Here is a 50,962-nt window from a genome sequence, read left to right as displayed (position 1 = left end):
TCATAGAGCCGGCCTGACAGCGCCTCGGCCCGTTCCCCCACAAGTCCCCCTAGACACGGACGGTTCCCGCCGCCAGTTTGGCGGGATTTGCTCTCGCTGCGCAACGGCTTCGACGGGCAGACGCAGGGCCCTCACCTGATGCGACGTCACCTTGAGGCGGTGCACTACTGACAAAGTTCCCTGCACGGATGACAAAGTCCGAAGCCCACGATGCTCCTACGGTAAAGGTCCATGGGCGAGGCCAGAGAAAGGGGAGTCCCATGCGTGCCATTTCGCGCAGGCTGCAGGTTCTGCCCGGCCCCCCATGTCCCGGCCTCATTCTGCATCAGCCGTCACGGCGAACGGGGGGCCCGCCCTCCTGCAGAATCGGCCATCGCCCGCGCGCGGTCGTCCCGCCGTAGTGACTCGGCGGGCAACATTTCAGCAGGTCAGCGTCTGGGACGTCCCGGGATGAGGCCACTTCTGCGTCAACGGTGGCCGGACAGCGCGCCCAAGCCGCAGTCTCGTTGCGGAGCCGGCCGGTGCGGTCGGCTTCTTCAAGCGCACGTCAATCGAGGGGAACAGCATGTGAGCTCTCACGAAGGCACTCGTCAGTGTCACCGCCGCGGTCGGGATCGCCGCCGGCGGCCTGGCCACCGCGGGCACGGCCATGGCGGCCCCCACGCCGGCCCAGCAGCAGGCGGTGACCGGTGAGGTCGGCACGCTCGCGGTGGTCAACCTGGGGCTGAACACCACCCGGGCCAAGCACTGGCAGTGCTTCATGCAGGAAATTGGTTACTACTCCGGCCCGATCGACGGGCAGTTGGGTACCAACAGCTGGAAGGCTGCACAGGAGATGTTCAACGACCTGGGCCTCGGCGCCGGTACTGTCGACGGAATCGTCGGACCCAACACGATCAGTGCGTTGCAGAAGTACCTGAACCGGTACGCCAGTGCCGGCCTTACCATCACCGGGATCGCCGGACCCAAGACCCAGGACGCATTCTGGGACTTCAACGTCACCAACTTCTGCTGAGTGAACGCCGCGGCTCGTCCTCCCTCCGGGGCAGAGGACGGGTCGCGTGCCGTTGTCGGCGAACGTGTCAGAGCCGCTCGGGCGTCCGGATGGCCAGCAGGGCCATGCCCCGGTGCAGTGTGCGGGCCGTGACGGCGCACAGGAAGAGGCGGTTCTCCACCTGCTCGCGCCTCGCGGCCTTCAGGACCGGCCGCTTGTCGCAGAAGGACCTGGTACAGGTACGCCGTCAGCTTGTGCGGGGCGTACTCCTTCGCCGCCTCCGACAGGCCGCCAACTGCGGTCTGGCTGTATCTGGGGAGCGGTCGCATCATCCGGGCCGACGTTCAGGACGCCGATGCGCTGGAGCCGTTGCGGATCGACCTGGACGAATTCACCGGGCAGTGGTCACTCCGGCACAGGGCCGCCCACCAGTGACTGACGTGGGCGGAGTTCATCGACTGGGGGACAGAACCGATGCAGGTACGACTCCCGGGTGATCATGAGGTGTCGAGTCCCTGATCACCGCAATGGAGGACCGTGCCTGCCCGCTCATCATCGCCCCATCCCTGCCGGCCTGGGCCGGCTCGCTGCTGTCCAGCCTCCCAAGACTGGGGAACACCCGGTTCTGCTGGACTGTCTCTCCGGGGTTGCCGATCCGCGCCGGGCCAAGGGCCGCCGCCATCCCCTCGCCTTCGTCCTTGCGCTCGCCGCCTGCGCGGTACTGGCCGGCGCGAAGTCTCTTGCCGCGATTGCGGAGTGGGCCGCTGATGCACCACCCGCCGTCCTCACCGCTCTCGGCGGCCCCGGTCGTGAACCGTCCGGACCCACCGCTCCGGCCGAGGCGACCATGCGCCGGGTCCTGCAGCGCGTCGACGGCGACGCCCTCGATACCGCAATCGGTACCTGGCTCGCCGCGCGCGATCCCGACCGACCACTCCCCGGCAAGGACACAGCCGAGCGGTTCCGTCGCTCACTCGCCGTGGACGGCAAGACCGTGCGCGGAGCCCGTCGGGCCGACGGCACCCAGGTCCACCTGCTCGCCGCGATGACCGATGCCGGCCTGGTCATCGCCCAGCGCGAGGTAGACGGCAAGACCAACGAAATCACCGTCTTCCGGCCGATGCTCGCCGAGCTCGAACTGACCGACACGGTAGTCACCTTCGATGCCCTGCACTCCCAAATCGCGCACGCCCGCTTCCTGGTGGAGGAGAAGAAGGCCCACTACATCGCGGTGATCAAGGCGAACCAGCCGCTGCTGCACCAGCGCCTGAAGAACCTGCCCTGGCGGGACGTGCCGCTGATGGACAAGACCCGCGCCACCGACCACGGCCGCGACGAGATCCGCCGGGTCAAAACCTGCACGGTCACCCGTGGCCTCGCCTTCCCGCACGCCATGCAGGCCGTGCAGATCGTGCGGCGCCGCCGAACCGCCACCACCGGCAAGGTCACCCTGGAACGCGTCTACGCGGTCACCGACCTGACGGCCGGCCAGGCCGAAGCGCCGGAAATCGCGCACCGCGTCCGCGCGCACTGGGGCATCGAGAACAAAATCCACCATGTACGCGACACCTCCTGGAGTGAGGACGTCTCACGCGTGCGCACCGGCAACGCACCCCGGGCCATGGCCAGCCTGCGCAACCTCGCCCTCGGAGCCCTCCGCCTCGCTGGACGCACCAACATCGCCGCGGGCCTTCGCCACCACGCGCGCGACGCCACCCGCGCCCTGGTCACACTCGGCATCGCGTGATCAACCGCGACAGATCCACTGAACGACGTCGCCCTGCCCAGGGACTGCCTGGGATCGCATGCGCATGATCGCGGAGAATGCCCTGCATCCTGACGAGTCGGCTGTATGACCCGAGGCTCACAAGGCCGTCGAGCCCCCGGCGATCAGTGTGGACCGCCCGCCCGAATCGACCGCTGACGGACGCTGGATCTGCGCTGCATCATCAGCGCATTCTGGATGTTTTCGCAGGTCATTGCACTGCCGCCGATATTCCGGTTCAACGTTTAGCGGCCGCCTTAGCATCGACGCGACGGTCTGGCAAACATGCAGGTCAAGCGGGGTCGTCCCCTTCGAGGGACGACCCCGTCCCCGGAGCTCCCGCCTATTGGCCGGTGTCCCTTTTCGGGCTCAGTCCGGTGCGGCGCGCTGTCATGGAGATCGGCCCGGGCCCCTCCCGGCGAAGAACGACGTCCACCGCGAGGCGGCCTTGGGCCGAGAGATCGTGAGGCGACACTCCTCGGATGGAGCCGCAGTCTCCGGCATACCGGTCCTTCCCAACGGGCCTGCGTCGGGATCTGCTGCCCGCTACCCGGTTTGCCGCGTACGGCGCTTTGATCAACCGGAAGGTGCGGTGCTGGCTGTGGATGCCCGATGTGCAAGCGAAGTCACCGTTCATGACGACGGACACGGACGCTTGCCCGCGCAGCCCTTGGGCGTTGGTGCCGCTGTCATGGCCGCGCTCGCCCCCCTTGTCGGTGTCGTGGCCCGGGTTATTCGGCGGTGAGGGCGAGCAATTGGACAAGGCCGGGCTCACCCTCGCCGACCTTGACCTTATCGAACTCGACGAGGCTTTCGCGGCCCAAGTCCTGGCCTGCACACGGGCTATGGGCCTGACCGGGACCGACCACGAGCAACGCATGAACGTCAACGGCTCCGGAGTCTCGCTGGGCCACCCCGTCGGCACCACCGGGGCACGCGTCCTCGCCACCCTGGCCTGGGGAGATGCGCCACTGAACAGTACCGCTACGCGCTGGAGACGATGTGCATCGGTGACCAGTGGTCCCAGAGGCAAATGGCCGCTGAGTGCCCATGCCGCGGCTCTGACCGAGACCCCGGCGAGGTTGTCGTGAAGGCGCTGAGCTCGGGGGCCTCATACTGATCTGGTCGTCCGCGACCAGTGACACCCCGGTCCCGCTGTCGGCCGTGCTGCGCCATGAGGGCGCGGACGTCGGTCACCTGCTCATGTTCGTCGCCGTCACCCGCTATGTCCCAGGGGCCCGCGGCCGCCACTGTCGCGAAGCCGTGGCAGCCGCGTGCCCACGTCGCCGTGTCATCACTGCGTCAAGGGACTTCCCGGCAACCCTTCCAGCGCGTCTGTGATGTCGGTGAAGGTGGCGACACAGGGGTCGAAAAGCCCGCCCCAGCCGTCGGAGCCGCCACCGCCGGAGCCGTCGAGTATTCCCCTGCCCGTAACGCTGCCGTCGGCGTTGACCGTGTACACCGGGGAACCGGAGTCGCCTGGTAGGGCGCACTGCCCCAGCTTCTGCCCCCTTACCACGTTGCGCCATATGCCCTCGGTGGACCGCGCGTCGAACTCGGTGCGCACGACCAACCAGCCGCACTGCTCCCCGGTGCGCTGGCCGTCGGTGCACACCTCGTCGTACACGGCGGCGCGACGCTGCCAGATGCCGCTCACCGAGGCGGAGTCACCGATGCCGGCATCCGAACCGCCGCGGTAGACGCGCCCGATACCCTGCCGGCTGGGGTACATCTCGACGAGTGCCAGGTCGCCGCGGAAACGGGTGTCACCGGGGAAGAGCTGAGTACCCTCGCCCACGTTCCAGTTCTCCCGGGTCCCTTCGTTCACGTAGCCCATACTCTGGGTCGGCGCGTCGACGAAGCCTCCGGTGGGCGCACAGTGCCCGGCCGTGAGCATCATGTACGTCCCGCCGTCGATCCAGGGGAATCCGCTCGTGCAACTCCTGCCGTCGGGAGTGATGATGCGGGCCCCTCCGTAGAAGGGGGAGGTGTCGTTCTGCCGGCTCTGAGGGCTGCCCAGCGGACGGTCGGGAGCGTGGACCAGGGCGATGGCGTCCGCCCCATAGCGACGGGCCAGCGCGGAGGCCAGGGATGTGCTCAGGCGCCTGACGGTGATGAGGACCCGGTTGTGCTCCCCGTCCGGGGTCGTCTCGAAGATGGCCTTGCCGTCGGGGACGTCCTTGTCGGTCAGACCGATCGCCTCGTGCTTGATCTTTTCGAGGTCGCTGTAGCTGCGCTGGGCGGTCCGGGACTCCTCGACCCCCGTGTGCTTCTCCTGGAAGCCGGCGGCCAACGTACTGCCTTTCGCGCTCACGGAATTGAGGATCACCTTGCCGGACTCGGTGTCGAGCCAGGGATAGCTCAGGTCATCAGGATGCTGCCGCGCCAGTTCGAGCGCCCCCTGCAACGCCTCGACGGCAGCCTCGGTGGGACGATTTGCGACGTCGAGCGTATCGAGATCGTCCGGCACAATGTCGACTCCGGCGATCTGCTGGGCGCGTGCGCTCGCCACGATGCTCGCGTCAGGTTGGGTTGCCACCGCGGTCGACGGCAGGGCCGTCACCAGGGTGATGGCGAGCGCACCAAAGATGGTTCTGCGTTTGTTCATCTGCCCTCCAGATATGTCGAATTGCTGTTGGACCAACCTCGGAAGCCAGGCGCATCGCCCGCTGCTGGTGTTCGCAGCGGATGCGAGATCGCCATGTTCATGTCATGCGTTTTGGACCGCAGCGACCGATCAGACCATCCGGAGGCGCTGACCGCCTGCAGGCCGAGGGCTCGCCGGCTTGCAGACTCGGCCGATGACCGCTGCAAGTGCGACCGGACCGGTCGCTCCAGGTGTATCGGCTCGCCATTGTTCGCCTTCGAGGCACTGGTGCCCAACAAACAACTCATGAAAAATGTGCCGCAGCCGTCACGCTGTGGCCTGGGGGAACGGGGAGGTGCGGCTATGCCGCGCAAGGAGCGACCAATAGACGCGGGGGACGGTCCGTTACGGGAGTTCGCCGCGGGCTTACGGCAGTTGCGGCGCAAGGCAGGTAATCCGCCCTACCGGACCATGGCGGAACAGGCGCACTACTCGATCTCGACGTTGTCCTCCGCGGCGTCCGGACAGCGGCTGCCGACGCTGGCAGTGACGCTGGCGTACGTGCGTGCCTGCGAGGGGGATGTGCAGAAGTGGGAACAACGTTGGCGGGAGACGGCGGACCAGCTCGGCGCAGAGGATTCCGCCCTCGGCCTGGCGGAGGAGTCCACCGCGCCCCCGCCGTACGCGGGTCTGCGGTCGTTCACGGAGCGGGACGCGCCGTGGTTCTTCGGTCGGGAGCAGCTGGTGGAGGAGGTGGCCGGGCGGCTTCAGCGGCAGCGGTTCGTGGTGCTGATCGGGGCTTCGGGGTCGGGTAAGTCATCGCTGCTGCGGGCGGGGCTGGTGCCACGCCTGCAGGCCGCGGCGACGGTAGTAGTGCTGACGCCGGGGCCGCGGCCACTGGAGGAGTGTGCGGTGCGGCTCGGTGCGCTGGCCGGCCTCACGCCGGGGGCACTGTACGGAGAGTTGAGACAGGACCCGGACAACCTGGACCGTGTTGCGCGACAGATCGACACCCGCTCTCAAGAGGGCGAGGGCATCGTGCTGGTCGTCGATCAGTTCGAGGAGACCTTCACGCTGTGCCGGGACGATGCCGAGCGGCACTGCTTCGTGGAGGCGCTGGTCACCGCCGCTTCGGCCGCCTCCGGCCGGTGCCGGGTGGTACTCGGTGTGCGCGCCGATTTCTATGCACACTGCCTCCACCACCCGCCGCTGGTGAAGGCGATGCGCGACGCACAGGTGCCCGTCGGGCCGATGGACCTCGACGAGCTGCGCCGTGCTGTGGTGAGACCGGCCCAGCGAGCCGGTCTCACCGTCGAGGGCGCGCTGTTGGCGTCGCTCAGCGCGCAGGCACACGGGCAGGCCGGAATGCTGCCGCTGCTGTCGCACGCACTGCTGCAGACCTGGCGGCGGCGCCGTGGGAACGCTCTGACACTTCAGGCGTTCGAGGCGGTAGGCGGGCTCGAAGGCAGCCTTGCCCGCACCGCAGAGGAGTTCTACCAACAGCTGGATCCCCAGCAGCGGGAGTTGGTCCGGCAGGTGTTCGTGCGGCTGACCGCGCTGGGCGAAGGAACGGAGGACACCAGGCGGCCGGCACGCCTTCAGGAGTTGGAAGGGCTCGTGGCGCAGGCCGACGGCGACAACATAGCCGCCGTACTGGAGGGTGCGGCCCGAGCCAGGCTGCTGACGCTGGACCACGAGCGGGTGGAACTAGCCCATGAGGCGCTGATCCGCTGCTGGCCCCGGCTGCACGGATGGCTGACCGAGGACCGGGAGGCCATGCGGGCCTTGCGTCAGCTCACCGACGCGGCACACGCGTGGGAAACGCTCGGGCGTGATCCCGGCGCGCTGTACCGCGGCACGCGTCTGGCCATGGCCGCCGCCCTCGACCGCACGGCCCTCTCCATGAAGGAGCGGGCGTTCCTCGACGCGAGCCTGGTCGCCGCGGACCGCGAACAAGCCGCCACGCGCCGCAGTACTCGCCGCCTGCGCCGGCTCACCGTGCTGCTGACAGTCCTCCTTCTCACTGTCTCTGCCACCACCGTCTACGCGCTGCGCGCGCAGAACACCGCCACCCAGCAGCGCAACATCGCCCTGTCCCAGAAGGTCGCGCAGCAGGCCACCGCGCTGCGCTCCGCCAACCCCGCACTCGCCACTCAGCTTAGCCTCGCCGCCTACCGTCTGGCCCCCACCACCGAGGCCCGTGGCGGCCTGCTCAGCACGTTCGCGACCCCCTACGCGACACGGCTCGCGGGCCACACCGACAACGTCAACGCAGTGGCCTACCGTCCCGACAGCCGCACACTGGTCACCGGCAGCAATGACGACACGGCCCGACTGTGGAACATCACGGACCCCCATCGCCCGCGCCCGCTGGCCACCCTGAACGGACACACCGAGAAGGTCAGCCACGCCGCCTTCAGTTCCGATGGCCGCACCCTGGCCACCGCGAGCTGGGACGACACCGCCCGGCTGTGGGACGTCACCGACCCGGACAGGCCCCACCTGCTGGCCGTCCTGCGCGGCCACGCCGGCGACGTCAACGCCGTGGCGTTCAGTCCCGACGGGCGCACCCTCGCCACCGCCGGCACCGATGGCACGGTGCGGTTGTGGGACCGCACCGACCCCCGCCGACCGCACACGGCGAACACGCTGCCCGGCCGCAACGACGCGAAGCGCGCGATCGTGTCCGTGGCGTTCAGTCCCGACGGCCACACCCTGGCCACCGCCGTCTTCGACAACACCGTGCGACTGTGGACGCTCGCCGCATCCGGGCGTGTCCGCGACTCGGCCACCTTGACGGGCCACACCGCCGCCGTCAGCGGGGTGGCGTTCAGTCCCGACGGGAAGATGCTCGCCAGCGCGAGCTGGGACCGGACCGTACGGCTGTGGAACCTGACTGATCCCGGAGGCCCGGCCCGGTTGGCGAGCCTGACCGGCCACGCCGACGGCTTACGTTCGGTCGCCATCAGTCCGGACGGGAACACCCTCGCCAGCGCGAGCATGGACCAGACCGTGGGGGTGTGGGACATCAGCGATCCGCGCAGGCCCAGTCGGCCGGCCATGCTGACCGGACACACCGACGCCGCCGTTTTCGTGGCGTTCAGCCCCGACGGCCGTACGCTGGCCAGCGCCGGTGACGACCAGACCGCGCGGCTCTGGGACCTCCCCCTCCCCGCTGTCATCAGCCACGCCGATACCGTCTGTGCAGTGGCGTTCAGCCCCCACGGGCACACCCTGGCTACGGCGAGCGACGATCGCACCGTACGGCTGTGGAGCCTGGCCGACCCCCGCCGACCCCGGAAACTGGCCACCCTCACCGGACACAGGGATGCCGTGTGCGGGCTTGCGCTGAGCCCGGACGGGCGCATCCTGGCCACCGGAAGCTGGGATCACACCGTGCGGCTGTGGGACATCACCGACCCCCACGTCCCCCAGAAATTGGCCACCTTCTCCGGACACGGCGAACACGTCAACACGGTGACGTTCAGTCCCGACGGGCGGGTCCTGGCCGCCTCCGGCGGGGACGGGACCGTACGACTGCAGGACGTCACCGATCCACGCCGCCCCCGCGAACTGGCCACCCTCACCGGGCATACCGGCGGCGCCAACACCGCCGTCTTCAGCCCGGACGGGAACACCCTGGCCACAGGAGGCTGGGACGCCACCGTACGGCTGTGGGATATCACCGACCGCCTCCACCCGAGAAAGGCGGCTACCTCTGCGGTCTTCTCGGAGGGGGTCAACGCCGCCGCGTTCAGCCCGGACGGGAACATCCTGGCCACAACGGACTTCGGCGACACGGTACGACTCTGGCGCGTCACCGACCGCCGCCTGCACAAGTCGGCGGCCCTCGTCGGCCATGTCGGCCCCACTCACTCCCCCGTCTTCAGCCCCGATGGGCACACCCTGGCCACCATGGGTGCCGACGGCACCGCTCGATTGTGGGACCTGACCGATCCGGCCGGTCCCCGCGCACTGGCCTCCCTCACCAGCGGCGACCAACACATCTACGCAGCAGCGTTCGGCCCCGACGGCCACACCCTGGCCACGGCAGGCGCAGACCGCGCCGCCCACCTGTGGGAGACCTCCCCCGAACGCGTCGAAACCCAGGTGTGCCAAGTCAGCCACCCCACCATCACCCGCTCCGAGTGGACGAAGTACTTCGGGAACCTGTCCTATCGGCCCCCATGCCCGTAACAGCCCAACGTCAACTCCTCGCACCGTGTCGCAGTGGTCGCTGCGGCGTCACGTTTTTCGGACTTGTTTGTTCGACACCGATGGCCGAACCCGAACAACGTCCGGGTCGCTACACCTGGAGGCCGCACACAACAAGGACTCCCGGAGAGGACGAAACACGATGAGGCGAAACAGGCTGGTACTCGCGACGGCGGGCAGCGCGCTCGCGCTGAGCGGGGCGATGGGCACGCATGCCGCGGCAGCGGACGTGGAAGGTGTCGCCGTGCTTGCAACGGAGACGTACCAAAACAGGGCCACGAACCGCTGCATGGACGACAGCGACTTCGGGTTGCGCCCAGTGGGGTGCCACTTCGACACGACCCAGCAGTGGACCGTGACCGCCAACGGCAGCTACCGCCAGTTGAAGAGTGTCGGCACGGGCCGCTGTCTGGACGACAGCGACCTCGGGTTCCGCACCGTGAGGTGTCACAGTGGCACCACCCAGCAGTGGACCGTGATTCAGCTCGGGGGCGGTTACATCCAGTTCAAGAACCGGGGCACCGGCCGCTGCGCGGACGACAGCAGTGGGGCGGGGCTCCGTACCTGGACGTGCTGGGCGGCAACAGACTCCAAGGTCGTGAACCAGAGCTGGTTCTGAGACGGCCCGCTCGTGGTGGTCAGTCTCGGCCTGAGTACGGCACAGACACGGGGCGTCCAGCGCCGTCCGCCCCGTTATGGGGCCACCACACCGACGGAATCACCGAATCGGAAACTCAGGCCGCTTTGATGGCGTTCGCCGAGGGCATCTGACACTGAGCCGATCATCGCTCGGCGAGCGACAACTACCATTCCACCCGTGTCCTCGCCGAGTGCGTGGCGGCGAGGACACGGGTGGACGGCCCATCCGGGATGGGTGCGGCTCTTTTGTGGGGAGCTTTGACCTGTGTGGTTGCTGACCGGGGGTTGGTTGCTCGATCGTCGTGGTGTCGGGTGGCCGGGTTCCGGGGGTGGCGGCGATTGGTGTCGTGGCTGGAGAAGGTCGGGGAACTGTGCGCTCGGCTTGAGGAGTTGACCGGACGCCTCTCCGAGCAGGAGGCGGTGCTGTCCCGTCTGGAGATCACCAGGGAGACGATGACGGAGATCCTGTCCGGTGGCGAGGCGGTCACGGAGCCCGGGATCGAGCCGGGGGATGCCGGACCGGCGGAAGCCTCGGGGCAGCCGGCGAAGGAAGAGGAAGGAATCCCGATTGGTCACGGATCCGACGATCATCCGGATTGGCCAGGCCGTGCAGCTCAGCCACAGCGGCGAGCAAGGGGATCCCCTGCAGCGCTGCACGCTCGCGCACGCGATGGCCGATGTGCAAGACGACGTGAGGGAGGAGCTGATCTGGGACCAGCGAGCGCTGGCGGCCGCCGACCTGATCACCGATGCACGGGTCGCGCAGGCCGGGGTGTCGCTTCCGGTGGCCGGACTGTATCCCTCGCTGCACCTGGACTTGAGCGAGTGCTATCGCAAGCTGGGCGATCTCGATCGTGCGCGTGAACACCTCCAGCGCGCGCAGGAAACGATCGGCACGCTTGGCGATGACGAGTATGGGCAGCTGATCAGGAACGGCCTGGAGCAGGTGGCTGAACGGCTGCGCTGACCTGGCCTCGGTGACCGCAGAACCAGAAGGGTGCGGCTCTTCTTGCGGTGAGATCGTCGGTCAGGGCTGGAGTTCGTCGTTGTGCTGGTCGGGTGGGGGATAGAGGCGTTCGCGTTCCCTCTGGGCGTGGTAGGTCCAGTAGGCCGGGAAGTCGCCGTTGCTGATGACGGCGCGGAGGGTGAGGACGGCTTCGGCTCCGCAGACGCTCCATCGGCTGCCGGTGATGTCGAGGCGGTCGGCGAGTCAGGTGGCGGGCTGCTCCTTCGACGATGCCGCTGGCGATCGGCCAGCCCGCGTCGAGGGCCTTGTCGTAGTGGACGGAAGCGGCATTGTTCTCCAGGTAGCGGCCGACGCTCGGTCAGGAGGTATGGCAGGGCAGCGAAGGTGATGCCGTCGCGGCCCGGCCGCTGCGCCCGCGTCTGCACCGGAGGCTGGCGCTGGCCTTCTCCGGCGACCGCGCGCCAGAGGGGGGTCTCTCCCCGGCGGCGCGGGAGTTCCGCCGACTGGTGGAGCGCTCCGGCGCGCGGCGGGACGGAGGATGAGGAACATCCGTGTCGGATTGCGCGCTCAGCCTTCGCAGCCCTGAACGGCGCCTTGACCTGGACCGATCGTACGCCGGAGCCTTCGCAGGCCGATGCAGTGGATCTTCAGAGGGCGCGGCGGCGGTCGAGTTCCTGTCGAATGAGCAGGCAGCCCGGTACAGGGCGTTTCACCGGCGCCGTCGCGTGCAGAGCTGGAGCGGTGTGATTCGGGGTAATTTGAGGTGCTGACTTGGTGCTGACTACGCAGCGTTGAACTCCGGCCTTTGGGGCTGGGCGGCAACTCGTTGGCTGTGGCGGCGGTGTCTGGCCCCCTCGCGTCACCCGCGGTCAGACCTGTGCGCCCGCTGCGGCGTATTATGCGGCGGCGGGCGCGATCCGCGAACCCGACTGTCAGTGACCGCGCTCGATCCACGCGTCGAGATGCGGCGCCTCGGCCCCGATCGTGGTGTCGTCCCCATGTCCGGTACGCACCGTGGTCTCGGGAGGCAGCGTCAGCAGACGGTCGCGGATCGAGCGGATGATCGTCGGGAAGTGCGAGTACGAACGTCCCGTGGCCCCCGGCCCGCCCTGGAACAGGGTGTCTCCGGCGAAGACCGTGGCCAGGTCCTCGGCGTAGAGGCACACCGCGCCTTGAGTGTGCCCGGGGGTGTGCAGGACCGTCAGTTCCGTCCCGGCGACTGTGAGGCGGCGGCCGTCCGAGAGGTAGCCGTCGGGATCCCGGTCGGGATGCGTGTGTTTCCACAGCAGACGGTCGTCCAGGTGCAGGAAGATCGGCGCACCGGTGCGGTCGGCCAGTGACGGCGCGGCGTCGATGTGGTCGTTGTGGGCGTGGGTGCACACGATGGCCGTAAGGCGACGGTCGCCGACCGCCTCGGCGATGGCGTCGGCGTCGTGGGCCGCGTCGATGACCAGTGCCTCGTGGTCGTCACCTACGATCCAGACGTTGTTCTCGACGTCCCATGTCCCGCCGTCCAGTGAGAAGATCCCGGCAGTGATGACCCGCTCGACGCGTACGGCCCCGCTCACAGCATCACCACCGAGCGCAGGACGTCGCCGTGGTGCATCCGCTCGAAGGCTTTCTCCACTTCGTCGAGTTGGATGGTCTCGGTGACGAATGCCGCCAGGTCCAGGCGGCCCTGCAGGTGCAGGTCGATGAGCATCGGGAAGTCGCGGGAGGGCAGGCAGTCGCCGTACCAGGAGGACTTCAGGGCGCCGCCGCGTCCGAAGACGTCCAGGAGGGGGAGTTCGAGCTTCATCTCCGGGGTGGGTACGCCGACGAGGACGACGGTGCCGGCGAGGTCGCGGGCGTAGAAGGCCTGCCGGTAGGTCTCCGGGCGGCCGACCGCCTCGATGACGACGTCCGCGCCGAAGCCGCCGGTCAGCTCGCGGATCGCCTCGACGGGGTCGGTCTGCTTGGAGTTGACGGTGTGGGTGGCGCCCATGGTGCGGGCTGTGGCCAGCTTGCGGTCGTCGATGTCGACGGCGATGATCTTCGCCGCCCCGGCCAGGTTCGCCCCGGCGATCGCCGCGTCCCCGACACCGCCGCAGCCGATCACCGCGACGGTGTCGCCGCGGCCGACCTTGCCGGTGTTGATCGTGGCGCCGATGCCGGCCATGACGCCGCAGCCCAGCAGTCCGGCGACCTGCGGGGCGACCGACGGGTCGACCTTGGTGCACTGCCCGGCCGCGACCAGCGTCTTCTCCGCGAAGGCGCCGATACCGAGTGCCGGGGAGAGTTCCTGGCCGGTCGAGGCCAGGGCCATCTTCTGCGTGGCGTTGTGCGTGTTGAAGCAGTACCAGGGCCGGCCGCGCCGACAGGCCCGGCAATTCCCGCACACTGCCCGCCAGTTCAGGATGACGAAGTCCCCGGGCTCGACGTCGGTGACCCCCTCGCCGACCGACTCCACCACGCCCGCCGCCTCGTGGCCCAGCAGGAACGGGAAGTCGTCGCTGATGCCGCCCTGTTTGTAGTGCAGATCGGTGTGACACACCCCGCATGCCTGCACCTGTACCACGGCCTCGCCCGGGCCCGGATCGGGCACCACGATCGTCTCCACCCGCACCGGTTCGTCCTTGCCCGCCGCGATCACGCCGCGTACTTCCTGCGCCATGGGTCAACTGCCTTTCTGGGATTCCGAGTAGTCGTGGAAGCCGCGCCCCGACTTCCGGCCGAGCAGTCCGGCCTCCACCATGCGCAACAGCAGCGGAGGTGCGGCGTGCAAGGGCTCCTTGAAGTCGGCGTACATCGCGTCGGCGATCGCTGCGAGGGTGTCCAGGCCGATCAGGTCGGCCAGGCTCAGCGGGCCCAGGGGGTGGGCGCAGCCGAGGACCATGCCCGTGTCGATGTCCTCCGCGGAGGCGAAGCCGGACTCCAGCATCCGGATCGCGGAGAGCAAGTACGGCACCAGCAGGGCGTTCACCACGAAGCCCGCCCGGTCCTGGGAGCGGATCACCTGCTTGCCGAGCGTGCCGGTGACGAACCCCTCTGCCCGGGTCTGGGTTTGAGGGCTCGTCAGCAGGGACGGCACGATCTCCACGAGGCCGAGGACCGGGACCGGGTTGAAGAAGTGCACCCCGATCACCTGGTGCGGGCGGGTGGTGGCCATGCCCAGTTTCATGATGGGCAGCGAGGAGGTGTTCGACGCGAGCAGTGCGTCCTCGCGTACGACGATGCGGTCGAGGGCGGCGAACAGGTCGAGCTTGACAGCCTCGTCCTCGGTCGCCGCCTCCACCACCAGGTCCCGGTCGGACAGGTCCATGAGGTCGGAGACGACCCGCACCCTGGCCAGCGCGGCGTCGCGCTCCTCACCGGTGAGCTTGCCGCGCCGTACGCCCCGGTCGAGCGAGGCGGTGATCCGGGACCGACCGGCCTTGGCCGCCTCCTCGTTCACCTCGTGCACCACGACGTCCAGCCAGACCCGGGCCGCAGACCTCGGCGATGCCCGCGCCCATCAGTCCGCAGCCGACGACGCCGACCCGGCGCACGTCCGCGCCCGGCCCACCGCTCACCGGAAGGCCGCCTGCCCCGTCAGGGCCTGGCCGATCATGAGGGTGTGCATCTCCACGGTGCCCTCGTAGGTGAGGATCGATTCGAGGTTGTTGGCGTGCCGGATGACCGGGTACTCCAGCGAGATGCCGTTCGCGCCCAGGATGGTGCGGGCGGTCCGGCAGATCTCCAGTGCGCTGCGGGTGTTGTTGAGCTTGCCGAAGCTGACCTGCTCGGGGCGCAGCCCCCGGTCGTCCTTGGTCCGGCCGAGGTGGAAGGCCAGCAGTGTGCCCTTGGCGAGTTCGAGGGCCATGTCGGTCAACTTGGCCTGGGTGAGCTGGAATCCGCTGATGGGGCGGCCGAACTGGACCCGCTCGCCCGCGTAGGCCAGCGCCGTCCGGAAGGCCGAGCGTGCGGCACCCATCGCGCCCCAGGCGATGCCGTACCTGGCCTCGTTGAGGCAGGACAGCGGTCCCTTGAGGCCTTGCACCTCCGGCAGGACGGCCGTACCGGGCAGTCGTACGGAGTCCAGGACGAGCTCGCTCGTCACGGACGCCCGCAGCGACATCTTGTGCTTGATCGCGGGGGCCGAGAATCCAGGGGTGTCGGTGGGCACGACGAAGCCGCGGACGCCGTCGTCGGTGCGGGCCCAGACCACCGCGACGTCGGCGACCGACCCGTTGGTGATCCACATCTTGCGTCCGTCGAGGATCCAGTCGTCGCCGTCGCGGCGGGCGGCGGTGCGCATGCTGCCCGGGTCGGAGCCGGAGTCGGGTTCGGTGAGCCCGAAGCAGCCGATGGCGGTGCCCGCCGCGAGACGGGGAAGCCACTCCTCCTTCTGCTCCTCGGACCCGAACGCCCAGATCGCGTACATGGCCAGGGAGCCCTGGACCGAGACCAGGGAGCGCAGGCCGGAGTCGGTCGCCTCGAGTTCGAGACAGGCCAGCCCGTAGTCGACGGCGCTCATCCCGGCGCAGCCGTAGCCCTCCAAGTGCATGCCCAGCAGGCCGAGTTCGCCGAGTTCCTTGGTGAGTCCGCGGATGTCCTCGATCGCTCCCTGCTCGAACCATTCGGCGATGTGCGGTTCGACGCGCCGGTCGCAGAAGGTGCGGACGGTGTCGCGGACGGCGCGCTCGTCCGAGGTCAGCAGACTGTCGATCTCCAGAAGGTCGAGGGGGTCGGCCGGTCGGCCGGAGTTCTGCGCGTGCATCGGGGCTCCAAAGCGAAGAGAAGCGAGGAGAGATGAGACGAGAGGAGAGAGGTGAAGGGGGATGGGGACGGGGCCGCCGGTCCTGAGGGGGAGTTGGCCGACGGCCCCCGGTCATAGGGATCAGGACGTCGCTGTCGGGCTGATGATGAAGTTGCTGAAGCCGCCGTTGCGCTCCGCGATGCCGCTGATGGCCTCGTTGACCTGCTCCAGCGGGATGACCTGGTGCTCCAGCGGGCTCAGGTCGAGCAAGCCCGCCTCCACCATGTCGGCCATGGTCTGGCCCTCGCCGGAGGTGAACCAGGCCGAGCCGATGAGCCGCAGCTGCTGGTCCATCATGCGGTGGATGTCGATGGGCAGGTCACCGGCGACGGCGCCGATGTTCACCGCGATGCCGCCGCGCGCCATGGCCCGCATGCCGGCCAGGAACGTTTCGTGCGGGGCGCCCGGGCCGAGGGCGTCGATGTAGATGTCGACGCCGTAGTTGTCGGTCTCCTGGTGGATCCAGTCGTCCAGCGGGCCGTCGTTGAGGGAGTGCAGGTGCAGTCGGCCGCCGCCCAGTTTGTCGACCTGGTCGAGCAGGCCCTGGTCGCGGCCGGTGCCGTAGACCTGGGTCAGGCCCAGGGCGGGCGCGAGCAGGGCGGCGCCGATGCCGAGGGTGCCGCTGATGCCGTTGACCAGGACCGACTTGCCCGGACCGGCGCCGGCCTTGCGGAGGGCGGAGTACATGGTGCCGAGGTAGCCGAAGCGGGCGGCGGCGTTGAAGGACAGGTTGTCGGGGATCTTCACCAGGGAGTAGGCCGGGGCGACCATGTACTCGGCGAGGCCGCCCTGGTAGCGGTCGAGGAGGTCGATCGCGGTGGGGGAGAAGCCGAAGTACCCGGCGAAGGCGTAACTGGCGCAGTTGATCGAGTCGTTGTTGCGGCACGAGCGACAGGACCCGCAGCTGCGGCCCGGGTTGACATACACCCGGTCGCCGACCTCCCATCCCTGGACTCCCTCGCCGACCGCCTCGACCACACCGGCCGGGTCGAGCCCGAAGATCGCCGGGAGCGTGGGCAGGGGGCTGTGCGGGAACCACGTGGTCCACATGCTCAGGATGTTTGCGAGGTTCGGGACGATGTTGACGGCGTGCACGGCCACCCGGACGTCGCCGGGGCCCGGCTCGGGAACAGGGAGTTCCTCGATCAGCATCGGCTCGCCGACGGCGTGCATCCGCGCGGCTCGCATGGTCGCACTCATGGCTTCTCCTTGGTGTGGGTGGTGGAGAGGTCGCCGGTGGAGCCGGCCCCCATCTCATGGTTCGGGGATATGGATGTGGGGGGCGGGATGTGCGTGGGGCTCTCTGGGGCGTGGAGCTCTGGGAGATGCGGTTCTGCGGTGTTGATGTCGGCCGTCGAACCGCACCATCGGTGCCGTCTGTACGGCGTCGCCGTCGTCGTACGGCGTGATCGGTCGCCCGGCGGTCCGGTCGGACCGCCCGTACGGCGTGCGTGATCTCAGTCGTCCAGCAGCGTCGTCAGCCGCTGCCGCTGGAGCTTCCCGGTCGCCCCTCGGGGCAGTGCCGGGACGACGCAGAGGAGGCGGGGCCACTTGTGGCGGGCCAGCCGTCCGTCGAGGTGGGCGCGGACGTCGTCGAGCGTCGGTTCGCCGGAGTCGGAGACGAGGAACGCGGTCACGACCTCGCCCCATACCTCGTCCGGAGTCCCGGACACCGCGACCTCGACCACGCCCGGAAGGTCGGCCAGCGCGTTCTCGACCTCGGCGGGGTCGACGTTCTCGCCGCCGGTGATGATCGTGTCCTTGACCCGGCCGACGACCTCCAGCCGGCCCTCGGCGTCGACCCGTCCCCGGTCGCCGCTGTGGAACCAGCCCTCGACGTCCGTGACCGGCCGCAGCCCGGTCGCCGTCCAGTAGTGCGAGGCGACCGACGGCCCGCGCACCCAGATCTCACCGGCGACACCCGCCGGGGCGGGCGCCCCCGCCCCGTCCACGACCAGCAGCTCGGCATGGGGCACGGCACGCCCCGCGACGGCGGCGGCCGTGTCGAGCGGCGAGTACGTCACCCCCGCACAGGTCTCCGTCAGCCCGTAGGAGTCGGCGACCCCGATGCCGCGCTCATGGAGCTGCGCGCGGGTCGCCGTCTGGGCCGGTGCCCCGCCGGACAGGATCCATCGCAGTGTGTCCAGGTCACCGCTGGTGAAGTGGGGGTGCCGGGCCAGCAGCGCGGCCATGGCGGGCACCGCGAACGCGCAGGTCACCCGATGGTCACGGACCAGATCGGTGAACAGGTCCGGGTCGAACTTCGGCGCCAGCACCACCGTTCCGCGCCGTGCCCAGGTGTACTGCGGAAGCCCGCCCAGTACGGCCACGTGCGCCAGCGGGGTGGAGACGAGGGCGACGTCGTCCTCGCCGACAGGCAGCAGGGACAGGCCGTTGACCATGCTCCAGCGCAGGTTGTCGTGCGTGAGCGCGACCCCTTTGGGGCGGCCGGAGGTCCCAGACGTGAACGCGATGATCGCGACATCGGACCCGGCGGGCGGCTCGGGATCCGCGGCCGGCGCCGACTCCTCGTCGCCGGGGTACAGCTCGTCCCACGTCAGCCGGAAGCACGTACCACCGCCATCGCCCGACCCCGCGCTCAGGAACCGCTCGTCACCGACCACCGCACGCGGCACGGTCTCCTCGCGGAACACCGCCAGCTCGCCGCCGGTCACCTGAGGGTGGACCGGTACCAGGACCGCGCCCATCCGTGTCACGGCGAACAGCGTGATCAGCGCCTCAGGCCGGGCCGCCCCCTGCATCACCACCCGGTCGCCCCTGCGCACCCCGAACTTGTCCAGACGGGCGATCATGCGCCGCACGGCCAGATCCAGCTCGGCATAGGTCCAGGACCTGTCCGCGAAGATCAGGGCCGCGCGCGAGCCGGCCTCGGCCGCGCTCGTCACGAGGTGGGCGCCGAACCACACCTCGGTGGAGTCTCCGGTCATGCGCGCACCTCCTTCGTACGTCGGGCGCGGGCGAGGGCGCCGAGCGTGGACCCCGCGAGGTCGGCGGGGGAGACGGGCGGGTCCTGCTGGAGCAGCCGACGGGCCGCCAGGTGCTCGGCGGGCCAGTTCAGTGTCTCCACGGCCACCAGCCGCTCGTCGCGGAAGGCGTACGAGGCCAGCCGTTCCGGGGTGTCACCGGGCACCACCCGCACCTCGTCGGTGCTCGCCCGCAACCCCGCGATCTGGAGCTTCACCGGACCCTGGTCGCTCCAGAACCACGGCAGACTCTCGTACGGCCCGGCGGCGCCCCCGGCGATACGGCGGCCGACGAGCGCCCCCTGGTCGATGGCGTTCTGCACCGACTCCAGCCGGATGAGCCCGTCCGCGTGCGGATGCGGATGCCGGGCGCAGTCGCCTACGGCGGAGATACGGGGATCGGAGACGGAGCGCAGCTGCTCGTCCACGATCACCCCGTCGTCGACCGCCAGACCCGCCTCGCGGGCCAGTTCGTCCCTGGGCGCGGCCCCGATGCCGTAGACCACGAGGTCGGCGGGGAGCGGACCCTGGTCGGTGAGGACCTGGTGGACCTGTCCGTCCTTGCCCTCGATCCGCTCGACGGCCGTCCCGGTGAGGATCCGGACGCCGTCGCGCTCGTGCCGCTCCCGCAGATGTTCCTGGAGTTGAGGTGAGACGGCCCGGCTGAGCAGCCGGTCGGCCAGCTCGACCACCGTCACGCGCGCTCCGCGTGCCCGGGCGACCTGGGCCAGTTCCAGTCCGATGAACCCGCCGCCCACGACGACGACGTCGCGGGGCGTCTGCAGTGCCCTGCCGATCGACAGGGCGTCGTCGAGCGAGCGCAGCGCGTGGACGCCGTCGAGGTCGGCGCCAGGGACGGGCAGCGGCCGGTTGCGCGCGCCGGTCGCCAGGACGAGGTGCTCGTAGGGGACGCGCTCGCCCGAGCCGGTGGTCACCGCGCGAGCGGCCGTGTCGAGGGCGGCGACGTACTCGCCGAGCCGCAGATCGATGTCCCGCTCGCGGTAGAACGACTCGGGCACCAGGTCGACGCCCAGGCCCTCCGGTTCGGTGTGAGCCTTCTTGGACAGCGGGGGCCGCTGGTACGGCAGCCGGGGCTCGTCGGCGAAGACGGTGACCGGACCTTCGTACCCGGCGCCGCGCAGGGCCTGGACGACGCTGAACCCGGCCTGTCCGCCCCCGACGACGACCACACCCGAGCCTGCGCCGGGGGCGCTCATACCTGCTCCTCGGGGATGTGGACGACCAGCCCGTCGAGTGCGTCGGAGACCTGGATCTGGCAGCTGAGCCGGCTGGTGGGCCGGCGTTCGGCGGCGGTGAAGTCCAGCATCTCGTCCTCGACGTCGTTCGGCGGCCCCACCAGTTCGACGTGCCGTTGGTCGACGTAGACGTGGCAGGTGGCGCAGGAGGCGTTTCCTCCGCACTCCGCGACGATGCCGTCGACGCCGTTCGACACGGCCGCCTGCATGAGCACCGTCCCGGAACTGGCAATGACCTTGCGTTGGGTGCCGTCGGGCAACTCGAAGATGACGATGGGCATGAAGTCCTCCCGGTGGGGACGGCTCTAGTGGCTCAGCGGGGCTCACAGGGCCCGGCGGGGCTCAGACTTGCCAGGTGACGTTCAGCGAGGTGAGTCCCCGGAACACCCAGCCCTCCATCCGATCGTCCGCGCCCTCGACGAGGCGGAGTCCCTTGAGGCGGCTGAAGACGAGGGGCCAGGCGAGCGCGCTGACCTCGTGGCGCGCGACCCACGCGCCCATGCAGAAGTGCGGACCGCCTCCGAAGGCGAGATGGGGCTGGTGCGGTCGGTCGATGTCGAACTCGTCGGCTCGTTCGAAGACCGACTCGTCCCGGTTCCCCGAGGCGATGACGAGGGCCACGCGGCTCCCGGCGGGGAGAGCGACGCCCGCGATCTCGTAGTCCTGGGTGAGCTGGCGCGGATACATGCCGATCGGCGAGATCCAGCGCGCGGTCTCCTCGAAGACCCGCTTCCAGAGCCCCGGATCGGCCACGACCCGGTCCAGTACGTCCGGGCGTTGCAGCAGTGCCTGGGCACCGACCCCGAAGACGTCCCGCGGTTCGTTGACGCCGCCGCCGATGATGACCTTGATGTTGTTCTGGATCTCGGTCAGCTCCACCGGATCGGCCGCGTGGACCATGGAGGAGATCACCGAGCCGTCGGGCTCGCGGCGGGCGGCCTCGGCCATCTCGGCCACCGCGTCCTCGATGGCCCGGGTGGCCTGCTCGGCACGCAACCAGATGTCGGGGTCGTCGGCGTAGTTGCCGTTCGCCGCCATCATCGCCCGCGACCAGTCGGAGATGTCGTCGGCGCTCGCGTTGCGCAGCCCCAGGACCACGGCCAGGTTGGCCGCCGCGAGCGGCTCGGCGAAGTCGCCGATCAGGTCGCCCTCGCCGCGCCCGGCGATCCGGTCGAGCAGCTCGTGCGCGGTGCGTTCGAAGGTCCCGGCCCACAGGTCGCGGACCTGGCGGGGGCGGGTCGGCGGCTCGGCCGCAGCCCGCAGCCGCCGGTGCTCCGGGTCGTCCTCCCGGAGCAGATTGGGGCCGACGGTGCGCAGCAGCAGCGAACCCTCCTCGCGCGAGCTGAACACCTCCGGCAGCTTCTCCGCATGGACGATGTCCTCGTACCGAGTCAGCAGATGCCGTCCGACCGACGGCACCCACGCCAGCGGGGCGGTGCGGCGCAGCTCCGCGTAGGCCGGGTACGGGTCGTCGCGCAGCTCAGCGAGATCGAGCTCGACGACGGGCGCACCCGGGGCAGCGGCCATCAGGGCGCTCATGCGGGGCCGCCGGCGCCCATCAGGACGAAGAAGACCGTGGCGGGCTCGGTGCCGGGGTTGCGCCAGGCGTGCCGGGTGGCGTTCTGCACGACCAGGTCGCCGGGCCCCAGCGTGGCGACCTCACCGCCGTCGAGGTCGAGGACGATCTCGCCGTTCAGGACGACGCCGTAGTCCACGGTGGGCGTGGTGTGCATGCCCGGGTTGTCGGGCTCGAACAGCTCCGCCAGACCCGGGGTGGCCTCCAGCTGTTCGCCGGCGGCGGCCGCCGGGTCCCAGGCCGGGTCGGCGTAGACACTGGCCGGCGGGAAGGTGACGGTCAGGGCTATCGTCTCGCCGGGGGCGGGCACGAACGACTTCAGGGACTCCGTCGGGTCGGCCGACGGAACGGCGGGCGCCGCCGTGTTCCACACCACGGACCGGGCGAAGCCGGGGGTGTGGGTGAACTGACGGGTGCGCGGCGGCTCGCCGTCACTGACGATCACGGGCTTGCCGCTCGGGCTGACACCGGTGACGACACGACGGACCATGATTCTCTCCTTTGAGAAACCGACGGGGGGCGTCAGGTGAAGGTGGCTGAACGTTAAAGCGCTTAGGGGGGTATTCGACAGAGGTGTGACAGTCAAAGTTCTGACGATTTTGAAAGGTGGCGTCACCACGGGCTCCGGGCAGTCGTCCGAGGGCCGGGCGCGGTCGTTCAGTCTGCGACCGGGGTCTCCTGATTGACCAGGGTTCGCAGCAGGTGAACCAGCTCACTGAGCTGGTCATCGCGTAGGACGGCTGTCCAGGCCCGCTCCCGCAGGGTCTGGGCCTCGATGGCCTTCCGCAGCGTCTCGCGGCCCTCATCGGTGAGCTCGACGATCAGCTGGCGACGGTCGGTCTCCACGCGACGGCGGGTGACGAGACCGCGGTTCTCCAGGGTCGTCAGCGCGCTGGAGATGCTGGCGCGCGTGGACCCGGAGACCCGGCCGATGTCCTGCTGGGCGAGCCCGTCGTAGGCCCACAGGGCGTTCAGGATGCGAAAGCCCGCCCAGGTCAGACCGAGCGGCCGGTGGACGTGCTTCTCGAAGTCCTTGGTCAGCCGGGCCTCGAGGCGGGTGAGATCGGTGACCATCTCGATCGCGTCGAGATCCCGGGGATCGGTCGTGCCCAGCTCGCGATGGTGGTGGCGCAGCAGCTCCGAGAACTCCCGGGTCCGGCGCAGCCTCGCGGCTTCCGCTTCTCCTACGGTCTCCGTCACGATCTCCCGCCCTCTCTGGTCCGACCGGACCGCAGTCAGCCGCCGACGACCGGGTTGACCATAGTGCCGACGCCCGTGACCTCAGTCCGCAGGACCTTACCCTCGGTCAGGTACAGCCGAGGAGTGCGGCGGACACCGCAGCCTGCGGGGGTGCCGGTGAAGATCAGGTCGCCGGGCTCGAACGTGACCCGCTTCGACAGCCAGGCGATCAGCTCGGGCACGCTGAAGATGAGGTCCGAGGTGCGGCCGCGCTGCACCTCGAGGTCGTCGACCCAGCCGGCCACCTCGATGTCGTCCGGGTCCTCGAACTCGTCGAGCGTCACCAGGTACGGGCCGATCGGGCTGAAGGTGTCGTAGGACTTCGGCAGCGTGAACTGGTTGATCGGCTTGCGCCACTGCTCCTTGCGGTCGCTGATGTCCTGACCTGCCGTGACACCCGCCACGTAGGACCAGGCGTCGGCCGCGGAGATGTTCTTGCCGGTCTTCCCCATGACCACCACGAGCTCGGCCTCGTAGTCGACCTTGTCGTACTGCGGCTCCACCACGATGGAGTCGTACGGACCGACCACGGAGGAGGCGAACTTGGCGAAGACCGACGGCTCGTCCGGGACGGGCAGGTTGGACTCCTCGGCGTGCGCGCGGTAGTTCAGGGCCACGCCGATTGCCTTGTAGGGCTTGGCGACCCGGCCCAGATCAGGCTGCGCGAACGGCTTCCAGTCCGCCTCTTCGGCCCGCTCGGCGAGGGTGCGCAGCTCGTCGTGGAGCGAGAGGTCGGAGAGCACCTCGAGGCGCGGCTCGATCGCTCCCTTGCTGGCGTCCGCGATGTCGAGGGCGAGGTCGTCGCGGACGACGGCCGGGCGGCCGTCGAGGTTGGCGAACTTCATGCGGCTTCTTCCTTCTGCTCGGTCGGTTCGGGCAGGGGCAGTGCGAGGTCGCCCTCGACCTGGACCCCGAGGGTGTTGATGACGGTGGCGATGGTCAGGTATTGGCCGACGGTGTAGAGGACGTCGATGACCTGCTCGGTGCTCAGGTGGGCCGTCAGCCGGTCCCACAGCTCGGCGTCGACGCCCTGGCGGTCCAGGAGCGAGTCGGTGGCGGTGAGCAGCACCCGGTCCAGCTCGTCCAGTCCGTCCCAGTCGCCGGTCGCGGCTGCCAGGATCGTGTCGTCGGCGAGCCCGGCGCGGCGGGCGATCCGGACGTGCTGGTCCCACTCGTACGCGGCCCGCGCCCGGGCGGCGATCCGCAGGATCATCAGCTCCCGGGACGACAACGGCAGGGTGTTCTTCCCCAGTACGTGGTTGCCGAAGACGATGAAGCGGCGCAGCGCCTCCTCGTGGTGGGCCAGCGTCGCCCAGATCGTGTAGATCCGCCCGTCCTGATCGCGGTACGGCGCCAGCGACGTCAGCGTCTTCTCATGCAGCTCGCCCTCGTCGACGGGCTGCAGGCGGGCCTTCTCGGGCACTACTCCCGACATCGGGGACCTCCTCGGCTCGATGGCGTCAACGTATTCGTACGAGCCTTGACCGTCAAGGGTCTAACAAATATCGTCTTCGCCATGACGATCCAGAGCCTTGGGTATGTGGGCATCGGTGCGCCCGACCCGGATGCATGGGCGGAGTACGCCCGGACAGTGATAGGTCTCGCGGTCGAGCCGGGGGCTGCGGCCAACAGCGGCTCCGCCGGGGGCGGTGACTTCGCGTGCCACCGCCTGCGTATGGACCAGCACCCGTTCCGGATGTGGCTGACCGAGGCGGAGACCGGCGGTGTGACGGTCATCGGGTGGGAGGTCCGCGACTCGACGGCCATCGACGAGATGACGGTGCGGCTCAAGGAGGCCGGAGTCGACGTCGCCGTCGGCACGGACGAGGAGTGCCAGGACCGCCAGGTGACCCGGATGGTGCACTTCACCGGCCCTCTGGGCATCCGCACCGAGCTGTTCTGCGGCCGTCGCCTCGCCCCGAGCCAGTTCGTCTCACCGCTGGGCGTCGACTTCGTGACCGGCGAACAGGGGCTCGGACACGTCGTGATGAAGACCCCGCACGTCCAGAAGGCGGTGGACTTCTACTGCGACGTCCTGGGCTTCCGGCTCAGTGACACCGCCGACTACCCCTGGGGCACGTTCTACTTCCTGGGGTGCAACCCGCGGCACCACAGCATCGCCTTCATCCGCTCGTACAAGAACGAGGGCACCCATCACATCCTGTGCGAGGTGACGAGCCCGGAGGAGGTCGGCCGCGCCCTGGACCGGACCCGCGAGCACGACGTCGAGCTCATGGCGACGCTCGGCAAGCACGCCAACGACGGGATGTTCTCCTTCTACATGAAGTCGCCCGCCGGCTTCGGCATCGAGATCGGCGCGGGCGGTGTGCAGGTCGACGAGAGCACCTGGGTGAGCCGCACCTACACCGCCGACATCTGGGGCCACCACCCCGTGGACTGATAGCCCTTCACCTCCAGCCGCCCTCGACGAAAGCAGCCGTATCCCATGCTCCAGAGTTTTCTGCAGGACACCTGGGTCACCCCCACGGTCACGCCCGCGTCGGCGGTGGCCGTACGCGACGCGGTCACCGGCGAGACGGTCTGCCACGTCTCCTCCGAAGGGCTCGACGTCGCCGGGGCGTTCGCCCACGCACGACGCGTCGGCGGTCCCGCCCTGCGCGACCTCACCTTCCCGCAGCGAGCCGACCTCCTGGACGCGGTCGCCGCCGCCGTCCGGGCCCGCCGCGAGGAGCTCTACTCGCTGTCGGCCCGAGCCGGAGCGACCCTCACGGACGCCCGGTACGACGTCGACGGCGGCGTCCGCGTCCTGCGCGACTACGCCGCCCGGGCCAGGGCTGAACTCCCGGACGCCCCCTACCTGCTGGAGGGCCCCACCGAACGCCTCGCGCGCGGTGAGGACTTCCTCGGCGTCCATCTCGTCTCCCCCTCACCAGGCCTGATGCTCCAGGTGAACGCCTTCAACTTCCCGGTCTGGGCGCCGCTGGAGAAGCTGGCGCAGGCTGTGCTGGCCGGCATGCCGAGCGTGGTGAAGCCGGCCACGCCCACCGCGTACCTCAGCGAACACCTCGTCCGGATCGTGGCCGAGGCCGAGGTCCTGCCGCCCGGTGCCCTGCAGCTGGTTGTGGGCTCGGTGCGCACGGCGCTCGATCTGCTCCACGAACAGGACGTGCTCTCCTTCACCGGCTCGGCCGCCACCGCCGCGACCCTGCGCACACACCCGAATCTGGTGGCGCGCTCCGTCCGGTTCAACGCGGAGGCCGACTCCGTCAACGCCATCGTGCTGGCCCCGGACGTCGCACCCGGATCCCCGCTGTTCGAGGCATTCGTCCGTGAGGTCGTCACCGAGATGACGGTCAAGGCGGGCCAGAAGTGCACCGCGATCCGCCGGGTCCTCGTTCCGCGCGAGCGTGAACTCGCCGCCCTGGACGCGATCTCGGCCGAGCTGGCAGGGGTGACCATCGGCAACCCCGGAGCGGAGGGCGTCCGGATGGGGGCGGTCGTCAGCCTGGAGCAGCGCGACGACGTACGGCGGGCGGTGCGCGCCATCGCCGAGTCCGGCCGCTTCGTGTACGGCGACCCGGGCAAGGTGCGCGTGGTGGACGCCGACCCGGAGCGGGGCGCCTTCCTGGACACGCTGTTGATCTCCGCGGACCCCGACGCCTCGGCACCCCACGAGGTCGAACCGTTCGGGCCGGCCGCGACCGTGCTGGCGTACCGCGACACGGCCCACGCCACGGACCTGGTCGCGCGCGGCCGAGGCAGCCTCGCCGCCTCCGTGGTCGGCGACGACCTCGCCTGGACGACCGCCTTCGTCCGGGAGACGGCCCCCTGGCACGGGCGGCTCCACCTGCTGGACTCGACGAACATGACGCAGACCACCGGGCACGGATCCCCGCTCCCCGCTCTGCGCCACGGCGGCCCGGGCCGGGCCGGCGGGGGATCGGAAATGGGGGGCACCCGTGGTGTCGTGGACCTGATGCAGCGAACGGCACTTCAGGCATCACCGAGGCTGCTGGACTCACTCCGGAACGGGCACGCGCGGCCGCCGGCCGACTCCGCGTGACGGCCATGCGCGCGAGGCGGGCACGTTCCGAACGGCTCAACCGCTGTACCGCACCCGTGGAACACGGAGCGGACCTGCCGGCCACGATGCTGCTGGCGCTGGCCCTGGCCTACGGAGTCTCCCCGCTGGCCATCGACATGTATCTGTCGGCGTTTCCGCGCATGGCGCGTGACCTGCATGCCTCGGCCACCGGCGTCCAGCTGACGCTGACCGCGTTCATGACCGGCCTGGCCGTCGGGCAACTGGTCATCGGGCCGCTGTCGGACCGTTGGGGCCGGCGTCGGCCGCTGCTGGCCGGGACCGCGGTGAGCGTGCTCGCGGGGCTGCTCTGCGCTGTGGCACCCTCCGTCGGACTGCTCGTCGCGGCCCGTTTCGTGCACGGCGTCAGCGGCGCCGCCGGGATCGTCATCGCCCGTGCCGTGGTCGGGGACCGGGCGCGCGGGGCGGGTGCGGCCCGGGCGTACGGACTGCTGATGATGACGGCCGGCGTGGCACCGGTCGTCGCCCCGCTGATCGGCGGAGCACTGGTTGGTGCCGTCGGCTGGCGCGGGATCTTCCTCGTCCTCGCGGGCCTGGCGGCCCTGACGTTCCTCGGCGCGCTCTTCCTGGTCCCCGAGACTCTGCCGCACGACCGGCGGAGCGGCGGAGGGCTCGCCACCACCCTCCGCCGTACCGGCACCGTCCTCGCCGACCGCCCGTTCCTCGGTTACGCCTTTGCCTTCGCCTTCGGGTTCGGCACCCTGTTCAGCTACCTCGCGGCGTCGCCGTTCGTCTACCAGAACGTCTTCGGTCTCTCGATCGGGACCTACGCGGTGATCCTGGCTGCCAACGCCATCGGGTTCACTGCCACCAGCGCCCTCAACCGGAGGATCGTCCGGCGCTTCGGCGCCCGTCTCCTGCTGCGCGTCGGCCTCGTCGTCATGGCGGTGTGCGCCACGACGCTGTGCCTGCTCGCCGGCACCGGACTGCTCGTCCGCGACGTCGCCGTCCCGCTGGTCTTCGTGACGGTGTCTTCGCTCGGTCTGATCGCGGCCAACGCCACGGCGCTCGCCGTCGCCCGGGCCCCGCAGGCGGCGGGCAGCGCGTCGGCGATCCTCGGGGCTCTGCAATTCGGTCTGGCCGCGACCGTCTCCCCGCTGGTCGGACTGGGCGGAGAGAACACCGCGCTCCCCATGGCCGTGGCCATGGCCGCCTCGACGGTCGTGGCGGGCACGGCCGTGCTGGTGCTGGCGGGAAGCGACCGGGACGGTGATGAACTCGCATGACCCAGCGGTCACTCCACTGGATCCTACGGGCCGTCCGTGGAGTTCGCCGCCTTGAGGGGAGCGCGCCGCAGTTGCTCACGGCGAGCCCGAGGGGCGTCCGTCGGTGCGGCACGGTCAAGTTCATGCCTCGGCTGCGGCTGTACCGACGGTTGATGCCGTGATGGCGGCCAGGAACGCGCTGCGGGCACTGGCGGACCGCGGCGTATCTGGTGATGCCGATCTGATGGACCCCGGGTCCTCCGTCCGTCTTCGGCTCGAAGTCGCAGCAGGTCAAGTCCCTCGTCGGCTGCTGGCGTATCGACCAGCTCATCGGTGACGTCCCTGACGAAGCCTGGGAGCGGCTCTCCTGCGGTGACGGAGCCAAGGCCCCGCATCTACGACTGGGCAGCCGCCCGCCTACCGACGATCAGCGTCTTCGACGGCGACAGCCCACTCACCAGCGGTGGGTTATGGCCCGCCACAGCATTGCCCACCAGGACGAGATCGCCTACTACCGCGAGTAACTGCCTCTGGCTGCCTCTGACTGCCTCGCGTCCCTATATGCACAGATCAGATGGGTGTGTCAGGGGTGCATGAAGGCGGGGGAGTCTCATCCTGCGAGTTGGCGATCGGTGAACCAGGACCGGCTCCGCTTTGAACAGAAACCGGCCAGGTTCTTGGTCTGCTGGTGGTACAGCGGCATCGCGTCGCTGACCTGCTCACAGAACGGCCATGGACAGCTCGTCTGAGTCGGTGGCGCGGGAATGGCTGGGATCTTGTTTTGCCCGGGACGGTGGCCCGGCCGCGGTAGCGGTCGGGCCCTGCGGCAACCGCTCGTACTCCCGGCCAGACAGTGGCACCGGCCAGCACTGCCCTGCACGCTGAAGCCCGCCCGCTGCTACCGCAGGGCGACAATCCGCCGGTCGTGGCCGCAGGTGGTGGCCAAGCCGCTCTGATAAGACGGTCCCACCTGGCACAGGTCGTAACTACCGTCCAGGGGCGTCCAGTCGATCCATGACAGGTGCGTAGTGCCAGGTCAGGGCCTCACATTCCGGGGGAGTCCGCACAGTTGGTGAGACCTGTGTGAGAGCGGGTGAGACGACGACGCCCCGCCGGAAGGCTCCGGCGGGGCGTCTGCGCGCGGTGGGCTACGACGGCGTGCAGTGTCCGGCGAGGGCACCGTTGTACTCCGGCTCTCCGGTTTCCAGCACGCGGAGCAAGGATGCGGTGACGACACGTGTCGTACGGCCGATGCGTAGCACGCGGCACGGGAACTCCCCGCGACGCACCAGGTCGTAGCCCTTCGCCCGAGAGAACCCCAACGCCCTGGAGGCGTCTTCCACGCTCCCCGTTCCGTCCCAGGTGGCGCGGATGTGCGTAGGGCTGTAACGGGTGCCTTGCACCTCGTTGGTCTGTTCGTGCAATTCGGATTCTCCAGTTGCTAAGACGGTGCGGTTTGCGCGCAGCCGATGGGGTTTGAAGCTGCCGAAACGTGTCGCGCCAATGCCTTTGGCGGGTCAGTGGATCACGGTGACGGCCCGGGAATTGATCAAAACAACAAGTGACGTAAGTGAGGTCACCTGCATTGAACGCGCTGAGGGTTGATGCCGATGAGCAGGCCACCCCGTTGCAGGTCGACTTCATTCCCGGGTGCACTCGGGATGCGATAGTCGGCCCCTACGGGGTGGGCGAGGAGGGGATGCTGCTACGCGCCTTACGGGACCTTGAGCACTCACGGCTCCTGTTCCGCAGGAGCTCTGCGGCAGCGCAGAGTGCTGACAGCCGCGCGACGCTTTCAAGTGACAGCCGTCTTGGTGATTCCTTTCGACGTAGGGGCAGGTAGTGGCGGTGGACCATCGATGATCCGCGGGATTGCCGGTTTGGCTAACCGGCGATCCCGCGCTATGTTGCTCCGCTTCGAAGCTGTCTGGGCTCAAATGCGCCCACTCGTGCGGACCAGCTGTTGCAGCCCGGGCCCGTTCCTGCTGCCCCCTCCAGCAGGAAACGCCTGTCCAGCTCGGTGCCGTAACTGCCCCGGCCTTCCGCTACTCCTTCGGCAACGGCGCCGACACCCACGTCTGGACGACGTTCTAGAAGCCACCCCACGCCTCAAAACGGCGTAGCACCGGCGTACGCGTTGGCGGCGACTTTCGCCCAAGTCACCGTATGGTCTCCAGCTGGTGTACCGTCCACCGACACAGCACTGGTCGTACGGGAGTTCGGGGCCTCTCGGTGATCGGACTGAAGATCCCGGGGGTCTACTGGGACGACGAGAAGGCCGTGCGCCTGCTGGTCGAGTACTTCACCCGACGACGCTCAAGCAGTGACCTGTACTATTCCGGCGCGCACTTCGAGCGCCTGGCGGGGGCGGGGACGCCGAGCCATGCTTCGACAGCAACGACATGGTGGCAATCACTACGCTCAGTGTCTCCCTCGAGCCGCACGGGGCGATGAACTTGCTGACCGACCCCGACGGGCACTGGGCGCGCCTGCTGTCGCCCATCCCTCGTGACGCGCGCTTGGAGCATCCTGGAAGCGATGCGCTCACGGAGGAGGGCGGACCCGCGTGGGAGCTGTGGAAACGCCTGGCCGGCAGCAAGCAGTACCCCAGCAAGCCCGACGGCAGCGGCCTGGTTGTCGCAGGCAAATTGCTGGCCCGCAAGCGTCTTTACCTCATCCCCATCTACGACATCCGCATCAAGCAGCTGTTCGAGCGGCCGAAGGCGGACCACTCCTTCTGGGCCGCGCTGGCTGCGGCCCTGCGGGCGGACAACGGCGCTTTCCGCGATCAGTTGGTCTGTCTCCGCGACAAGGCGGGTATCGGCGAGGACATCGGCGTCCTGCGCGTGTTCGACGTCATCGCCTGGATGCATCAAGGCCGGCAGGGTCAGGTCCCGACGAGCTGAGCTCTGATGTGGAGTGTGGCGGGGAGGCGCATGTGGAGGTCACCGAGGCCGGCAGTCCGAACTCCTGTCCTCGAATTTGATGTGTTTTCGATGACTCATCACGTGGAGTGCGTGGCGATTCTGGAACCTGTCGCCAAGGGCTCCTGATCTGCGGTTTTGTCGTGTGCATTATGTGCGGTGTGGGCGTTACGGGCGATGTCTTGACGCTCGTTGATCTTGCTCATTGACAGTGAGTCAGATCGCTGGGTGGGCAGGTCGGTGCTCTGCTGAGACTCGATCGGAGCGGGACTTGTCGAGGTTTTCGGGGAGCTTGTCGGCTGCGAGTGGCAGAGTTGCGTACGCGGGCCTGCGTCCGGAGGAGGCGGTTGCGGTGGTTCTGCCGGACTGCCGCCTGCCCAGAACGGGTTGGGGACGGGTGATCGTGCATCGTATCCTGCCGCAGGCGGGCAAGCGATGGACCGACACCGGCCAGTACCACGACGAGCGCGGGCTGAAGAACCGCCCGCCGGGCGAGACGCGGGTGGTGCCGCTGCCGCCGAATCTGGTGGCCCTGTGGTGCGAGCACGTCGCCACCTCTGGCACGGCCGACGACGGCCGACTGTACTTCAGCGAACGCGGCGGCATCATCAACTACACCACCTACCACCGGGTCTGGCACGAAACCCGCGACCTCGCCCTGCCACCCGCGCTCACCAGCACCCCGCTCGCGAAGCGGCCGTACGACCTGCGGCACTCGGCGCTGTCCACCCGGCTGTGCGCGGGCGCGGACCCGGCCGAGGTCGCCCAGCGGGCGGGCAACAGCGTCGAGGTCCTGCTGAGCCGGTACGCGAAGTGCCTGTACGACCGGCAGTCCATCAACAACCGGCGCATCGAAGGGCTCCTGAGCCCCTATGACCAGCCGCCCGACCCGGATCAGTAGCGGCTGCCGGAAAGCGCTGCCCCATGGACGAGAGCCGGTTTGCTGATCGGGCCGGGAGTGTGGCCGGTCGGCCGACGCGGTGTCGCGGGTGTGCGCCTAGCGTCGTTCGGACCAAGCCACCGCGCTTACAGATGTCCACGGGCCAGTGTCAGGAATTCCGTCGCTGCCGCCTTCAGCTCGAATTTCGCCGTTCTGATCAACCGTCGGCTAGGTGTGCCATCTCATGAGGTTGGTTCCACGGCGTCCTCGAACGTGAGCTGCTGTGGGACGGTGTCGAGCGGCTCTGGAGACTCGTCGAACACCATCCGGTTGTCGCTCCCCGAAGTCCGGCTGATCGGCGGTCGGCCTCCGAGCGCGGCGCGGCGTTCGCGCTCGGACGTGTAGTCGCAGGCGGCGAAGAACGCGACGGCCCGGTGCCAGAACGCGGCCGCGGTGATCGCGCGTTCGTTTTCCAGGGCGTCGGTGTAGGCGAGCCGGAGTGGCTGGGACGGGCTTCGGTGGGAGCATCGGGACGGACCGGCGTGGCCCACCTGCGGGTGAGGCCTTCGTCGTCCTGAGAGTGGAAGGTTTCACCGTAGGATCTGGCGCTGCACGAGCGGGCCGGCCAGGCGCTCAAGGAGCACCGCGCGGGGATCCGCCGGTACTTCAGATTCCGGGGTGTGCGCTGGCTGACTCGGACAAGGCGGCCGACAAGCTGGCGGGGGAGAGCCGTGCCGACACCTCAGGTACTCGATGAATTGCTGCGTCAGCTGAGGCCTCGTGTCTGCCAGGATGCCGATCTTGATTCGCAGACGCTGATTGACTGGTTGGGGCGGCAGCTCGGCGCGGAGATCGCCCTGGTCGACCGCGCGGGCACGGTGGAGGTGTCCACTGCCCGCCTCGCGCCGGACATCCTTGCCGGTCTCCAGCCGGTGCTGACGCAGTTGTCGAGCGGACAGCTGGCCGCCGCGGCCTCGCGGGTGGGCGTGTTCCATGTGCGGTGCGAAGCGCTGGGACGGCACGTGCCGCGTCCGGTGCTGGTGGTGGGCAGCCCCCTGCCGCTGACACGCGAGGCGCTGGCGCTGGCGTCCCATGTCGGCGCCGTGGTCGAGGTGTTGCGCCGTGTCCGGCAGGCCGACGACCTCGCCCTGCGCTACCAGCAGGCGGCAGCGCGGCTGCGCCTGGCGGTCTTCACGGCCCTGATGGCCGGAGAACCGACGCTGGCCCGCCGGATGACGGCCGGTGCCGTTCCGCCGCTGCTGGACGCTGAACGTCTGCGCATCCACCTGCTGCGCTGCCCGCCCTCAGACCGCGGCAGGCTCATCGACGCCTACCAGGATGCGTCCGGCTATCACGGTCGCGGCCTGATGGTGCGCTGCCCTGTCTACGACGACCACCTCATCTGTCTCCTGCCCATGGACCACGACGACAGTGTGGACGGCGGTCTGGCCGCGACTTTGCGGGCGCTGGTGCGAGACAACCCGCACTACGCGCTGGGCATCAGCGCCCCCGCGTCCTTGCCGGCCACCGCGCGGGCCTACGATCAAGCCCGCCATGCCCTGGCCGTCGCCTGCCACACGCCCGACCAGATAGCCGACTACCACGGCCGGCCACCGCTGGCCGGACTGCTCCCCCGTCGGCAAGCCCTCGCCTGGGCCCATGCCTTCCTGGAGCCGATCAGAAAGGCCCCCCGGCTCACCCTCGACATCACCAGCCTGGCCCTGAACTTTCCCCGCTCCGGTGTGGCGCGGCTGCTCGACATCAGCCGCAACACCGTCACCGCCCACCTGACGCGTGCCCAAGACGCCCTCGGCCTCAACCTGCAGGACCCTCACAGCCGCGCCGAACTCGCCCTGGCCCTGGCGATCACCGACCTCCCGCCACCCGACAACAACGCCGTAACCGAGCAGCTGCCGACGCCTTCGGTGGACAGTCTGCTGTCCACCGAAGCGGCCATCACCTGGGCGCACGCCTTCCTCCAACCCCTGCAGTCCGGCACGGACCGCACCGTGCACCAGACCCTGCGAGCCTGGATCGAGGCCGGCACCGATGCCCAGCGAACGGCCCAGAACCTCGGCATCAGCCGCACTACCGTTCGCGCCCACCTGCGCGCCGCCGAACAGCTCCTGAAGCGCAGCCTCCAGACCCCAGGCCCCGGCACCCACGAACTCGTCCACGCGTTCCGCATCGCCGACCGTGCACCGTGAACAGTCGCAACCCCGCAACTGCGCACCGTGCGCATTGCCCACCATCCACAGTGCTCCCTACAGTCTGCTTCACCCGGCCTGCGATTGCGCCTGGGGCGATCTCCAGACGACAACAACGAAATGTGCGCTCCGCAGAGCCAATAGGGGGCATAAGACGATGGGGCGAGCGTTTGCGGCCGCTTGCACGGTCACGCTGATCACGGCACTTACTGCATTCACCGCGGCCGGCTGCACGAACAGCGTGGGCGACGGGCCAAGGGCCGCTCACCCGGAACAAGACTCCGTGCACCGGAGCGTCGAGGGGCAGGAGCGGGACCTGACCGACGCCGAGGAGGTACTGGTCGAACACGCCGAGTCGATGCTGGTCAAGAAGTGCATGGAGGGCAAAGGGTTCCGCTACTGGGTGGCGCCGATGGCGAGCGTCGCGGAGCGCCAAGGGAACGGCTACGTCCTGGACGATGTCAACTGGGCGCGCACGTACGGCTACGGCGGGGAGTTCGAGAAGAAGGCCGAGCGGGCTCGCCTGGCCGACCCAAATGCCGCGTACGCCAACGCCCTCCCGGTAGCAGATCGGATCCGCTATACGAAGACCCTGGACGGCGACCTCTCGAAGGGCGAACTGTCGGTGGATCTTCCCGCCGGCGGCACCGTCAGCACAACCAGCACGGGCTGCCTGGCCGCGGCCAGGGGGAAGCTGTATGGCGACGCCGCGACCTGGTTCCGCGTCAATAAGATCGCTACGAGTTTGACGCCTCTCTACGTTCCGCATCTCGTCAAGGACCCGCGCTTCGTGAAAGCGGTCGAGGCCTGGTCGCGGTGCATGCGCAAAGCTGGCCACGCCTACGCGTCCCCAGACGAGATCCGGGAGGAGCGCCATGCGCTCGCGCAGGGAATGAGCGCCGCGCGGGCCCATGCCGCCGAGGTGCAGTTGGCGGTGACCGAAGCCACGTGTGCGGTAAAGACCTCGCTGGGCAAAACGGCTCGCGCCCTCGAGCGTGAGTACCGCGCCGCGAAGCTCCAGCGCTACAGCGAAGACATCGCCGCCTATCAGCGTATGAGACTGGGCGCTTTGGCTCGGGCCGAAAGCATTACCGACTCCGAAGCCTGACGGCACCGGACCGTCCGGACGCACCGGACCTCTCAGATTCCGCGGCACACGGCCGCAGATGTTCCACCACACCGCACAGAAGACGGAGCAGCCATGCGCAAAATTCCTGCGGCTCTTTCCGCTCTGGCCCTTGGGGGGCTGGGAGCGCTCGTACCCGCGACGAGCGCACAAGCCGACAACTGGGCTTGCAACGATAACTACACGGCGGCGGCGTACGGGTACATGTACGCCTATAACGACATCGAGTGCCACGGCGGTGCCCTCGGCTACAGCAAGAGCTGGGACTCGGACTGGGGCAACAGCAGCGGTCCGTTCCAAGGCACGGACACCAACAAGGCGTCATCCATCCTGAACAAGGGGAGCATTGCGGTCAAGTTCTTCAACGGCACCGGACAGGACTGGGGCGGGGGATACGTCTGCCTCTCCAAGAACGAGCTCTACGCCAGCAATATCGCTGACGACTACTTCACCGGCGGCAATATCCAGGTCACCGACAACATCAGCTCCCACAAGTGGGTGACTAACAACAGGTGCTCACCTACCAGCTGGGCTACCTGACCGAGCCCAGGGAGCCGGGCCTGTACGTGTCGCCCGGGCGGGTGTGCACCCCGACCACAGGCCCGACCATGGCCTGGTTGCACCCGACCAGGAGCCGCACCCCGGGATTCCGGTGCCGCCCGAGATGGCGTCCGTATTCCGGGCTCCCTTGATTCGATCGTCGGGGCGGTCGGTGTCGATGGTGTCCGCGAGGGGTTCGGCGTAGGTGGTGAGCCGGTGCCGCAGAGCGGGGTAGTGGCCGTGGTCGCGGTCATCGAGGTGGTAGCGGGTTGCACCAGACCCCGACCGGGCCGTAAGCCTGCCGCGCGAGTCGTGCAGGTTCGCTTAACACGCGTTGAACGAACATTGGTCAGAGGGCCGTAGCGTCCGTGCCCACGGCGGCAGCACCACACTTGGCCGCCCGGACGGGGAAGGGAACACGGTCAACTACACGCCGGTGCCCAGCACTTGGGGCAACATGAGCCCCGGGATGGAGCTGGCCCCGGCCAGCGCAGCTCGTCCGAAGACGTCAAAACATGACCATCAATGGGGGGACTACATGGCTCAGATCATGAAGCAGGCGATGAAGCGTGCAGGCACTACGGCATTGGCCTTCGGGATCGCTCTGGCGGGGACCATCGCCTTCGGTGCCAGCCCAGCCGCTGCCGCCTACAAGTGCAACGGCGACAAACAGCACAAGGAGTTCTCCACGCCCGGCCTGAACACCGACTTCTACATCAAGTTGTGTGTCGTGCGTGAGTCGGGTAGCAACAAGTACGTCGCCTATGCCTACGGCAACTGGAAGGACGGCGGCGGGGTCGTCGACAAGTTCGAGAAGTTCGACATATACCTGCGGCTCGAGCAGGGTGACGTGGCCAAGGCCAGTAGCTACTGCGAGATGGGCCCGGCCATCTACCTGGATGCGACAGCGGACTTCGACCGGTACGGCGACGAGAACGGCTTCGCGCTCGACTGCGACCTGGAAGCGACGAAGAACACCACCAGCAGGAACAACTGGACCGCCGACGCCTTCATCAACTACAACATCAACAACGATGGCAAGGGCACCCAGACTTGGTCTCTGGGCGGCACCGGCAGCATCGCCTAGCACTCGGTCCCTCGCGCGGGCGACTTCGGTCTCGCGCTCGATGGCTGCGACCGCGGGTGGCACCACCCTGTCGCAGACAAGGGGCACCCGCCAGAACGGTTCGCCGTCCTGGCGGGTGCCCGGTTTCATCGCCGCGAGCCGTTCCGCCAGGTCAGGGGTGTGAAGCGCGCCCAAGGCCGACGGCCAGGGCTGTCACCGACGGCGCGGGCCGGCGGTAGCGGGGCTGAGGCCAGCAGCCGATGGGCCCGTTGCGGTCCGGGGCCACGGGCTTCGCGTTGAACGGGTGGGCGGTCACATCCGCTCGGACGGGCCAGTACGTAGGCGAGCCGGCAGTCGGACAGGGCGGCCCGCAGGTATGCGTTGGTGCCGTAGGCGGCATCGGCCACCGCGACCGGCGGTGTCATGCCCCAGCCGGCCAGCGTGCCGAGCATGTCCAACGCCAGGCGCCACTTCTCGCGGCGCCTGATCTCGGCCGGGATGCGGGTGAGGGTCCGGCGGCTGGCGTCCGAGGCCCATTCTGTGGGGAGGAACAGCCGCCATTGCAGCGGGCAGGAGGCGGTATCGGTGGCGGCGTGGACGCTGACCGCGACCTGGCTAGTTGGCCCTCTTGCCCAACGCCCCGCAGTAAGCCGCACACCGCCCTGGGCGGGAAGCCACCGATCAGCCGGACCTCCGGCAGCGACTACCGCGTAACCTTCGACCAGCCGCCGGATCCGTTCGACATCCTCCCGCAGCAGCTGGCGTTCGAAGACGCCGTGGAACCAACGTCCTGAGACACCACAGCTAGGTGGCTCGCGCGGGTGACCTCTGGTCATCAGTCCGGCCTGGGGGCGGACGGCAGGGAAGCATCGGCGGTGCTTATGTCGCCTGCTGTGAGGGACCCGCCGATGCTTCCGGAGCCGACCGTCCCCGCATCTCTGCTCGCCGTACTGGCCATGGGATCGGCTACGGCACCTGCTTCGTCGTCCTGGGGCTGGTGGTGGAGCTGCCGTTCCTGCCCCGGCCGGTGTGATCGATGCCGACGACTTCGGGAGCCGGATCGCGCCCGCTGGGTCAGGTCCAGTCGAGAATCCGCCGCACAACGCCCGTGACTGCCCGTCTGATCCACCCGAACAGTCCTGCCGCCACGGCCACATCGGCCCCCGCCACGGCCACATCGGCCCCCGCCACGGCCACGTCCGCCCGGGCCGACCCGGCGCGGCACCCGGGACAGGAACGGGGCCAACGGCGCTTTCGCACGCCGCACTTCTTGCATATCGCCATGATCCGATTCTCCTCGAATTTCGCCGTTCTGATCAACCGTCAGCCAGGTGGCTCGCGCGGGTGACCTGTGGCCATCAGTCCGGCCTGGGGGCGGACGGCAGGGAAGCATCGGCGGTGCTTATGTCGCCTGCTGTGAGGGACCCGCCGATGCCTTGGGAGCCGGACCGTACCCGCATCTCTGCTCGCCGTGCTGGGTGCTTTACGCGGCAGTTTCACCTCGCCGACCTTCTCCACGTTCGCCGCGCTGGTCACCGGACTGAGTGCGAACATCGGCCAGGGCACGGTTACCGGGATGCTGCTGGGCGCGAACTTGACGCGTCACTGGTCCCACGACCGGGCCCACTCCTTCTTCGCCCGCGCCCGCTGCGACCCGCAGACGCTTGGTGCGTCGCTGTCCCATCTGGTGGTGCGCTCGCTGGTGCCCGACGGCACCCCGCTGACGGTGGCGGTGGACGACACGCTGTCCAAACGGCGCGGGAAGAAGGTCTTCGGTGCCGCCTGGCAGCACGACGATTCTGCCACCGGCCGCGATGGGAACGGCTACGGCACCTGCTTCGTCGTCCTGGGGTTGGTGGTGGAGCTGCCGTTCCCGTCCCGGCCGGTGTGCCTGCCCATCGCCGCCCGACTGCACCGCCCGAAGGGCGAGCAGACCAAGGTCGAGCTCGCCGCCTCCATGATCCGGTTCCTGGCCGCCTGCCACTGGAGCCGGCGTATCGATGTGGTCGCCGACGCCGCCTACCACGGCCGTGCATTGCGTGACCTGCCCGCATCGGTCACCTTCACCACCCGGGTGCCGTCCAACGCGGTGCTCCACGCGCTCGCTCCGCCGCCGACCGGACGGCGCGGGCGGCCCCGCCTGAAGGGCGGGCGGCTCGCCACGCCGGCCGAGCCGGCCGCCACGCGGGTGTTCACCCTGCCAGCGGTGGTCCGCTACGGTCGCATCGAGACGGTGTTCGCCGCCGAGACCACCTGCCTGTGGTACGGCTCCTTTCACACCCGCACAAAACTTGGCGTGACGGTTGGTCAGAACGAAAGGTCGAGCTCCAGGGAGGTGCAGCACAAATCGCTCGGGGCCGACGGTCTATGCGGCGCCGTTGGCGCCCGGCACGGGCATGGTTGCGGAGAACTCCCGGTGGATAGGGCCGGTGGATGCGGAAAGGCGGGCCGCCGCCCCGCCACCGCCGTGGCGAAGCAGGAGGATCTCGGCGGCGACTGACAACGCTGTCTCCGCCGGGTCGGCACCGCCCAGGTCGAGACCCACGGGGGCGCTGAGCCTGGCCAGTTGGTCGTCCGTCAGGCCCGCTGCCCGCAGTGACACCTTGCGCTGCTCGATGCTGCGGCGCGAGCCCATGGCGCCGACGTAGGCCAGGTTCATCCGCAATGCGGCCTTGAGCAGGGGGATTTCGAACTTCGGGTCGTGGGTCAGCGAGACGACCACGGTGCGGGTGTCGACGCGCCGCGCCGCTGCCTCGGCGGTGAGGTGGCGGTGGGGCCAGTCCACGACGACCTCGTCGGCGTCCGGGAATCTCTCGGGGGTGGTGAAGACCGGGCGGGCGTCGCACACGGTGACCCGGTAGCCGAGCAATGAGCCTTGGTGGGAGAGGGCCGCGGCGAGCTCGCCCGCGCCGTAGACCAGCATGCGGGGCGGCGGGGCCAGGCAGTTGATGAACACCTGCAGGCCGCCGGCCGGGCTGGCGGTTTCGAGTGGGAAGGTGCCCGGGCGGCCGTGCGCGAGCAGCCGCCGGGCCGCCTCGGTGATCTCACCGTCGAGGGTGGACCTGCCGGTGCTTCCTCTCGTGCCGTCGGCCCAGCAGACCAGGTGGGCGCCCGGCTGCCGTGATCCGTCGCCTTCGACGACTGTGGCCAGGGCGACGGCGGTGCCCGACCTCATGTGCTCGACGAGGTAGCCCAGTTCGGGGAAGGCTCGTCGGTCGACGCGTCGACGAAGACGTTGATGGTGCCGCCGCAGGTCAGGCCGATCGCTCCGGCGTCGTCGTCGCTGACGCCGTAGCGTTCGAGTACGGGGATGCCGTCCTGGATGGCCTGGTGGCACAGGTCGTACACGGCGCCCTCCACGCAGCCGCCGGACACGCTGCCGGTGACCTTGCCGTCCGGGGTGGAGAGCATGATCGCTCCGGGGCGGCGTGGGGCGGAGCCGAAGGTGGAGACGACCGTGGCGAGGGCGCAGGGCGTACCGGCTTCCCAAAGGGCATGCAGCCGCTCCCAGGTGGCGTGCTCCGGGGTGGTGGTCATCGTCCGCCTCGGATGATCTTGTCCTGGGTGATGGGCAGGTCACGGATGCGATGCCCGGTGGCGTGGTGGACGGCGTTGCCGATGGCCGCCGTCGCGCCGCACATGGGGGCCTGCCCGAATCCGCGGGCGCCGAGGGCCTCGCTCGTGGGATCCGGTTTGTCCACGAACAGGGCCTGGATCTCGGGGATGTCGGCGTTGACGGGCAGGAGGTAGCCGGAGAGGTTGGGGTTGACGATGCGTCCCAGGTGGGGGTCGACGAGGGTGTGCTCGGTGAGCGTGAAGCCGACGGCCCAGACGAAGCTGCCGATGACCTGGCTGCGCAGCGTCCGGCGGTTGAGGACCCGGCCGGGGTCGAACGCTCCGAGCATGCGGGTGACGCGGACGCGGCCGAGCCGCGGGTCGACGCGGACCTCGGCGAAGACGGCCCCGGTGGCGTACTGAGCCGGGGTTTCGGGGGCGGGCTCGACGCCGGCCTTGAGGGGCTTGCCGTGGCGGGTGAGGACGGCGCGGACGCTGTCGCGGCGCCGGGGCAGGTCGGTCACGTACAACTCCCCGCCCTCCGCGCTGATCCGGTCGGCCGGGACGCCGTGCAGCGGTGAGCGCTCGTCGGCGACCGTGAGGTCGATCAGGTCCTTGCGGGCCTGGGTACAGGCCCGGTTGACGGCGGCGCCGACACTCGGAACGGTCGAGGACGCGCCGGACATGGACGCGGACGGGTAGGCCGTGTCGCCGAGTTGGAAGTCGACGTCCGCCAGTTTCAGGCCGAGGACCTGCGCGGCCACCTGGGACATGACCGTGTAGGTGCCGGTCCCGAGGTCGTGGGTGGCACTCTGGACGATGGCCTTGCCCTGGGTGGTGAGTTCCACGCGGGCGGCCGATCCCGGGATACCGCCCGCCGAGTGGGCGATGGCTGCCATGCCCGAGCCGATCAGGGTGTCGCCGTCGCGCATCGCCCCGGGGCGCGGATCGCGTTCGCTCCAGCCGAACGCGGCGGCGCCGTGCCGGTAGCACTCGTCGAGCCGTTTGCTGACCCAGGGCTTGCCTGTGTCGTAGTTGACGGACGCGTGGTTGCGCAGGCGAAGTTCGACGGGGTCCATGTCGAGGGCGTAGGCCAGCTCGTCCAGGGCCGACTCCAGGCCGTGGGAGGCCATGGCCTCCGGCGCCCTGATGTAGGCGGGCACGGGCAGGTCGAGGCGGACCGCGCGCTGGGCGATGTGCAGGTTGGGGCAGGCGTGCAACAGGCGGGTGGCCGTGCTGTGGTTGTAGAGGCTGTCCTTCTCGGTACGCGAGGTCTGCTGGGTGGAGTCGTGGTCGATGGCGGTGATCGTGCCGTCCCGCTTCGCGCCGATCCGCAACCGCTGGTGGCCCTCGGCGCGGTGCCCGTGCGCGGTGTAGGTGTGCGCACGGGTCAGCACCAGCTTGACCGGGCGCTTGAGCTGTCGGGCGACGGCGGCCGTGAGCAGGGTGGACGGCCAGGGCCCTTGGCTCCGAAGCCGCCGCCGAGGTACGGCGAGAGCACGCGGACGTTCTCAGGCGGCACGCCGAGCGCCTCGGCGGCGCACGCCTGTATGACGGTGACGCCCTGGGTGGACTCGTGCAGTGTCAGCCGCTCGCCCTCCCAGACGGCGATGGCCGCGGACGGCTCCATCGGCTGGTGGTGCTGCATGGGCGTCGTATACGTGACGTCGACGCGGACGTCGGCCTGCGCGAACCCCTGGGCGGGGTCCCCGCGGGTGATCTCGTTGGGGCCGTCGCTGCCCGGCGCGGGGACGTACGCCTCGTCCATCGCGTCGGCGAGGACGGCCTGGGGAGTGCGTTCGGCGTAGGAGACCTGGACGAGTGTCGCCGCGTGCTGGGCCTGCTCCAGGGTGTCGGCGACCACGAAAGCCACGGGCTGGCCGCTGTGGTGGATGTGCGCGTCCTGCAGCGGCAGGACCTTCTTGATGAAGGACGGATGGGTGGGCACCTTCAGGCGGGGCATGGTGCGGTGGGTGAACACAGCCCGTACGCCGGGCGCGCGCTCCGCCGCGCCGGTGTCGATGCGGGTGATGCGCCCGCGGGCGATGGTGCTCAGGACGAGAGAGCCGTGCAGTACGTCCCGGACCAATGCGTCGGCCGCGTAGGTGGCCGCCCCAGTCACCTTCGCGCGTCCGTCGACACGGGCGACGGGGCGGCCCACGATCGGGCTCATCGCTTGCCTCCGAGGGTTTCGAGGATGTCGGCGAGGGCGCGCTGCACGAGGTCGACCTTGAAGGCGTTGTGTTCGCGCGGCGTGGCGTCCTTCACCAGGGCGCGACCTGCCATGGCGATCGTGACCTCGGTCAACGGGCGGTTCCGCAGGGCCTGTTCGGCCTTCGGGGAGCGCCACGGCTTGGGTGCGATGCCGCCGAACGCGAGGCGCACGTCGCTCACGACCCGGCCCTTCAGCGTCAGCGCGGCCGCCACGGAGACCACTGCGAACTCGAATGAGGCCCGGTCGCGCACCTTGAGATAGCGGGAGTGACGGGCCAGCGGGCTCTGCGGGATCTCCACCCCGGTGATCATCTCGCCGTGCCGCAGCCCGGTCTCCCGGTGCGGAGTGCCGCCCGGCAGCAGGTGGAGGTCCCGGAGCGGAAGGGAGCGGCGGCCGTCCGGTCCGAGGGTGAGGACGACGGCGTCCAGCGCGGCAAGCGCGACCGCCAGGTCGGAGGGGTGCACGGCGATGCAGTGGTCGCTGCCGCCGAGGATCGCGTGCCAGCGATTCTGCCCCTTGAGGGCCGGGCAACCGCTGCCGGGCTCCCGCCGGTTGCAGGGACTTCCCGGGTCGCGGTAGTACCAGCACCGGGTGCGCTGCATCAGGTTCCCGCCGACGGAGGCCCGGCCCCGCACCTGCGGGGAAGCGGAGGCGAGCAGCGCCTCGGACACGACCGGGAAGTGCTCCCGTACCACCGGATGCTCGGCGACGTCCCGCATCCGGGCCGTGGCCCCGATGCTCAACCGACCGTTCCGCAAGGTGATGTGGTCCAAGGGGAGACTGTTCACGTCCACGACGAGATCCGGGGCGAGGACACCGTCCTTCATCAGATTCGTCAGCTCGGTCCCGCCCGCGATGAACGCGCCGCCGGGACGGGCCGCGACCAACTCGACGGCCTCGGAGGCACGCGCGGTGCGCGCGTAGTCGAAGAGCTTCATCGTCCGGCCTCCCCCGCGCCGCCCCCCGGGGCGTTTCTTGCACCGTCGCGTACCGCGTCGACGATGTTCGGATAGCAGCCGCAGCGGCACAGATTGCCGCTTATCCACTCGCGGATCTCGTCGTCGGAACCGGTGCGGCCTTCGTCGATGCAGGCTACGGCCGACATGATCTGGCCTGAGGTGCAGAACCCGCACTGGAAGGCGTCGCGCCGGATGAACGCCTCCTGCACGGCGTGCAGTCGGTCACCACGGGTCAAGCCCTCGACCGTCGTGATCCGTCGGCCGTCCTCCATCACGGCGAGCGTCATGCATGACTTGACGCGCCGTCCGTCGACCAGGACGGTACAGGCGCCGCATTCGCCCCGGTCGCAGCCCTTCTTCGCCCCCGTCAGTGCGAGGCGGTCACGCAGTGCGTCGAGGAGGGTGACCCGGGCCTCGACCGTGAGCCGGTGCAAGGAGCGTGATCTCGGTCGTTGCGGCCGGCTGAGCGGCGGCCTGAGCGTCGGGACGTCCCCGTGCGCCCGCCTCCGCACCACCGGGCAGGACGACCACGGCGGTGCCGATGCCGCCCGCTTTGAGAACGGTGCGACGGTCGTGCCCGGCTGCTGAGCCTTCATCGTTCTCGGGGTTCTCGGGCATGTGTCTCCAACTCCTCGGCTGTTCGAGAGCTATTCGAGGGAGGCGCGCTCGTGTGCAGGAAAGATGCATTCGATGCCGGTGCGGTGGTGAGGGCGCCTGATGCGGTGCCCCCATCGTCCGAGCGGGAAGCAGCTCACGTCCAAAGCCTGTTTCGCATGGCCATGCACTTCAGGCATCACCGCTGCGTAAAGGGGGCAACGACGCAGCGGAATCCGGCCGTCCCGGACTACGCTCGGGGCATGCCCGACTTAGGTTCCGCACCGGACCTCGACCTGCGCCTGGTCCGATACTTCACGGCCGTCGCCGAACACCGGCACTTCGGCCGCGCCGCTGCGGCCCTCCACATCACCCAGCCGTCCCTGAGCCGTCAAGTCCGCCGACTAGAACAGCAATTGGGTGCCAGCCTCCTGGAACGCACCCCCCGAGGCACCCGACTCACCGAAGCCGGAGAGGTCTTCCTGCCCCGCGCCAAGGCCCTGCTGCGCTCAGCCGCCCAGGCCGCGGCGTACACCCGCGCCGCCGCCGAGCCACACCGCATCACCATCGGGTACACCACCGGACTCACCGTCACCCCGGCCGTGCGCGAACTGCGCAACCAGCACCCGGACGCCGACGCCCACACCCTGCACGTGGCCTGGAACGAACCGCGCGCGGCCCTGCTCGAACACCGGGTGGACGCGGTGGTGGCCCGACTGCCCTTCCCCACCGGCCAGTTGCACGTGACCGACCTGTACGACGAGCCCCGGGTCCTGCTCGTCCCCCGCGACCACCGCCTGGCGGGCAAGGAGTCCATCACCCTCGACGACATCGCCGACGAACCCCTGCCCCGGCTTCCCGACCCGGTCTGGAACGCCTTTTGGCGCATCGACCCCCGGCCTGACGGAAGCCCGGCACCCGACGGTCCCCTCGTCGAAGCCGTCGAGGACAAGTTCGAACTCATCGCCGCCGGGCAGGCCGCCGCGATCGTCTCGTCCGGCCTGCGGGCCGACCTCATCCGCCCGGACCTCACCACCGTCCCACTGCACGGCGTCGAGCCGAGCCACGTCGTCCTCGCCACCCGCACCGACGACCACAACCGCCTCGTGGCGGCCTTCCGCGAGTCCGCCCACGCCCACCTCACCGGGCGTGGTCTGTAAGCCCGATCCACCGGTGGGGAAGTCTCGCTGTCCACTGTGTCGCCCGATTCCCGCCAGATCAGCCCAGTGCGTCACCACGGAGCGTAAAGGGGTGGCAGATTCGCGGAACCCGCGCGGGTTCGCCGACGGCATGACCGGAGTCGAGGGCCGGCAACAACCGGCAACCGCCACATTGGCCGGTCATGTACCTCATGCACGGTGGGATCGACAACCATGCGACATGACACAGGAGAGCGATGTCGAGGAACTGCCGCAGCTGCGTGGCGTGCTCGTAGTCATGCCGGACGCCGGGTTTCCGGACCAGCCGATCGGCTTGCACACCAACTGGTGGAACCACGCCGCCGGGTGGCCCTCCGGCATGGGAGACCTTCCACCTGGACGAACTGCGCAGGCTGCTCGAGGACGGCTATGGCGTCGGCCGTCATCGGCTGATGCATGTCGGGGTCCGTGGCGCAGGACGGCGCGGGCTTGTTCCGGTCAGGTGGCGCGGATGCCCCGCTCCTCGAAGACCTCGCGCACGACGCCGACGGCGTTGAGCGCTCGGGGAAACCCCGCGTACGGGACGGTCTGGATGACCGTCTCGATCACCTGCCGCGGTGAGAGTCCCACCCTGAGCGCGGCGTTGAAGTGCACCTTCTGCTGGGGTGCGGTGTCACCGAAGGCAATCAGCCCGCCCAGGGTGACGAGCTGCCGCTGCCGCATGTCCAGCCCCGGTCGTGCGTACACGTCCCCGAAGGAGAACTCGACGATGTACCGGCCGAGATCCGGTGCCACGTCATTCAGGGACTCGACCACCTCGATGCCGTGCTCGCCGTCGACCTCCCGCAGTTTGTCCTCGCCCCGCGCATAACGGTCTCCGCCGGGCTCCACCTCGATCGGCTCCACCCGCACTCCCCGCTCCTCGAACACGGTGCGTGCGGCGGCCACCGCGTTGAGCGTCCGCGGCAACCCTGCGAAGGGCACCAGGTGGATCAGCGCCTCCACCACCCGCGCCGCGTCCAGTCCGACATGCAGTGCCGCGCCGATGTGGAACCGCAGCTGCGGTGCGGTGTCCCCGGCGGCGGTCAGCGCGCCGATGGTCACCAACTGCCGCTGTCGCACGTCGAGTCCGGGCCGTGCGTGCACATCCCCGTAGCCGAACTCGACCACGAAGCGCCCCAGATCGGGGGCGATGTCCTCCAGCGCCTCCACCGTGGCGAGGGCGTCCTCCCCGGCGATCTCCTTCATCCGGGCGACACCCCGTGCATAGCGCTTGGACACCCCATCATCCGCGCTGCCGGCCACCGCCACGCCCGTCCCCGTCAGCGAGGCCGCCACCGCACTGGCCCCTCCCACCACTCCGTACCGCAGCAGGGCCCGCCTGTCGCTGCCTTCCGCTCCCGCCCGCTGTCCGTCACGCCTCTCGTCCGCTGTCCCCGTTCCGTCCCTCATCCCGTTCCTCCACCAGCCGCTCGTAGTGCTCGATCTTGTTGTCGATGGCATCGAGGCTGCGCATCACGGCCTCGTGCTCCCTCCTGACCTGTGCCTGGTGGCTCCGCAACAGCTCCAGCCGCTCCCGCACGGTGGCGTCCCCGCTCCGGCGCAGCTCCGCAAACTCCAACATCCCCTGGATGGACATCCCGGTCGTGCGCAGCCGCACCAGAAATTCCATCCAGGCCAGATCCGACGCCCGGTAACGGCGCCGGCCGTCCGGCCCGCGCTGCACGCCGTCGATCAGGCCGACGCGTTCGTAGTAGCGGAGCGTCGAGGGGTTCAATCCGATCAGCTCGGACGTCTCGGCAATGGTCAGAGTCCTGTCGATCCGCTCGGTCGCCACACCACGACCGTACGAGTTGAAGCGCGCTTCAACGCAAGGGCCGGGGCAGGGACGCGTGGTCGGTGGGCGGATTCTGGGTGCCACTGCGCCTCCCGCCGTCTCGCCGGGCTGAGGCGGATTCCCGGGAGACCCGCATGAGCTCTTCGCGCGCGCTGCGGCGGCGTCATCCGTGAACGACTCGGCGGCCTCGAACCGCACGTGGCCCCCGCTGGGCCCGCCGCTTCACGGTCGGGCCGGACCTGTTCTGCGCCGCCGCGAGCTTCAGCGGACCCGTCCACCTCCTCCACCCGCGGATGCGCGAGGTATGGCCGCAGATGGAGGAGGCGTACGGAGGCGACCTGGACGCCCTGTGGGGCGACCGCGACGCCCAGCGGGCCATCTGGCAGGCGCACGACCCGCACCACTTGGCCGAGCGCCTGCGCTGCACTCACGTCTACCTCTCAACCGGGGACGGCAATCCGGGACCGCTCGATCCGCCGGGCAGTGGGTACGACCCGGCGGAAGCCGTCATCCACGACCTGACCCGCTCCCTGGATGCCCGGCTGCGGCGGCTCGGCGCCCCGGTGACCAGTCATTTCCACTCCGGCACCCACCATCCGGCCTACGGGGAGCGGGAGTTGCACCATTCCTTGCCGATGCTGCTGCGCGCTATGGGCGTGTGAACACCGCGTGCGTCAGCTCTGGGCGCGCGGAGGCGCTTCGCCGCCCGGTCGCGGGGTGGACTGGGGCGCATCGGTGGGCGGTGTGCCGGGTGTGCTGGTCTCGCCCGGGATCACGCGAGGGGCCGTCTGCTCCCGGGCCGTACCCTGCTCCTCCTCCTTGATCGCCCTGGCCTCCGCCTTGAGGATGCGCGCCGACTTGCCCGCCGAGCGGGCGAGGTCGGGGAGTTTCTTGGCGGCGAGGACGGCTATGACGACGATAAGGATGATCGCGAGCTCGCTGAGTCCGAACATGCGGGTCCTGTCTGCTGTGGGGTCGGGTCCGGGTACCGCCGGGCGCATCGGGGAGGCGGTCGGGGCGTTCCTGGTCTACAGGTGGGGTGCGATGGACGGCAGCAGGTCCTGGAAGGTGCGGCCGGTGGCGGGTTCGCCGATGGCCTTCATCTGCCAGCTGCCGCCGGTGCGGTGGACCTTGGCCATGATCTGGGCGGTGTGCTTGCCGCCTCCGGTGAGGGTGTACCGGGCCAGTTCGGCTCCGGTGGTCTCGTCGACCAGGCGGCAGAAGGCGTTCTGTACTTCGGTGAAGGTCTGGCCGGTGAAGGAGTTGACCGTGAAGACGATCTGGTCGACCTGGGCGGGGACGCGGGCCAGGTCGACGAGGATGGATTCGTCGTCGCCTCCGGCGCCGGCTCCGCCGGTGAGGTTGTCGCCGGTGTGCCGGACGGAGCCGTCATCGCTGACCAGGTGCTGGAAGAAGACAACGTCGACCTGCTGCCCTGCGGCGAAGAGTACGGCCGAGGCGTCCAGGTCGATTTCCCCGCCTCCGGTGAGCTTGGCGAGGAAGCCTTTGCGGGGTGCGGCTTGCCAGCCCAGGCCCATCCGGACGGAGGTCAGGGCGCTGCCGTCGGCCTTGTTCAGGCTGATCTGCTGGCCCTTGGTCATGTTGACCGACATGAGGGTGCTTCTCCTTCGGGTTTGGTGCTGTTGAGGGAACTGTCCGGGACCGTCTGCTCGCCCGCCCGCCCGCTCGCTCGCCCGTCCGGACCGGCACGGCTGCTAGCCGGTGAGCGGGGGGCTGCTCTTGGAGTCGGTGGTGGGGGTGGCGGGGGACGGTGTCGTGGGCGGATCGGGGTGAAGGGATGGATCCTCGCTGATTGCCCGGCGCAGGTGGGGCAGCATGCCGCGCTTCAGCAGGGCCTGCTGCCAGTCCAGCCGTGCCTGCTCCAGCCGCGCGGGGGTCACGGAGCCACCGCGCCCGCGTATCGCCGTGCCCGGCAGCGTGGCAAGGGCGATGAGAGCGCTCAAGGCCGCGACGAGCGCGAGGATCCAGCCGACGGCTATGAGCGAGCCGGGCAGTGTGCCCCGAACGCCGGTCAGCTGGAGCAGGTAGCCGAGGACGAGCAGGACAGCGGCGGACGAGGCGGCCACCGGCAGCGTGAGCACCGCAAGGGCGGCCACCGGGCCGGAGCCGGCGGGTCGGTGCGGTGTGGTCTCCTCGGCGGACGCGTTCGAGGCGGAACATGTGAGATACGTGCGGTATTCGCCGCAGGCCGCCGCCGTGATCTCGTCGGCGTCGGCGAGTGCCCGGCTGCGCAGGCGCGTGGCGGCCAGGCCGCTCGGGTCGGCGCGCAGGGCGCCCAGGATGTCCGGGGTGGCCAGCGCCAGGTGCAGTACGGCTTCGAAGTCCGCCCGGTCCTCGGGACGGAGGCCAGAGGGGTCGGCCACGTGGTCTCCTGACGGCTGGGAGGTGCATCGGCCTGGACGAGGGTGTTTCCGGGCCCGCCCCCGGGGATCAGGCCCGGGGGCGGGCTGCCTGTGTCAGACGCCGACGCCGAAGTCGGAGGCGATCCCGGTCAGCCCGGAGGCATAGCCCTGGCCCACGGCGCGGAACTTCCACTCGGCGCCGTTGCGGTAGAGCTCGCCGAAGACCATGGCGGTCTCGGTGGCGGCGTCCTCGGAGAGGTCATAGCGGGCGATCTCGGCGCCGCCGGCCTGGTTGACGACGCGGATGAAGGCGCCCCGGACTTGGCCGAAGCTCTGGCCGCGGCTCTCGGCGTCGTGGATGGAGACCGGGAAGACGATCCGGTCGATCTCGGCGGGCACGCCCGCGAGGTTCACCTTGACCACCTCATCGTCGCCCTCGCCCTCACCGGTGAGGTTGTCGCCGGTGTGCTCGACCGAACCATCGGGGCTGGTGAGGTTGTTGTAGAAGATGAAGTGCTGGTCGGACAGCACCTTGCCCGAGGCGTCGAGGAGCAGGGCGGATGCGTCGAGGTCGTAGTCGGTGCCGGTGGTGGTGCGTACGTCCCAGCCCAGGCCGACCAGGACGGCGGTCAGGCCCGGTGCCTCCTTGCTGAGCGAGACATTGCCACCCTTGGCCAGGGAAACTCCCACTGCGTACTCCTTCTCGATGCGTCAGGTCAGGCCCGGCAGGCCCGGGAGTTAAAACTACAACACTGTAGAAAACGAGCAAGGGTTTGCGTGATCCTCGGGGCCGGCCGTGTCGCGTATGGCCGAGAAACGGTGGGTGCAGTGAAGTGGCCGGTCAGTCGCGGGAGTTGCCGAAGATGATGCGGTAGCCGATCAGCAGGATCAGCGCGCCCGCGATGGCCGAGCCCCAGGTGGCGGCGTCGAAGAACTCCCGCTGCACCGGCCGGTCGAGGAACCTCGCTGAGAGTCAGCCGCCCAGGAAGGCCCCCGCGATGCCGATGACCGTCGTACCCATGAGTCCGCCCGGATCGTGCCCGGGCAGGACGACCTTGGCCATGGCCCCGGCGAGCAGCCCCAGAACCAGCCATGCGATAACGCTCATGTCTGCCGTCTCTGCTTGTGTCGATGCCGTCGGTGCGGCACGGAAGAACCTGTCCGGGCGGCCTAGCTTCTACAGTCATGTAGATGCTGTAGTGGGGGGGGTGCTTCTATCTGTTTGGTCAAGGTCTGTGGGCTTGGTCAGGCTGTTTGTTGGTGCCCGGGTTGGTAGAGGGTGCGGTGCTT

The 50,962-nt window shown here is 69.4% G+C and carries 45 protein-coding genes and 7 pseudogenes; 20 read left to right on the top strand and 32 right to left on the bottom strand.

The genetic code is table 11. From position 1 onward, the window contains the following. The first annotated feature begins 649 nt into the window (after nucleotides 1-649). The gene (locus GAS53_RS43875; RefSeq protein WP_151483365.1) at nucleotides 650-1,015 is read left to right on the top strand and encodes a peptidoglycan-binding domain-containing protein; all 366 of its coding nucleotides are present in this window, start codon (nucleotides 650-652) and stop codon (nucleotides 1,013-1,015) included. A 67-nt stretch (nucleotides 1,016-1,082) separates the two neighbouring features. On the opposite strand, the pseudogene GAS53_RS43870 reads toward GAS53_RS43875, so the two are convergent. Beyond that, nucleotides 1,083-1,275 (bottom strand): annotated as a pseudogene (locus tag GAS53_RS43870) (DALR anticodon-binding domain-containing protein); the annotation flags it as partial. Here GAS53_RS43870 and GAS53_RS55640 point away from each other — a divergent pair. The 3 genes and pseudogenes from GAS53_RS55640 to GAS53_RS43860 all read left to right on the top strand — a co-directional run. Beyond that, a complete protein-coding gene (locus GAS53_RS55640; RefSeq protein WP_192583546.1) occupies nucleotides 1,247-1,429 on the top strand; it encodes a hypothetical protein in 183 nt (60 codons plus the stop codon). The pseudogene GAS53_RS43870 and the gene GAS53_RS55640 sit on opposite strands and share 29 nt — an antisense overlap. Before the next feature lie 64 nt (nucleotides 1,430-1,493). Then, entirely contained in the window at nucleotides 1,494-2,741 is a 1,248-nt protein-coding gene (locus GAS53_RS43865) for an ISAs1 family transposase (RefSeq protein WP_225859464.1), read from the top strand. A 773-nt stretch (nucleotides 2,742-3,514) separates the two neighbouring features. Continuing rightward, nucleotides 3,515-3,771, top strand: a pseudogene (locus GAS53_RS43860) (acetyl-CoA C-acyltransferase); the annotation flags it as partial. Nucleotides 3,772-4,053: 282 nt separating this feature from the next. On the opposite strand, the gene GAS53_RS43855 reads toward GAS53_RS43860, so the two are convergent. Beyond that, a complete protein-coding gene (locus GAS53_RS43855) occupies nucleotides 4,054-5,367 on the bottom strand; it encodes a chymotrypsin family serine protease (protein WP_151483364.1) in 1,314 nt (437 codons plus the stop codon). Nucleotides 5,368-5,817: 450 nt separating this feature from the next. On the opposite strand from GAS53_RS43855, the gene GAS53_RS43850 reads away from it, so the two are divergent. From GAS53_RS43850 to GAS53_RS43840, 3 genes are all read left to right on the top strand, one after another. Further along, entirely contained in the window at nucleotides 5,818-9,543 is a 3,726-nt protein-coding gene (locus tag GAS53_RS43850) for an nSTAND1 domain-containing NTPase (protein WP_225859463.1), read from the top strand. A gap of 160 nt (nucleotides 9,544-9,703) precedes the next feature. Next, on the top strand, nucleotides 9,704-10,180 hold the full coding sequence (locus GAS53_RS43845) for an RICIN domain-containing protein (protein ID WP_151483362.1): 477 nt from the start codon (nucleotides 9,704-9,706) through the stop codon (nucleotides 10,178-10,180). A gap of 588 nt (nucleotides 10,181-10,768) precedes the next feature. After that, nucleotides 10,769-11,167, top strand: a complete 399-nt coding sequence (locus GAS53_RS43840) for a hypothetical protein (RefSeq protein ID WP_151483361.1) — start codon at nucleotides 10,769-10,771, stop codon at nucleotides 11,165-11,167. A gap of 60 nt (nucleotides 11,168-11,227) precedes the next feature. On the opposite strand, the pseudogene GAS53_RS57120 reads toward GAS53_RS43840, so the two are convergent. From GAS53_RS57120 to GAS53_RS43775, 14 genes and pseudogenes are all read right to left on the bottom strand, one after another. Further along, nucleotides 11,228-11,513: pseudogene (locus GAS53_RS57120) on the bottom strand (ISKra4 family transposase); the annotation flags it as partial. A gap of 586 nt (nucleotides 11,514-12,099) precedes the next feature. After that, complete coding sequence (locus tag GAS53_RS43835; protein WP_151483360.1) at nucleotides 12,100-12,735, bottom strand: MBL fold metallo-hydrolase; 636 nt, start codon at nucleotides 12,733-12,735, stop codon at nucleotides 12,100-12,102. After that, on the bottom strand, nucleotides 12,732-13,820 hold the full coding sequence (locus GAS53_RS43830; protein ID WP_151483359.1) for an S-(hydroxymethyl)mycothiol dehydrogenase: 1,089 nt from the start codon (nucleotides 13,818-13,820) through the stop codon (nucleotides 12,732-12,734). The genes GAS53_RS43835 and GAS53_RS43830 overlap by 4 nt, the downstream gene beginning before the upstream one ends. A 3-nt stretch (nucleotides 13,821-13,823) precedes the next feature. Further along, a pseudogene (locus GAS53_RS43825) lies at nucleotides 13,824-14,661 on the bottom strand (3-hydroxybutyryl-CoA dehydrogenase). A 53-nt stretch (nucleotides 14,662-14,714) separates the two neighbouring features. Beyond that, a complete protein-coding gene (locus tag GAS53_RS43820) occupies nucleotides 14,715-15,905 on the bottom strand; it encodes an acyl-CoA dehydrogenase family protein (RefSeq protein WP_151483358.1) in 1,191 nt (396 codons plus the stop codon). 120 nt (nucleotides 15,906-16,025) lie between these two features. Beyond that, nucleotides 16,026-17,144, bottom strand: a complete 1,119-nt coding sequence (locus GAS53_RS43815) for an alcohol dehydrogenase catalytic domain-containing protein (protein ID WP_151483357.1) — start codon at nucleotides 17,142-17,144, stop codon at nucleotides 16,026-16,028. Between the two features lie 257 nt (nucleotides 17,145-17,401). After that, nucleotides 17,402-18,892: a class I adenylate-forming enzyme family protein gene (locus GAS53_RS43810; protein WP_151483356.1), complete on the bottom strand. Its 1,491-nt coding sequence runs from the start codon at nucleotides 18,890-18,892 to the stop codon at nucleotides 17,402-17,404. Continuing rightward, nucleotides 18,889-20,145 carry an NAD(P)/FAD-dependent oxidoreductase gene (locus GAS53_RS43805; RefSeq protein ID WP_151483355.1) on the bottom strand — a complete coding sequence of 419 codons (1,257 nt, stop codon included), beginning with the start codon at nucleotides 20,143-20,145 and terminating at the stop codon, nucleotides 18,889-18,891. Before GAS53_RS43805 ends, GAS53_RS43810 begins: the two co-directional genes overlap by 4 nt. Next, nucleotides 20,142-20,465, bottom strand: a complete 324-nt coding sequence (locus GAS53_RS43800) for a 2Fe-2S iron-sulfur cluster-binding protein (protein WP_151483354.1) — start codon at nucleotides 20,463-20,465, stop codon at nucleotides 20,142-20,144. Before GAS53_RS43800 ends, GAS53_RS43805 begins: the two co-directional genes overlap by 4 nt. Before the next feature lie 61 nt (nucleotides 20,466-20,526). Then, on the bottom strand, nucleotides 20,527-21,711 hold the full coding sequence (locus GAS53_RS43795; protein ID WP_192583544.1) for a cytochrome P450: 1,185 nt from the start codon (nucleotides 21,709-21,711) through the stop codon (nucleotides 20,527-20,529). A gap of 8 nt (nucleotides 21,712-21,719) precedes the next feature. Then, nucleotides 21,720-22,250, bottom strand: coding sequence for a cupin domain-containing protein (locus tag GAS53_RS43790; protein ID WP_151483352.1), 531 nt, complete (start codon nucleotides 22,248-22,250; stop codon nucleotides 21,720-21,722). Nucleotides 22,251-22,417: 167 nt separating this feature from the next. Beyond that, nucleotides 22,418-22,960: a MarR family winged helix-turn-helix transcriptional regulator gene (locus GAS53_RS43785; RefSeq protein WP_225859462.1), complete on the bottom strand. Its 543-nt coding sequence runs from the start codon at nucleotides 22,958-22,960 to the stop codon at nucleotides 22,418-22,420. Nucleotides 22,961-22,995: 35 nt separating this feature from the next. Further along, nucleotides 22,996-23,844 (bottom strand): fumarylacetoacetate hydrolase family protein, encoded by an 849-nt coding sequence (locus tag GAS53_RS43780; RefSeq protein WP_151483351.1) that lies wholly within the window; start codon nucleotides 23,842-23,844, stop codon nucleotides 22,996-22,998. Further along, nucleotides 23,841-24,434 carry a carboxymuconolactone decarboxylase family protein gene (locus tag GAS53_RS43775; RefSeq protein WP_151483350.1) on the bottom strand — a complete coding sequence of 198 codons (594 nt, stop codon included), beginning with the start codon at nucleotides 24,432-24,434 and terminating at the stop codon, nucleotides 23,841-23,843. The genes GAS53_RS43780 and GAS53_RS43775 overlap by 4 nt, the downstream gene beginning before the upstream one ends. Before the next feature lie 81 nt (nucleotides 24,435-24,515). Here GAS53_RS43775 and GAS53_RS43770 point away from each other — a divergent pair, with 81 nt between their 5' ends. The 4 genes and pseudogenes from GAS53_RS43770 to GAS53_RS58845 all read left to right on the top strand — a co-directional run. Then, nucleotides 24,516-25,400, top strand: coding sequence for a VOC family protein (locus tag GAS53_RS43770; protein WP_192583543.1), 885 nt, complete (start codon nucleotides 24,516-24,518; stop codon nucleotides 25,398-25,400). Between the two features lie 45 nt (nucleotides 25,401-25,445). Next, the gene (gene paaZ / locus GAS53_RS43765; RefSeq protein ID WP_151483348.1) at nucleotides 25,446-27,023 is read left to right on the top strand and encodes a phenylacetic acid degradation bifunctional protein PaaZ; all 1,578 of its coding nucleotides are present in this window, start codon (nucleotides 25,446-25,448) and stop codon (nucleotides 27,021-27,023) included. Nucleotides 27,024-27,079: 56 nt separating this feature from the next. After that, nucleotides 27,080-28,288, top strand: a complete 1,209-nt coding sequence (locus GAS53_RS43760; protein WP_225859461.1) for a multidrug effflux MFS transporter — start codon at nucleotides 27,080-27,082, stop codon at nucleotides 28,286-28,288. Nucleotides 28,289-28,545: 257 nt separating this feature from the next. Continuing rightward, a pseudogene (locus GAS53_RS58845) lies at nucleotides 28,546-28,782 on the top strand (IS701 family transposase); the annotation flags it as partial. A gap of 633 nt (nucleotides 28,783-29,415) precedes the next feature. Here GAS53_RS58845 and GAS53_RS43750 read toward each other — a convergent pair. Next, entirely contained in the window at nucleotides 29,416-29,691 is a 276-nt protein-coding gene (locus GAS53_RS43750) for a helix-turn-helix domain-containing protein (RefSeq protein WP_225859460.1), read from the bottom strand. Between the two features lie 978 nt (nucleotides 29,692-30,669). Here GAS53_RS43750 and GAS53_RS43745 point away from each other — a divergent pair. Together GAS53_RS43745 and GAS53_RS43740 are read left to right on the top strand one after the other, a co-directional pair. Continuing rightward, nucleotides 30,670-31,173, top strand: coding sequence for a DUF6308 family protein (locus tag GAS53_RS43745; protein ID WP_225859459.1), 504 nt, complete (start codon nucleotides 30,670-30,672; stop codon nucleotides 31,171-31,173). 421 nt (nucleotides 31,174-31,594) lie between these two features. Continuing rightward, a complete protein-coding gene (locus tag GAS53_RS43740) occupies nucleotides 31,595-32,092 on the top strand; it encodes a hypothetical protein (RefSeq protein WP_318723696.1) in 498 nt (165 codons plus the stop codon). A gap of 221 nt (nucleotides 32,093-32,313) precedes the next feature. On the opposite strand, the gene GAS53_RS43735 is transcribed toward GAS53_RS43740, so the two are convergent. Continuing rightward, a complete protein-coding gene (locus GAS53_RS43735) occupies nucleotides 32,314-32,622 on the bottom strand; it encodes a hypothetical protein (protein ID WP_151483347.1) in 309 nt (102 codons plus the stop codon). Between the two features lie 180 nt (nucleotides 32,623-32,802). Here GAS53_RS43735 and GAS53_RS43730 point away from each other — a divergent pair, with 180 nt between their 5' ends. The 4 genes from GAS53_RS43730 (at nucleotide 32,803) to GAS53_RS43715 (ending at nucleotide 37,031) form a co-directional block, all read left to right on the top strand. Further along, nucleotides 32,803-34,278, top strand: coding sequence for a helix-turn-helix domain-containing protein (locus GAS53_RS43730; protein ID WP_151483346.1), 1,476 nt, complete (start codon nucleotides 32,803-32,805; stop codon nucleotides 34,276-34,278). 283 nt (nucleotides 34,279-34,561) lie between these two features. Then, the gene (locus GAS53_RS43725; RefSeq protein ID WP_225859458.1) at nucleotides 34,562-35,386 is read left to right on the top strand and encodes a hypothetical protein; all 825 of its coding nucleotides are present in this window, start codon (nucleotides 34,562-34,564) and stop codon (nucleotides 35,384-35,386) included. A 93-nt stretch (nucleotides 35,387-35,479) separates the two neighbouring features. Continuing rightward, on the top strand, nucleotides 35,480-35,944 hold the full coding sequence (locus GAS53_RS43720; protein ID WP_151483344.1) for a hypothetical protein: 465 nt from the start codon (nucleotides 35,480-35,482) through the stop codon (nucleotides 35,942-35,944). A gap of 538 nt (nucleotides 35,945-36,482) precedes the next feature. Further along, on the top strand, nucleotides 36,483-37,031 hold the full coding sequence (locus tag GAS53_RS43715) for a hypothetical protein (RefSeq protein ID WP_151483343.1): 549 nt from the start codon (nucleotides 36,483-36,485) through the stop codon (nucleotides 37,029-37,031). A gap of 125 nt (nucleotides 37,032-37,156) precedes the next feature. Here GAS53_RS43715 and GAS53_RS55635 read toward each other — a convergent pair whose 3' ends face one another. Continuing rightward, on the bottom strand, nucleotides 37,157-37,666 hold the full coding sequence (locus tag GAS53_RS55635; protein WP_192583542.1) for a transposase: 510 nt from the start codon (nucleotides 37,664-37,666) through the stop codon (nucleotides 37,157-37,159). Between the two features lie 806 nt (nucleotides 37,667-38,472). On the opposite strand from GAS53_RS55635, the pseudogene GAS53_RS57115 reads away from it, so the two are divergent. Further along, nucleotides 38,473-39,297 (top strand): annotated as a pseudogene (locus GAS53_RS57115) (IS701 family transposase); the annotation flags it as partial. A 78-nt stretch (nucleotides 39,298-39,375) separates the two neighbouring features. Here GAS53_RS57115 and GAS53_RS58140 read toward each other — a convergent pair. From GAS53_RS58140 to GAS53_RS43680, 6 genes are read right to left on the bottom strand one after another with little or no spacing between them, the layout of a single operon-like run. Next, complete coding sequence (locus tag GAS53_RS58140; RefSeq protein WP_318723695.1) at nucleotides 39,376-40,185, bottom strand: XdhC family protein; 810 nt, start codon at nucleotides 40,183-40,185, stop codon at nucleotides 39,376-39,378. After that, on the bottom strand, nucleotides 40,182-40,547 hold the full coding sequence (locus tag GAS53_RS58135; protein ID WP_318723694.1) for an XdhC family protein: 366 nt from the start codon (nucleotides 40,545-40,547) through the stop codon (nucleotides 40,182-40,184). Before GAS53_RS58135 ends, GAS53_RS58140 begins: the two co-directional genes overlap by 4 nt. Then, nucleotides 40,544-41,965, bottom strand: coding sequence for a xanthine dehydrogenase family protein molybdopterin-binding subunit (locus GAS53_RS57835; protein WP_263974225.1), 1,422 nt, complete (start codon nucleotides 41,963-41,965; stop codon nucleotides 40,544-40,546). The genes GAS53_RS58135 and GAS53_RS57835 overlap by 4 nt, the downstream gene beginning before the upstream one ends. Further along, a complete protein-coding gene (locus tag GAS53_RS57830) occupies nucleotides 41,956-42,738 on the bottom strand; it encodes a xanthine dehydrogenase family protein molybdopterin-binding subunit (RefSeq protein WP_263974223.1) in 783 nt (260 codons plus the stop codon). The genes GAS53_RS57835 and GAS53_RS57830 overlap by 10 nt, the downstream gene beginning before the upstream one ends. After that, nucleotides 42,735-43,718: an FAD binding domain-containing protein gene (locus GAS53_RS43685; protein WP_151483339.1), complete on the bottom strand. Its 984-nt coding sequence runs from the start codon at nucleotides 43,716-43,718 to the stop codon at nucleotides 42,735-42,737. Before GAS53_RS43685 ends, GAS53_RS57830 begins: the two co-directional genes overlap by 4 nt. Next, nucleotides 43,715-44,173: a (2Fe-2S)-binding protein gene (locus GAS53_RS43680; RefSeq protein ID WP_318723692.1), complete on the bottom strand. Its 459-nt coding sequence runs from the start codon at nucleotides 44,171-44,173 to the stop codon at nucleotides 43,715-43,717. The genes GAS53_RS43685 and GAS53_RS43680 overlap by 4 nt, the downstream gene beginning before the upstream one ends. A gap of 423 nt (nucleotides 44,174-44,596) precedes the next feature. Here GAS53_RS43680 and GAS53_RS43675 point away from each other — a divergent pair, with 423 nt between their 5' ends. Further along, the gene (locus GAS53_RS43675) at nucleotides 44,597-45,493 is read left to right on the top strand and encodes a LysR family transcriptional regulator (protein ID WP_151483337.1); all 897 of its coding nucleotides are present in this window, start codon (nucleotides 44,597-44,599) and stop codon (nucleotides 45,491-45,493) included. Nucleotides 45,494-45,970: 477 nt separating this feature from the next. Here GAS53_RS43675 and GAS53_RS43670 read toward each other — a convergent pair whose 3' ends face one another. Both GAS53_RS43670 and GAS53_RS43665 read right to left on the bottom strand, forming a co-directional pair. Next, nucleotides 45,971-46,924, bottom strand: a complete 954-nt coding sequence (locus GAS53_RS43670; RefSeq protein ID WP_225859456.1) for a carboxymuconolactone decarboxylase family protein — start codon at nucleotides 46,922-46,924, stop codon at nucleotides 45,971-45,973. Next, nucleotides 46,887-47,309: a MerR family transcriptional regulator gene (locus tag GAS53_RS43665; RefSeq protein ID WP_225859455.1), complete on the bottom strand. Its 423-nt coding sequence runs from the start codon at nucleotides 47,307-47,309 to the stop codon at nucleotides 46,887-46,889. Before GAS53_RS43665 ends, GAS53_RS43670 begins: the two co-directional genes overlap by 38 nt. 293 nt (nucleotides 47,310-47,602) lie before the next feature. Between GAS53_RS43665 and GAS53_RS43660 the strand changes: the two genes are divergently transcribed. Then, on the top strand, nucleotides 47,603-47,971 hold the full coding sequence (locus GAS53_RS43660; protein WP_151483336.1) for a hypothetical protein: 369 nt from the start codon (nucleotides 47,603-47,605) through the stop codon (nucleotides 47,969-47,971). A 12-nt stretch (nucleotides 47,972-47,983) separates the two neighbouring features. Here GAS53_RS43660 and GAS53_RS43655 read toward each other — a convergent pair whose 3' ends face one another. The 5 genes and pseudogenes from GAS53_RS43655 to GAS53_RS43635 form a co-directional block, all read right to left on the bottom strand. Next, nucleotides 47,984-48,262 (bottom strand): twin-arginine translocase TatA/TatE family subunit, encoded by a 279-nt coding sequence (locus GAS53_RS43655; RefSeq protein WP_151483335.1) that lies wholly within the window; start codon nucleotides 48,260-48,262, stop codon nucleotides 47,984-47,986. Nucleotides 48,263-48,337: 75 nt separating this feature from the next. Next, the gene (locus GAS53_RS43650; protein WP_151483334.1) at nucleotides 48,338-48,922 is read right to left on the bottom strand and encodes a TerD family protein; all 585 of its coding nucleotides are present in this window, start codon (nucleotides 48,920-48,922) and stop codon (nucleotides 48,338-48,340) included. A 102-nt stretch (nucleotides 48,923-49,024) separates the two neighbouring features. After that, complete coding sequence (locus GAS53_RS43645; protein ID WP_151483333.1) at nucleotides 49,025-49,693, bottom strand: hypothetical protein; 669 nt, start codon at nucleotides 49,691-49,693, stop codon at nucleotides 49,025-49,027. Nucleotides 49,694-49,786: 93 nt separating this feature from the next. Beyond that, nucleotides 49,787-50,362: a TerD family protein gene (locus GAS53_RS43640; protein ID WP_151483332.1), complete on the bottom strand. Its 576-nt coding sequence runs from the start codon at nucleotides 50,360-50,362 to the stop codon at nucleotides 49,787-49,789. 151 nt (nucleotides 50,363-50,513) lie between these two features. Next, nucleotides 50,514-50,780, bottom strand: a pseudogene (locus tag GAS53_RS43635) (GlsB/YeaQ/YmgE family stress response membrane protein). Nucleotides 50,781-50,962: the final 182 nt, after the last annotated feature.

Source organism: Streptomyces albicerus, assembly GCF_008905045.1.
Classification (GTDB): Bacteria; Actinomycetota; Actinomycetes; order Streptomycetales; family Streptomycetaceae; genus Streptomyces; species Streptomyces albicerus.
Note: the sequence above shows the minus strand (reverse complement) of the source record. Positions and strands in the feature narration are given on the sequence as shown.

Coding starts and splice junctions, on each gene's coding strand:
- GAS53_RS43875 (WP_151483365.1), top strand. CDS start 650: ATGGCGGCCCCCACGCCGGCCCAGCAGCAGGCGGTGACCGGTGAGGTC.
- GAS53_RS43865 (WP_225859464.1), top strand. CDS start 1,494: ATGAGGTGTCGAGTCCCTGATCACCGCAATGGAGGACCGTGCCTGCCC.
- GAS53_RS43855 (WP_151483364.1), bottom strand. CDS start 5,367: ATGAACAAACGCAGAACCATCTTTGGTGCGCTCGCCATCACCCTGGTG.
- GAS53_RS43850 (WP_225859463.1), top strand. CDS start 5,818: ATGGCGGAACAGGCGCACTACTCGATCTCGACGTTGTCCTCCGCGGCG.
- GAS53_RS43845 (WP_151483362.1), top strand. CDS start 9,704: ATGAGGCGAAACAGGCTGGTACTCGCGACGGCGGGCAGCGCGCTCGCG.
- GAS53_RS43830 (WP_151483359.1), bottom strand. CDS start 13,820: ATGGCGCAGGAAGTACGCGGCGTGATCGCGGCGGGCAAGGACGAACCG.
- GAS53_RS43820 (WP_151483358.1), bottom strand. CDS start 15,905: ATGCACGCGCAGAACTCCGGCCGACCGGCCGACCCCCTCGACCTTCTG.
- GAS53_RS43815 (WP_151483357.1), bottom strand. CDS start 17,144: ATGAGTGCGACCATGCGAGCCGCGCGGATGCACGCCGTCGGCGAGCCG.
- GAS53_RS43810 (WP_151483356.1), bottom strand. CDS start 18,892: ATGACCGGAGACTCCACCGAGGTGTGGTTCGGCGCCCACCTCGTGACG.
- GAS53_RS43805 (WP_151483355.1), bottom strand. CDS start 20,145: ATGAGCGCCCCCGGCGCAGGCTCGGGTGTGGTCGTCGTCGGGGGCGGA.
- GAS53_RS43800 (WP_151483354.1), bottom strand. CDS start 20,465: ATGCCCATCGTCATCTTCGAGTTGCCCGACGGCACCCAACGCAAGGTC.
- GAS53_RS43795 (WP_192583544.1), bottom strand. CDS start 21,711: ATGGCCGCTGCCCCGGGTGCGCCCGTCGTCGAGCTCGATCTCGCTGAG.
- GAS53_RS43790 (WP_151483352.1), bottom strand. CDS start 22,250: ATGGTCCGTCGTGTCGTCACCGGTGTCAGCCCGAGCGGCAAGCCCGTG.
- GAS53_RS43780 (WP_151483351.1), bottom strand. CDS start 23,844: ATGAAGTTCGCCAACCTCGACGGCCGCCCGGCCGTCGTCCGCGACGAC.
- GAS53_RS43775 (WP_151483350.1), bottom strand. CDS start 24,434: ATGTCGGGAGTAGTGCCCGAGAAGGCCCGCCTGCAGCCCGTCGACGAG.
- GAS53_RS43770 (WP_192583543.1), top strand. CDS start 24,516: ATGACGATCCAGAGCCTTGGGTATGTGGGCATCGGTGCGCCCGACCCG.
- paaZ (WP_151483348.1), top strand. CDS start 25,446: ATGCTCCAGAGTTTTCTGCAGGACACCTGGGTCACCCCCACGGTCACG.
- GAS53_RS43745 (WP_225859459.1), top strand. CDS start 30,670: ATGGTGGCAATCACTACGCTCAGTGTCTCCCTCGAGCCGCACGGGGCG.
- GAS53_RS43720 (WP_151483344.1), top strand. CDS start 35,480: ATGCGCAAAATTCCTGCGGCTCTTTCCGCTCTGGCCCTTGGGGGGCTG.
- GAS53_RS43715 (WP_151483343.1), top strand. CDS start 36,483: ATGGCTCAGATCATGAAGCAGGCGATGAAGCGTGCAGGCACTACGGCA.
- GAS53_RS58140 (WP_318723695.1), bottom strand. CDS start 40,185: ATGAGGTCGGGCACCGCCGTCGCCCTGGCCACAGTCGTCGAAGGCGAC.
- GAS53_RS58135 (WP_318723694.1), bottom strand. CDS start 40,547: ATGACCACCACCCCGGAGCACGCCACCTGGGAGCGGCTGCATGCCCTT.
- GAS53_RS57830 (WP_263974223.1), bottom strand. CDS start 42,738: ATGAGCCCGATCGTGGGCCGCCCCGTCGCCCGTGTCGACGGACGCGCG.
- GAS53_RS43685 (WP_151483339.1), bottom strand. CDS start 43,718: ATGAAGCTCTTCGACTACGCGCGCACCGCGCGTGCCTCCGAGGCCGTC.
- GAS53_RS43675 (WP_151483337.1), top strand. CDS start 44,597: ATGCCCGACTTAGGTTCCGCACCGGACCTCGACCTGCGCCTGGTCCGA.
- GAS53_RS43670 (WP_225859456.1), bottom strand. CDS start 46,924: ATGAGGGACGGAACGGGGACAGCGGACGAGAGGCGTGACGGACAGCGG.
- GAS53_RS43660 (WP_151483336.1), top strand. CDS start 47,603: ATGCGCGAGGTATGGCCGCAGATGGAGGAGGCGTACGGAGGCGACCTG.
- GAS53_RS43655 (WP_151483335.1), bottom strand. CDS start 48,262: ATGTTCGGACTCAGCGAGCTCGCGATCATCCTTATCGTCGTCATAGCC.
- GAS53_RS43650 (WP_151483334.1), bottom strand. CDS start 48,922: ATGTCGGTCAACATGACCAAGGGCCAGCAGATCAGCCTGAACAAGGCC.